Genomic DNA, 51353 nt, shown 5'->3' with positions numbered 1-51353 from the left:
CGCCGAGGTCGAGCGACTGGAGGCGGACCGCGACGCGTTCCGTGACCAGCGCAACGGCGTCTTCGCGACGACCGAGCAGTTGCACGCCAGGGTCGACGAGAAGGATCAGGCGCGGCTCCAGGCGGAGAACGAGACGCGGACGTTGACGCGAGAGGCGGAGCGGTTGAAGGCCCGGATCGCCGAGTTGGAGACGCCGGCTCCCGCCGTCGAGATCCCTGTCTGGCTCGGCACCCCGGTCGTCCGCCCGCACTGCACCTGCGAGCAGACCCACTGCAACACGTGCCACTTCGACATGTACGACCCGCCCCTGCCGGAGGTCACCCCGTGACCGTCCGCCACCGATCCCGCGACCAACGACAGGAGCCCTGATGTCCGACACCAGTGAGAGCCCCGAGAGCCGGAAGGCCGAGCGTCTCCAGCAGCGGGCCGACCGACTGACAGAGACCGCCGATCAGGCCAGTGAGCGGGCGTCCGCCATGTACGGGCGGTTCGCCGGCGGGCAGCCGCTCCTCCGAGGCCACCACTCCTACCGGTCCGCGCGCCGGGACAAGAACCGCGCCGACGCCGCCTCCGACCGGGCCATCGACGCCTACAAGGCCGCCGAGCAGGCACAGGACAAAGCCAAGTGGGCGAAGGCGCACGCCGCCGCCAAGGCCGAGATTGCTGCGGTCACCAGCACCCGCGAACGCCCGTGGGGGCAGAGCGATTTCCAGGTCGGCGACATCGTCGCCGTGCGGGTCTTCGAGACCGGAACCAGCACCTACAGGGTCAAGCGCGTCAACAAGAAGACGCTCACCCTTGATGGTGGTGGAGGCGGCTGGGACGACCCCAAGCGTGAGTACAGCCGCGTCTTGTCCCGCACCCGTAGCGGCGTCACCATCACCAATCCGGCCGACGGAGACACCACATGATCTGCGAAGACCGTTTCCTCATCTCCCGCAAGCCCTACGCGGTCGCCCTCCACAGCTTTCGCACGGACGACTGCTGGTCGTACATCGACGCGGTGTGGTTCCGCAGGACCAAGACGACGCCCGTCGCCTGTATCGGAGAACTGCGCACGATCCAACGCCCCGTACCGGCCAACGCGGAGGGTTTCCTCCAGCGCTACTCCGACGGCCGGTACGGCGGCGACTGCCGTGGTCGATGGGACGGCACCTCGTACTGGGGGAACGTCCCGCTCGAACAGCAGGAACGTCACCTGGGGATCCTGCGGCCGATGCTCGCCAACTATCCGGCGATCCCGCCTGGGTACGACGGTTGGTGGACTTTTCAGGTGGGCCCTCGATGACCGTCCTCCGCCGGTCCCTGCCGTCGCCGTTCGGCTGCCGCTGGTGCGGCATCGCCCGCAGAAGCCACGGCCGCCAGTGGATCGCGTCCCAAGGCTGGCACGCCTGGGAGCAGCCCACGAACGCGCAGATCCTCGCCCGCATGCGAGCACGACGAGCCGCCCCGAAGGAGTCCTGACCCATGGGTATCAAGACTTGGAAGCCGATCACCGAGCCGGACGCGTTCGAGGACCCCCGAGTCCGATGGAACAGGGCCCACACCGTCAACGTGCCCGAGGATCTCTTCGCGCCCGCTGTGCCCGACGAGACACTCGCCGACGTGCTCGCCGTCATCGCGTTCACCCCGCACCACACGTACCGAATCCCCACTCAACACCCCGACCGGCAGCAACTCCTCACGAACCCCGAGTTCGGCGCTGTGGTCCAGACCCGCATGTCCGCGATGGACGCCTACACCGCACTGGCATACGCCGGACGATTCACCTGGCCCCTGCGCAACGTACAACCCGCCCACCAACTGGCCCCGCTCGCCCCACCGCCGCTTCCTGCCTGGGAGGAGACTCCCGACGAGGTGGCCCAGGCCGACAACCGGTACTGGGACGACCGCGACCACGAGACCGAGGAGTAGACCATGGAGCCGTACCGAGACCCCGACTGCACCTGCGGCTGGAGCCCCGCCCAAGGCCGTATCTGGTGCACGAACTGCCGCATCAGCGGACCGCTGCCCGGCAGCCTGGCCGACCCCGACGGCGAGACGCGCCGGCACGACCCGGCCGTCCTGCGGGAAGCCGCCGCCCAGCTCGCCGCGCGCGTCCCGCCCGCCACTGCGGGCCCCTACACGAAGCACGACCGTCAGCGCCTCATCCAGGCCGACAATCTCCGAGGGCTGGCCGAACGGCTTGAGCACGACAACGACATCGAGGAGTAGACCATGGCCGCCCGAGACGACCTGATCCGCTACGCCGCATCCACCCGCACCGTGACCGCCGATGGACTCGCCCCGTACATCGCCCGTGTCGAGCTGCAGGCTGCCGCGCATTCGCGGGCCGAAGCCGCTGACCGCGCTACCGAGAACCGAGAGCTGCGCCTCAACGCGATGCGCGCCGTCGACCTCATCGCCGCAGGGCAGACGGCGCAGGCAGTGTCCCTGCTGCGGTCCATCGCCCGATCCGTTACCACCTGACCCTGGCCGCCGTGTGCACGGTACGGCGGCCCACCAACCCGAGAGAAGGAATTGCCATGCGCGAGATTCGCCGCTACGACGTCGACTGGACCGACGAGAACAACCGCGACCGCGACTACCAGATCACGGCCATCACCCCCGGCCGAATCCAAGTCACCACCGAGGGTGTCCCTTACGGACTCATCCCCGACGCCGCCGCCCGCGTCGGCATCAGCCACGCCAACGAGAACTGAGGACACCATGACAGCACCCCGCTACCCCCTTCTCGTAACCCTCCCCGGAGGGCGGGTACAGCACGCCGCGAAATGGCACCCCGACGGACGCCACGTCCAGACCCTGTGCCGGAAACGAGGCATCCCGAGCAGCGACGGAGACGGCCTCCCGTACTGCCGGGCATGCGCCGCCAAGCCCAACCCCATCAGCAGCCAGCAGTCCCGGTGACCAGCAAGCCCATCTCAGCGCGCCACGCCCGCGCCATCATCGAAGCCGCCGAGCTGGTCAAGGCCCCCGACTGGCCGGACACCCGCCGCTGGCACGTCGTCTCCGGCGGTGACGTACTCGTCGTCATCGAACCCTCCTACCGGGGCGCCTCGCGGTCTGGACGCAACGGATGGACCTGGTGGATCGCCAGCCACGCCCGCACTCACAACCGCCCCGAACCCACCCGCGAAAAAGCCGCCGTTGCCGGGCTCGGCGCATGGCAGCGATCGGTCACCCGCAAGGAGCAACCATGACTGTCAAGCCGTACTGCACCGGCGACCGGTGCGCCGACTGCGAACCGCCCGGCCCGAACGAAGTCCACGGCGAAGACGACTGCTGCGAGGCCACCTGCGGCTGCTGCCCCCGCGTCAACGCGCACGGGCACTGCTTCCTCTACCCCGGCTCCGAGGAGAACTCCCAGTACTGCGACCAGCACGGCGAAGGCTCGCTCAACCCTCGCAGCCCCGAAGTCGAACGCAAGTACCAGATCCTCCGGGAGCCTAACGAAAGTCCTGCGTCACATCCGCCCGCTTGTACCCCATAACTAAGGAGAGGGAGGCCCGCAAAGGGCCCAACCACCCTCGTCTCGCCTGTGTAGCGACACCAGCCCCCGACCGGCATGGTCGGGGGCTTCGACGTGCATCAGGAGACCAAATGATCGCCACGCTCGTAGCCGCATCACCCACCATCCTCGCCCTCCTCGCCGGGACGGCCGGACTACTCATCACCTGCACAACCATTGCCGTCATCGTCATCACCCGAACTGCTCTCCAGACAGCCGACACCAGCGACGTACCAGCCGTTGTCCGAACCATCTGCCGCGCTATCGAAGCCCTGCGCCGCGGGCGACGAGACTGAACAACCGGGGCACCGCCGTGGCCCTGCCCGCATCGACCGGGGCAGGGCCACACGCATGCCCCCTGCGCCGTCCGCCGCCGTTGTCAACCCCCGTGATGCACCATTGGCTCAGTAGTGCCCCCGTTTCTCGTACCACCGCCGAGGAGCCGCACCATGCACGAGCCTGCCACGGACGCCGACGGCTACATCTGGCCGACCTGCGTCGCCTGCCCACGCCAACTTTGGACCGCAGAAGTCGGACGGCAAGCCTGCCGGCCGTGCGAGGAGAAGACCGCGGCGCGCATAGTCGAACTCCCCGCCCTGTTCCGCCAGCTCGACACGACCGCAGTGTTGATGCGTGGGGCGCGCCGTCCGGGTGCCGGTTCGTCGGGGTCGAAGACGCCGCCGATCCCGCCGCGCCTTGAAGTTCTGGCGCTCGTCGGGCCGGGCGGGATGGCGGCCAGGCTGTCGGCGATCGAGGATGCGTGGCGGCAGGAGCTGGGCTGGACCGTCGCCCCGTGGCGCGGCAGTCCCCGTCAGGCCGTGCCGCAGCATGTCGAGTTCCTCGGCAACAACCTCCTGTGGGCGTGCTCCAGTTACGAGTCGGTGGCCGACGACATTGAGGAGATTCGTCGGCTGCACGGCGAGTGCGCGGCGATCGTCCGCCAAGAGCGGCGCCCCGGCCGCGTCAAGATCGGCCACTGCCCGGAGCGCGTTGGCGACGAATGGTGCTGGACGCCACTCACCGCCACCGCCGCCAGCCACCGCGTCCGTTGCGGAGGCTGCGGCAGCCGGTGGGAGACTCTGGGGGAGTGGAGGGAACTCAGGGCCGCACAGGAACGCGTGGCCGATGAGCAGCAGAGGCAGAAATGGCTGGCGGCGTGAGTCGAATTGAACTCAGAGCGGAACAGTTCACGAGCATGCGCCGTGCTCTCGCCCAGCGGGAGCACGAGATCATCGAGCAGGTGCTTCAGCAACCCGACTATCCGCCACTCCCGCCCTGTCCGAGGTGTCGCGCGCCCGTTGAGGCGATGGATTCGATGATGGAGCCGCCGCAGTTCGCGGTGATCGAGCAGGCGTTCCTGATCAACCTGAAGCCGTGCGGCCACAAGTTCCGGGCCGCAGTCGACCTTGACGAGCTGATGTGAGCGCGTTCCTGACCCAAGATTGCTACTTCGGCAACAGGGCTTGCCATCTGCTCAGCCCCGAGCGTATGGTGTGCTCAACTTGATCTAGCTGTGTTTGAGGGCCGCCACCGTGCGGCCCTCCCGCATATCCAGGGGTGAACGAATGCCCCCGCAACTCGTCCCCGAAGACCTCGCCGTCTACTGGACCGGCCGCCCCGCCACCACCATCCGGCGGTGGGCCACCGAAGGCCGGCTCACCCGGCACCACAACCCGCAACGGCGCAACGGCGTCCTCTACGACCTCGCCGAACTCCCCGAAGCGGAACGCGACAAGGACACCCGCGAACTCCTCGCCCCCGCCCCCACGCCGCCAGTCATCGAGACCACCCCCTTACTGGCTGCCTGATCTCCTGCGCGCGGTGGTCGAGCGCAGGCCGGCCCTTGTAGCGCCCCCAGCGCTCGGGCCACATGTCCGCCCGGCCCAAGTGGGGGGCCGGGCGGACACAAACACTCGGGGCCAACCCGACTCCGACATTCCTGAAGGGGGCCCGCGCCATGCCCGACGAACTCCTCGTCATCATCCCGACCCGCGGCCGACCCCAAGCCGTGCCCGCGATCATCGAAGCCTGGGATGCGACCGACGCCACCGCGGACGTGCTGTTCGCCGTCGACACCGACGACCCGGAGCTGGCCGCGTACAAGCAGCATGCTGCAACGTACAAGGCGGACAGCCGGGTGCGGTTCACGTTCGGCAAGCGGCGCCGCCTCGTCGGCACCCTGAATGCGCAGGCCGTCAAGGCGGCCAAGAGCTACCGGTTCCTGGCGTTCATGGGCGACGATCACCGTCCGCGTCCGGCCGGGATGCCGTGGGATGCCCGCATCCGCGAGTGCCTATCCGGCGGGCCTGGCATCGTCTACGGCAACGACCTGCTGCAGGGCGAGAAGATGGCGACCGCCGTGGCGATGACCTCGGACATCGTCACCATGCTCGGGGTCATGGTCCCCGACTGCCTCGTGCACCTGTGCGCTGACCTGGTCTGGGTCGACTGGGGTCGCGGCATGGGCCGGATCACCTACCTCGACGACATGGTCATCGAGCACCTCCACCCTGCGGCGGGCAAGGCGGAGCTTGACCAGGGCTACGAGGAGGCCAACAGTTCGGAGCAGGTCAGCAGTGACTCGGCCGCCTACTACGACTACCGCGACAACGGAGCCCTCGAAGCCGACCTGGCCAAGCTGCGGAAGCTCGTCGAAGAGGCAGGTGGCTGATGCGCGTCCTCCTCACCGGCCACCGGGGCTTCGTCGGCCGCCACCTTCATGCTGCGCTGGAAGCCCGCGGTGACTACGTCGTCTGCGTCGACCTTGTCACCGAGCACGACGCACTCGACTACTTCCGGACCGCAGACGCTCGCTACGATCTCGCCATCCACTGCGCGGCCATCGTCGGCGGCCGGGCCAGCATCGACGGCAGCCCCCTCGGTGTTGCCACCAACCTCGCGCTGGACGCTTGGTACATGCGATGGCTGGTCCGCACCGGCACCCCGCGCGCCGTGTACTTCTCCAGCAGCGCCGCTTATCCGGTTGCCTTCCAAGGGGCCGGCGACGTGCGACGCCTGTACGAAGAGGACATTGACCTTGACCAGCCCGGCGAACCCGACGCCACCTACGGCCTCGCCAAGTTGACCGGCGAGAAGCTGGTTCGGTACGCCGAAGCTGAGGGCTGCCGCCTCCTCGTGCCCAGACCCTTCAGCGGCTATGGCGAGGACCAGGACGACTGCTACCCGTTCCCCGCGTTCATTCAGCGGGCCAAGCGCCGGGATGACCCGTTCGAGATCTGGGGGTCCGGCGACTCCACCCGCGACTGGATCCATGTGGATGACCTGGTCGGAGCCACTCTGGCGCTGCTGGACGCCGACGTGACCGGCCCGGTGAACCTCGGATGGGGCAGGGCCACCAGCTTCGACGATCTCGCCGGGATCGTCACGGCGGCAGCCGGCTACCGGCCGCAGCTCAAGCACCTGCCGACTGCGCCACAAGGCGTGCACCACCGGGTGTGTGATCCGGCCCGGATGTTCCACCACTACGTGCCCACTGTGTCCCTCGAAGAGGGCGTGCGGCGGGCGATCAACGCCTGAACCCACTGAAGGCCCGCGCCCATGGCTGTCCCTGACCTGCCCCTGTGGGGCTGGAACCTGATCATTGCGATGCAGCGGCACGAGGAACTGCACGGCAAGGGCGACACCTGCCTCGACGGCGTCCTCGACGCCGTGCCGGCCGAAGTGCGGCGGCAAGCGGTGGCGATCAGCACCTACGTGCAGCTCGCCTCCGGACAACAGCTCGCAGACCACATCAGCCGGACCATCGGTGACCTCGCCGACGGGCTCACCGGGAAAGTCCGGAACGAGGAGGTGCCGCAGTAAAGGGCGCCGGCATCGAGACCATCGGCAAGGGGGCCGGGGGCGGATTCCTCGTGCCGAGTGCAGTCCGCATCAACGGCGTCGAAGTCGCCATCCCCGCCGATGCGACCATCCACATGGGCGAGATCAGCGATGGCGAGTTCGTCACCGTCACCCTCACCGTCTTCGCCCGGCGGGTCACCATCCCCGCCGAGGACGACCTTTAACCCACAGGAGCCCGCGCCATGGCCAAGTCGTCCGATCCCACCATCACCGATCTTCGGCGTGAGTTGGAGAAGGCCCGCGCCGCCCTGATCGACGCCCAGAGCCACCTCTCCGCCCACGCCCAGATGAACGCGGCCCTCCACTGCGCTACCGAGGTCTTCCACTCGCCGCTCCACGCGAAGGTCACCGCCGCTATCGCCGGGATCGAACACGCCCTCGCCCGCACCAACAAGCTGCCGACCCTCGACAGCCAGAGCCCGGACGGCGTGTGGTCGGCCCTCGTTGCCGACCTCGACCGTTGCCAGCACGGCCGCCACCAAGGGGATGCGTGCGGCCCTGCCGACGCGTGTACGGGCACGTCTGCAGGAAATCCCCACCTGCGCCCCGGCACGGTCATCGGCTACGGCCTGCGCGGCGACCACATCGTCATGCCGGACCGCAAGCGCAAGCACGACCCGACCGCATGGCGGCACAGCGACGAGGCGGCGACCGGCTGATGGCCCGCCTGCAGATCCTCGAACTCCCCGAAGGCGAAGGGGACCGGCGCCCGCCGTTCCTACTCGTCATCGATCAGGTCGACGACGAACTCGCCGAAGACATTGCGCACTGGCCAGGCGACATCGCCAAAAGGGGCGGTGCCCAACACGTCCTCTGCTTCCCCGGCACCATCGACATCCCCGCCAACGAGATCACCCTCAGCGACGCCACCGACGGCAACGTCGTCCGACTCCGCGTCGAACCCCGCCTCGAAGGCTTCCGCGAGAAGGTCGAAGAAGAAGTCCTCTACGCCCAAGGCAAGGTCACGCGCGCCGCCGACGGACTCCGACTCGCCCACGAGCGAACCGACATCGCCCGAGACATGGGCCGGCTCGCTAACCACAAGGCCGCCATCACCGACGCACTCGGCATGGACCGGCTCCGCGACTGGGGCGACATCCGCAACGCCGCCGCCGGACTGCGCAAGCAGTGCGACGCGCGAGGCGACGCCATCGAGCGCGTCCGCGACCTGCATCGGCCCGTCGAACACCGAGGGCAGACCATCTGCTGGGAATGCTCCGGCTACGACTTCCCCGGCCAGACCACCGACAGGGCGCCCGTCGCCTACGACCAGTGCGGCACGCTCCAGGCGCTCAACGGAGACCAGGGGCAGACGTGAGCGGCGGCTCGTACAACTACCTCGCCGAACACGAACCCGGCGACCTCGAAGCCCGACGCGGCAGCATCGAAGCCATGCGCGACCGCCTCGCCGGACTCGAAGCCGACAGCATGCCCGGCGCCGCACGAGCAGCCCGTCTCACCGTGAACGGTCCCCGCTACCACATCACGCTGCTACCCCCGCAGCATCCCGGCCGCACCAAAGGGTTCAAATACGGGGTCGTCATCCCGTACCGCAGACACGCCGACAGCAGTGATGAGCGCGAATCATGGTGGTGCGACACTCTCGCAGAAGCATTCGAGATCGTCGGCGAAGAGATCGCAGGGAAGTGGTCATGAGCGGCGGCTGGGCCGGCTCGAACCGGCGACAGCGCCTCCCGTCCGGCTGGGCGAAGATCCGATCCCGCATCCTCGAACGCGACCCGATCTGCAAACTCTGCAACGTGCGGCCATCCGTGTTCTGCGACCACATCATCGCCAAAGCAGACGACCACAGCGACGCCGGACTCCAAGGCGTCTGCGGCCCCTGCCATGACCAGAAGAGCGCACGGGAGGGCGCAGCCGCCGCCAAAGCCAAGGGGCGCCCCAGCCGCACCAGGCCGCCGGAACAACACCCCGGACTCCTCTGAAAGGCCCGCGCCATGAATGCCGCCACGCGCCTCTGCTACCAGCGCATCCCCAGCTTCAAGCGCGAGTTCGGCGGCCTCTACCGCCTGTACGCCGAGATCTACTCGCGTGCCTATGCCGCATGTATGCGGCACCTGCACCGGCACGGACGACACGCCGCAGAGCCCGGCATCAGCAACCGCTGTTCCTGGTGCGGCGCCACCCCGGCGAGCTGACCGTGCCCGCCTACCTGATCGTCCACGCTGAACGACGCGGCGACGACACCCTCATCGAAGACCCCAAGCTCACCGTCGAGTTCACCGACGGCTGGGCCCTCTTCAGAGACCGCGACCCCATCCAACCCGACCGCGTCGTACTCGCCATCCCCGCCGCGCAGATACAGCGCATCGAACGGGTAGACCAAGGCCAGGCCCCGGCAGGCCAGAAGCCCGCGCCGCAGAAGGAGTGATCACCTGTGGCCAGCCGTGCAAAGTCCAACCGTCGCCTCGTCCGTGAAGGGCGCAGGTACTGGAGCGATCGCCCTACGTCGCGCGGCAAAGCGGCGGGCATCGGTTACGGGATGCGCAACGGATCGTTCACGCGCTGCGTAGGGCGCGTACAGCGCTTCATGGGCGCACGGGCGCGTGGTTACTGTGCCCTCAGGTTCCACGAGGCGACGGGTCGGTGGCCTGGCTCGAAGGCCAATCGAGGCTCGAAGGGGCGTCGCAAGTAACGCCAACAAAGCCGAACTAAACGGCAGTTGCCCTGCGATAATGGGATGAAGAAACCCCGGCGAACGTTGGAGCGTTCCCGGGGCAATGGCCGACCTGATGCGACAGGACCGACATGACCAAAGCTACACGCCCCAGCTCTATCACCTGCGCGCGCTGCGGAGACAGTAAGGCCGTTGAGCGAAGCGGCCCGCTGCCCACCTATTGTTCCGCCGCATGCCGCGCATCGGTGAAGTACGAGAAGTCTCGACGCGACGGTCGCTACGCGGAGACGCTGGCGAAGGCGCGACAGAAAACCCGGGAGGGGCAAGAGGCTGAGGCGAGGCCGTGCCCTTACTGTGCCGCCCCAATGACGGACCGCCAGCGCGTTCAGTGCGGCGTTCCGGAATGCCGACGGCGGCATGCTGCCGACTGGATGGCCGAGTGGCAGCGCCGCTATAAGGAAGAGGCTGGCCACTGGTACCACCGCAAGTATGCAGACCAGCAGCGCGAGTACGACAGGATGCGGCGTGCGACCGGCATACACTGGCGCACCCGGTACCCCGAGGCTGCTGCCTCCTCTGACGCTCGCCGTCGATCCCTTGTGCGGCAGGCTCGCACCGAGGAGGTCTTCAACCCTCTTGAGGTCCACATGAGAGACGCGTGGACCTGTCGACTCTGCTGGCAACCCATCGACGAGGCCGCGGCATGGCCCGACTCCTTGAGCCCCAGCATCGACCACGTGATCCCACTGTCACGAGGAGGAGCCCACTCCATGGCCAACGTGCAGAGTGCTCACCTCGGATGCAACAGCAGCAAAGGCGACGGGCTGATGGACGACATGGTCATCGCCGCTGCCAGGCAGGCGCTGCTCAGCTAGGTGCAGTACCGGCCCGCCGCCCGGAGGTGGCGGGCCGACGGGCACCACCTGGTCTGGCACGGCAGGCATGCACCGACGGTCAGGCAGCGCGTGATCAGGCATCTGTCGACGCAGCAGCAGCAGCGAAGCGAGATCAGCAATGCAGGACCGACGAAGCGCTGAAGATCGAGAGTGAAGCGTCGAGCCAGGACCGTGGCGGAACGGAAGCTGCGTGATCCATCTCGCATCTTCTTGATCACCTAGGACCATGATCACCCGGGGGGAGATCCCCTCCCCAAGATCCTTTCGGATCGGGGCCGTCTAGCCCCTCACTTTGAGCGTGCGGCTGGCCTGTATTTTTTCGACCCCTGGTGGGTCTTTCCGAGACCCCTGGAGGGTCGTCATGTCCAAGATCGAACCCCCTGAGGGTCTCGGCGCCAAGGCCCTGGTGGTCTGGTCGGAGATCGCGGGGAACTATGAGCTTCGTATCGACGAGCTGCGTGTCCTGGAGGACGCCTGCCGCGAGATCGATCTGATCGAGCGGCTGGAAGCCGAACTGGTTCACGCCGAGCTGATGGTCACCGGCAGCATGGGGCAGCCCGTCGCCTCGCCTCTTGTGCAGGAACTGCGTCAGCACCGCGGCGTGTTGGCTCGGCTGCTCGGCTGGTTGAAGCTTCCGGATGAGGAGGCGCCGGCTAAGGGGAATGCCTCGGCGTCGGCTCGCACTGCTGCTATGGCGCGTTGGGGCCGTGGCGCGTAGGCGGTCGGTCGAGCGCCAGGACGACGGGCACAACGAGGTCATCACTTGGTATGTCGAGCGCCTCGCGGAGATCGCACCGCGGCCGGAGCTGGAGTGGGAGCCGAAGCTGATCGGCCAGACCTGGCAGCGGAACCCGGACGGCACGTGGCTGCTTCCCGAGGCCACGCTCGGCTGGGAGTTCCTCGGCTGGTGCGGTGTCTGGCTGCAGCACTCGCGCGGCGTCCCATGGCGCTTCACCGACGAGCAAGCCCGCTTCATCCTGTGGTGGTTCGCCCTCGACGAGTCGGGCACGTTTGCCTACCGGGATGGGGTCCTTCAGCGGTTGAAGGGTTGGGGGAAGGATCCGGTCGGCGCCTGCCTGTGTGCGGGCGAGGCGCTCGGCCCGTCTCGCTTCGCGGGTTGGGCTTCGGATGGCACGCCGATCGCGACGGACAGCCCTGAGGCCTGGGTTCAGACTGCGGCAGTCAGCCTTGAGCAAACGAAAAACACGATGCGGCTCTTCCCGTCGCTCTTCACGGCAGAGGCGAAAGAGCACTACCGCATCCAGGTCGGCAAGGAGACCGTCAACGCCCTGGGGGACTCGCGGCTGATCCAGGCAGTCACGTCGTCGCCGTCAACGCTTGAGGGCGCACGGGCAACGTTCGTCCTTCTCAACGAGACGCACCACTGGGACTCTTCGAACTCGGGCCACGATATGGCGGACGTGATCGAGCGCAACGCCACCAAGTCGGCGGACGGTGCGGCCCGGACGCTGCGCATCACGAACGCTTACGAGCCCGGCCAGGACTCGGTTGCCGAGCGGGACCGGGAAGCGTGGGAGGCGGTGGATGCCGGCCGGGTGATGGACTCGGGTCTGTTGTACGACTCGATCGAAGCGCCGCCGAAGGCCCCGCTGACGGTCGAGGACGCGCCGGCTGTCATCCGTGCGATCCGCGGCGATGCGACGTGGTTGAACGTGGATCGAATCGTCAAGTCGATCGCCGACGTCCGCAACCCTCCGAGTCGGTCGCGCCGTTTCTGGTACAACATGATCGTTGCGGCTGAGGATGCCTGGATGGCGCCCTATGAATGGGACGCCTGCAAGGCGGAGGCCCTCGAAGTTCTGGACGGCGAAGAGATCGTCATGTTCTTCGACGGATCCAAGTCAGACGACGCGACGGCGCTGGCTGGCTGCCGCATGTCGGACGGCCACATCTTCACCTTGGGCGTGTGGCAGCGGCCGGCGAACTGGAACCTCGACGTTCCATGGTCGGTGCCGCGGGACGAGGTAGACGGCGTCGTCGAGCGGGCGTTCAACGAGTACAAGGTGCTGGCGTTCTTCTGCGACCCCGGATCGGGACAGGACGAGGACGGCGAGCGCTACTGGTACTCCTACCTCGACAAGTGGGGCCAGGAGCATGGCTCGAAGCTGATCCTGCATGCCGTCTCAGCTGGTCCGAAGCAGCACGCCGTGCGCTGGGACATGGGCGCCCCGCGCCATCAGGAGGAATTCACGGACGCTGTAAAGAGGACGGGGGAGGACGTTCTTGAGCGGCGCCTCACGCATGACGGCCACAAGGTGATGCGCACGCACGTAGCGAACGCCCGCCGACGAACGAACGCGTGGGGGATCACGATTGGCAAGGAGCACCGCGAGAGCGCCCGGAAGATCGACCTTGCGGTGTGCATGGTCGGCGCCCGGATGCTTCGCAGGAAGCTCCTCAACAGCAAGCAGTACGGGAAGCGGCCGAAGTCGCGCGGTAAGGGACGGGTGGTGGTGCTGCGGTGACCCTGTCGATCCCTGAACTCCCGCTCGTGTACCTCTCAGATGAAGAGCTCGCGCTGATCAACCTGTTGCGTGCGGACATGCTGCGCGACCGGTGGGCGCTGCTGCTGCGGGACGCCTACTTCAACGGCGAGCAGCTGGTCCGCGATCTGGGCATCAGTATTCCGCCGCAGCTCAAGGGCCTGCATACGGTGATCGGCTGGCCTCGGGTGGGCGTCGAGTCACTGGAGGAGCGTCTCGATCTGGAGGCGTTCCGGTGGGCGGACGGCTCGGATTCCCGCGAGTTGGATGAGATCGCCGAGGCGAACGATCTGCTCGACGAGTCGAGCCTGGCGCATCTGGATTCGCTGGTGTACGGCCGCGAGTATCTGGCGGTCGGCTCCGGGGACTGCGGCACGGACGACTGCCCGCCGCTCATTTCGGTGGAGTCGCCGCTGGATATGACGCTGATGTGGGACGCCCGTCTGCGGATGGGTACGGCGGCGCTCCGGGAGTGCGCCGCGGACTCCTACATCGAGTCGGGCCCCGAGGAACGGATGATCGTCCTCTACCTCCCGGACCAGACGGTGACAGCTTTGCCGTCTCCGTCGGGCGGCTGGGAGGTCGTCGACCGGGACATCCACAACCTGGGTGTCGTGCCGGTCGTCAGGATGGCGAACCGACAGCGGACCGCAGACAGGGTCGGCCGGTCGGAGATCACGCCCGAGGTCATGTCCATCACGGATGCCGCATGCCGGCGGCTGATGGGTATGGAGGTCGCGGCCGAGTTCTTCGGCGCTCCACAGCGCTACATCTTGGGCGCCTCCGAGTCCGCCTTCCAGGACGCTGAGGGCAACGCCAAGAGCGCCTGGGAGACGTACATCGGCCGCGTGCTCGCCTTGGAGCGGGACGAGGACGGCCAGGTGCCGACGGTCGGCCAGTTTGCTGCGCATGATCCGACGGCGATGACGCGGATCATCGACCTGTATGCGCGGATCATGTCGTCGCAGTTCGGGCTCCCGCCGCACATGCTCGGCTATACGACCGACAACCCGGCTTCTGCGGATGCGATCCGGTCCACTGAGGCGAAGCTGGTGAAGCGGTCCGAGCGGCGCATCCGCCGGTATGGGGCGGCCTGGCAGCAGGCCATGCGGCTCGCCCTGTGGGTGCGCGACGGGGAGCCGCCGGAAAAGACTCGCCGCATCGAGACGGTGTGGCGGAACCCTGCGACGCCGACGGTTGCCGCGCAGGCGGACGCCACAGTGAAGCTCGTCCAGGCGGGCATTCTGCCCGCCGACTCTGACGTCACGTTGGAGATGGCCGGCCTGACTGAGGGGCAGCGGCAGCGAGTGAGGGCGGATCGGCGACGGTCGGGCGCGGCGGCGACTGGCGGTGGCCTCATGGCTCGACTTGCCGCGCTGAACGACCAGCAGCCGTCGCAGTTGCCGACGGTCGCGGAGGTGTCCGGTGGCAACGGCGGTCTCTGACGGGGGTGGCGAACCGGATCGCTACCGTGCCGCTCAATTGGGCTTGTCGCGCATGCTGGTGCGGGATGTCCGCCGACTCCGCAGGTTGATCATTCCGTCGCGGTTGCGGTCATCGATGCCGGACTGGTTCTCTGCGGTGCAGGCCGTCGTCGACCAGTACGCGCAGACGTCGGCCGCTCTGGGCGCCGAGTTCTACGACGCTCAGCGGGACGCGGCTGGGGTGACGGGTTTGTTTACGGTGCCGGTTGCCGATCCGCCGCCTGAGGAGCGCACCGAGTCGAGTCTGCGGTGGGCGACGAAGGATGTGTGGGAGCGGGAGTCGGACGTCGCGACGCCAGCACAGCTTGAGCCTCTCGATGTCCGCTTGGAGCAGGCAGAGAAGAAGGCCGAACTGGTTGTGCAGAAGCTTGTGGCCGATACGGGCCGTGGCACGGTGCTTGAGGCGGTCCGTCAGGATCGGCGGGCGACCGCGTGGGCTCGATCGGCTGCTCTCGGAGCATGCGCCTTCTGTCGCATGCTCTCGATACGCGGGGCTGTCTATAAGGGCGACACGGTCGACTTCCGTGCCCACGATGGCTGTCACTGCATGACCATTCCGGTGTTCGCCGGGCAGCGCTTCGAACTGTCCGACAATGCGAAGGAGTGGGAGCGGCTGTACCGGGAGTACGCCGCGCCTTACTCGGGCGATCAGCTTCGCCGGTTCCGGAGAGCCGTAGCCGAGCACGGCTGACGGTCGCCACTCATAGTTCACCCCGGTCGCCCTGGTGGCGGCCTTTCTCATTTTCACAGCCCCTGGAGGGCCGATTCGTCATGACCGAAGAGACCGAGAAGACCAGCGAGCAGCAGGACACCGGCACTGAGGAGACCGTCGAGGAGACGGCGACCGAGGAGAGTGGCACCGACACCACGGACGACGCCCAGGAGGCGGACGCTGGCGGAAAGCAGGAGGAGCCGTTCGACCGGAAGCAGGCTGAAGCCAAGATTCGCAAGGGGAATTCGGAGGCCCAGAACCTCCGCAAGCGCCTGAAGGAGCTGGAGCCGAAGGCTGCCGAGCTGCAGCGCATCAAGGACTCCGAGAAGTCGGAGTCCGAGCGCCTCAACGACCAGCTCACCCGGGCGAACGAACAGATCGCCGCGACCCGCAAGAGCCTCGTCGAGGCCCGCGTGCAGGCCCTGGCCGGCGCGCAGGTGGGGGAGCGCGCCGCGTTCACCGACCCGGAGGACGCGGTCAGCCAGCTGGATCTCGCCTCATACATCGACGAGTCGGGCTCGATCGACGAGGCCGCCATCGAGGCGGATCTCCAGGCGCTGTTGGAGCGCAAGCCGCACTGGGCAAAGGCCCAGCCCCAGGAGGGCCTGCGGCGCCCCGCACCGGACCGCACACAGGCGTCCGGCGCCAACCACAAGCAGGCCCCCCTGAACCCGGCTGACGAACTCGCCGGGTTCATCCATTCGCGGCTCAACGGCCGCTAGAAAGTAGGACGTCATGGCGGTTACCGCCCCCCTCAAGCTGTCCGATGTCAGCGATTCCCTGCTCCCGCGGACACTCACCGGGCCGATCTTCGAGAAGTCGGTCGAGCAGTCGGCGGTGATGGCGCTCGCGCAGCGCGCCCCGCTGGCGATCGACGCGACGACGAGCATCCCGATTCCGATGGATGTGCCGACGGCTGACTGGGTCGGGCAGGCGCAGGCCAAGCCGCTGTCGTCCGGCGGTGTCGCCGTGAAGAGCATGCAGGCCCGCAAGATTGCGGTACTGATCCCGGTGGCCGAGGAGGTCGTGAAGACCAACGCGGGCGGGCTGTGGACTCAGCTTCAGCGGGATCTGCCCACCGCGTTCGCGAGGGCCTTCGACCACGCGGCGATCCACGGCAAGACGATGCGCGGCGCGGCCGGCCCGTTCTCCGACTACCTGACGATGACCAGCAACGCGGTCGCGCTCGGGACCAACCCGCGCAACGAGGGTGGGGTGTGGTCGGACTTCGTCGACGGCATGAGCCTGGTCATGGACGACGAGTGGGACTACACCGGGACCGTCGCCGACCACCGTCTGAAGCCCACCCTGCTGCGCGCGACCGATGCCAACGGGCAGCCGATCCTCGTCGACACGCTGACTCCGGGCACGAACATGGCGGCGGCGGGCACGCTGATCGGCGAGCCGCTCGCGTACTCGCGCAGCGTGTCGGGTAAGCAGCGCCGCCAGTCCGCGTCGACGGACACGGGCCTGCGGGCGATCGGCGGTGACTGGTCGCAGGCGGCCTACGGCGTCGGCATGGACATCACTGTGCGGATCAGCTCCGAGGCCACCTACGTGGACGAGGACGGCGGTGTCCACTCCGCGTTCCAGGAGAACCTGGTGCTGCTCCTGGCGGAGGCGTTCTACGGCTACGTGCAGGGCGACGCGGACGCGTTCGTCAAGTACACCGGCACGCCGAGCGGCTCGTGAGCAGGGCGGTCCCGGTCTCCGCGCCGGGCGGGACCGCTAAGCCTCTTCGTATCGTGGCCCGCGTGCACGCGATGCCCCCGGAGCACAATGCGGGTGCCGAGCACATGCTGGTGTCGATGCTGCGCCCGCTGGTGGAGCGTGGGCATGACGTGCAGGTGTGGCTGTCCCGGTACGGGAAGGCCCATCAGGAGTACGAGTATCGGGGCATCAAGGTGATCCCGCTGGAGTCGCGGCTGGACTTTCCTTCGGCGGTCCGGCGGGCGGATGTGCTGCTGGCGCATCTGGAGACGGTGCCGTCGACGGCGTCCCTTGCCCGCGGGTACGGGAAGCCGCTGGTGGTGGTGTGCCACAACACGCACCGTCCGAGCTTCCGGGATGCTGCGGCAGGTGGCACGGCGCTGGCGGTCTACAACAGCCAGTGGATGGAGCGGGAGGCGGAGCTGTTCCTCGCCGAGTATCCGAAGTCGGTCCGCCCCGAACGGTCGCTGGTCGTGCGTCCGCCGGTGTTCGCCGAGGAGTATGCGACGAAGCCCGGCAAGGCCATCACGCTGATCAACTGCAATGAGGCCAAGGGCGGCAAGGTGCTCGAAGCCTTGGCGAAGCGCATGCCGGATCAGCAGTTCCTCGCGGTGCGCGGCGCATACGGCGAGCAGGTCCTCCCGGACCTGCCGAACGTTGAGATCGTCGAGCACGTGCGCGGGGAGGACATGCGGGAGCAGGTCTATGCCCGCACCAAGGTGCTGCTGATGCCCAGCTCCTACGAGTCGTGGGGCCGGGCCGGCTGCGAGGCGCTCGCGAGCGGCATTCCGGTCCTGGCCCACCCGACGCCCGGCCTGTGCGAATCGCTGGGCGAGGCGGGGCTGTTCGTCGACCGGAACGACCTAGACGGCTACGAGGCGGTCCTCCGTAAACTACTGACTCCGGCCGAGTACCGACTGGCGTCGAAGCGCGCGAAGGCCCGCAGCGCAGAGCTCGACCCTGCGGCCGAACTGGCCGCCTGGTGCAGTGCGATCGAGGGCCTCAAGAGCTAGGAGGAGCCGTGGCATTCGTTCCTCCTACCGCCGAGCAACTCGGCCTGTATCTGGGGCTCGATGAGATCCAGGGCGACCGGGCGGACCTGCTGATCGAGAGCGCGGTGTCGCTGTGCGAGACGGTGGTCAAACCGCTCCCTGACGGTGCTAGGGCTGTCGTGCTGTCCGTGGCTGGTCGGGCCTATGTCAATCCTCAGCAGGTCAGCTACGAGACGATCGGCCCGATGTCGGTACAGCGGCCGTCCGGCTCGGGCGGCCTGTATCTCACGAAGGCGGACAAGTCTGCGCTGAAGTCGCTGGCCGGTCGCGGGGGCGCCTTCACGGTGGACCCGACTCCGGACACGGCGGACCCGTCGCCGACCTGGCCGATCGATGTCGACTACGGCATCTTCGAGGACTATGGGACGGGCTGGGGGTATCCCTGATGCCCGCGCCGTACCCGTATGGGGAGACGGTGCGAATCGTCCGCATCGGAGAGTCATCGGGCCGTGACCCGCGCGGCCAGCCGCTGCCCGGCCTGGATGAGTCGTTCGATGTCCATGGCTGTGTGGTGACGCCGCGGGCTGAGACGCCTCAGGTGGGCGGGCCGGAGCAACAGGGCCGTGACACGGTCATCGTCGGCTACACCGTGTACGCGCCTCCGAGAACCGGGGTGCGCACCACGGACCGGGTTCGTATCCGCGGCGAGGTCTGCGAGATCACCGGGCAGCCTGGTGATTGGGGCCGTAGCCCGTTCACCGGAACGCGCGGCGTTGTCCAATTCGCCGCCGACAGGGTGACGGGTTAGCCGCGGGCTTGCTCGACTGCGGCGACGAGCTTCTCGGCGAGGTCGTTGGACTTGCGGGGGATGGACAGGCTGTGCGGGTCCTCGTAGGGCGGCCGGCCTGAGTGGAGGATGCCGCCTTTCTCTGCGGCGGCTTCGGCGCCGGGCAGCAGGAACTGCACGTATCCGTGCATGAGCCGGGTGGCGGGCTTGAAACGTGTGCCGGTGACGTCGGCGGCCCGGATTCGTACCGGTGCCGGTTTGAGACCGACGGGCGTCTTCGTGATGGTGATCCATTCCCCGTCGTAGCTGATCGTGCCGAGCACGCCCTTCACGTCCATGTCCGCCCCCTACGAGTTGCTGGAGGGGCTATGGCAGCACGGTTCAAGATGTCCCGTAAAGGCGTTGGTCAGCTTCTGCGGTCGCCGATGATCCGGGCGGAGATGCTCCGCCGCGCCGAGGTGATCAAAAGCGTCGCCGTGGCGATTTCGCCGGTGGATGTGGGCGGTCCGCACCCGGGTCACTACAAGGACTCGTGGACCACGGACAGCACAGCGCGGGGCGGTCGCCGCCGGGATCGCGCGGTCGGATACGTTCGCAACACGGCCCACTATGCGCGCTGGGTGGAGTACGGGACGGAGCGCGTCCATGCCCATCACGTCCTGCTGCGGGCGGCGCAGTTGGGCGGGCGGAACCAGTGACCGCCCTCTTCGACATCGAGCTGGAACTTATCACCCTCGGCACGGCCCGCTTCCCGGGTGCGGTGGTGCGGGACGAGTTGGACAACAACCTCCTTGCCGAGTTGCCGACGATCCGCGTGCAGCAGGTTCCAGGCGGCGGGGATGACGGACTGAAACTGGCCCGGTTCCTCGTCGACATCGACGTGTTCGCGGCAACCCGGGGTGACGCCATCACGTTGGCCCGCCAGGTCCACGACTGGGTGACTAGTGAGCTGCGAGGCAGCACGTCCAGCGCCGCGGTTATCGGGCGCGTCGCCGCTCTGTCCCTGCCTGCCTCGCGTCCTTACGAGAACGTCACCCTGCGCCGAGTTGGGGCGACTTACGAGATCTTCTGCCATCCGGTTTCCTGACCGGTTTTGGGCCCGCGCCGGACCCCTGTCAGTACCCGCCCGTGCGCGGGCTTTCGCATGTCTGGAGACATCATGGTCAACATCACCCGCGCTGCGGATCTCGCCCTGGTGGGGGCGAACGGCGGCGGCTTCGTGGCGCCGGTGGGGACGCCTGCGCTGGCGTCGCCGCTGGATCAGCCGACGTCCCCGTGGGAGCCCCTCGGTGCGATCTCCGACGACGGCCTCACCTACGGGTTCGACGAGGACAGCCAGGAGTTCACGCCGTGGGGGCTCACGTCGCCGTTCCGCACGCAGATCACCAAGAGCGTGCGGACGTTCGGGCTGACGGTGTGGGAGACGAGCCGGGTGGCCGTACAGAGCCTCCAGTACAGGCTTGATGCCGCGGCGCTGGAGCCCGACGGCGACGGCCTCACCAAGTACGCCGAGACCGCGTCCCCGGTTCCGGACCGGCGCGCGTTCTGGTTCCTGGTAATCGACGGCAACGCGTTCAAGGGCTTCTACGTCCCCCAGGGGGAAATCAACGACCGCTCCGACGTGTCCTTCAAGCAGGACGAGATGTCCGGCTACGAGTGGACGATCACCACCTACCCCGACGAGGCAGGCAACACGGTCTACCACGTCGACAAGCTGCCGGTCACGCCCGAGTACTCGGGCTCCTGAGCCGGGTGGGTGGGCCGCACGTTGGCGCGGGCCGGCCCACCCACCCTTCACCCCATCTCTGCCCGCGCCCGATCGAGGAGGCCCGCGCCCATGGCAGCGAACAGCCGCACGTCAACCCGCAAGACCACCACGCCCCGCCCCGCCCGAGCCCCCCGCGACCTCGCGCCCGAGCCGGCCGACGACTTCAACGACGAGGCCGACGCCGCAACAGCTCAGGAGATTGAGGCGGAAGGGCACTACGTCACAGCCGAACTCGCCGACGAGGAGATCCGCATCGTTCCGCCGGGCGCGTGGCGGCAGTCGTGGCAGACCGCCCTGTCGAACGCGAACTTCACCTTCTTCGCGGAGCAGGTCGTCCATCCTGACGATCTCGATCTGTACTTCGAGATCGACCCGACGAACGACGAGTTCGAGGAGTTCGTCGCGGAGGCCGCCCGGCGCGGCGGAGAGAGCCTGGGGAAATCGCGTGGACCCGCCGGGTCGTCGAGGCGCACGCGGAGGCGGTAGAGGCTGACCTCGCGCACTGGTATCCGCGGGACGCCGACCAGATCGACGCCTACTGGCGGGGCGAGATGACGGCGAGACGGTTGAGAGTACTGGTTCAGCATCTGCCGCCGGAGTCGGCGACGACGACCGCCCTGCGGAACGCTATGACGCCGGAGGAGTACGAGGCCCAGGCTGAGAAGGGCGAGCCGGAGAAGGGCCGCTGGTCACAGACGGAGCAACTCCTCGCCGGGATCACGGACTCGCTGCGGACCCTGGAGTACATCCTGATCCGCGTCAACTCGGACGGCAAGGGCCGGAAGCCGAAGCGCCCTGAGCCGATACGCCGACCGGGCGCCACGTCGAAACCCGCACGCGAGCCGATGTCTGAGGCGGCCAGCCAGAGACTCTTCGAGATCATCAACGGTGGCAGCGCGGCCTGACGCGCACGGGAGGAGGCTCCCGTGGCGATCTCCGTGGGCTCCGTCGAAGTCGACATCATCCCCAGTACGCGGGGCATCTACCAGCAACTCCAGCGTGCGCTCGTCCCTGCGGCGACCCGAGTGGGCGAGGAAGCTGGCAGTGCAGCCGGCCGGAGCTTCGGGCCAGCCATGCAGGCCCAGGTTGGCGACATCGGGCTGCGGATTGGCCAGCAGATCGGCCAGCAGATCGCCGCCCGGATCACCGCTGAGATCCGTGGCTCTCTCCGTGACGGCGTCACTCAGGGCGGCGCGGCGGCCCGCGCGTCCGCTGTCCGTCAGGGAGACCAGACCGGCGGGGCATTCTCCCGGGCGCTGAAGACTCGGCTGGAAGCAGCGTTCCGCGCCCTCCCAAAGATCGATATCGACGCAAACACCTCCGACGCCGACGCCGACCTCCAGGCCCTCCGTGTCCGTATGGAAACGCTCGCGAACAAGCGCATCGGCATCGACATTGATGCTGCCGCGGCCAAGACGGAGATCAAACTGATCGAGGCCGAGCTCACACGGCTCGGCGCCAGTCACCCCAACGTTCAGGTGCGGGCCGACACAGCGACGGCGCTTGGGGAACTCGCCGCAGTACGAGCGGCGATCAGCGCTGTGGACGGGAAGAGGGCCCGCGTTGACGTCAACACCTCGGGCGCCTTGTCCGCGGTCCTGCAACTCACCGCTGCAGTCGGCGGCTTGGCAGTCATCCCCGCGATCCCAGTTCTCGCTGCTGGTATCGGCGCCATCGGATCCGCAGCCGTGGCCGCCTCGGTGGGCGTCGGTGCGCTCGCCGCAGTGGCAGCCCCTGCCGTTATCGACATTGCCGGGGCTCTCCAGGCGCAGAAGGCAGCACAGGACGCTGCGACGAACGCCACCTACAAGGGCGGCCAGGCCGCGGGCCAGGGCGCCGCGAAGGCTTCCCAGATGGCGGGCGCGCAACAGTCCCTTGCGGCGGCGCACCGAAACGCGGCGCGGTCGATCTCGCAGGCGGAGCAGGCTGTCGGGGACGCGGTCCGGTCGTCCGCTGAGGCGAGTCGGAATGCGGCGCAGCAGGTTCGACAGGCCCGGCAGTCCCTGGCTGATGCGGTGCAGCAGGCCGCGGACCGACAGCAGTCCGCCGCCGAGCGTGTCGCGCAGGCCGAGGAGTCTCTGGCCGATGCACAGCGGACAGCCCGGCAGGCACAGCAGGACCTCACCCAGGCCCGCAAGGATGCGACCCAGCAGCTGGCCGAGCTGTCGACCCGGCTGGCTGATGCGCAGCTCAGCGAGCGGGATGCGGCTCTGTCCGTGCAGGAGGCTCAGCAGCGCCTGCGCGCGGTGCAGGCCAAGGGCACGAAGGCCACGGTGCTGGAGCAGCAGCGCGCCCAGCTCGCCTACGACCAGGCCGTGCAGCGACTGAAGACCCAGCAAGCTGCCACGAAGGAACTGACGTCGGAGAAGAAGACCGCCGACAAGGCCGGCGTTGAGGGCTCCGACCTCGTGAAGAAGGCGCAGGAGCGGATCGCCGCAGCGGACAAGGCGGTGGTGACGCAGCAGAAGGGGCTGGCGAAGGCGCGTTCGCAGGCGGCCCGTCAGCAGGTGGAGTCCCAGCGGGCTATTGCCGACGCGCAAGCGAAGGTCGCGGAGGCGTCCCGGAATGTGTCGAAGACACAGGAGGACGGTGCCCGGTCGGTGGCGCGCGCCCAGGAGTCTCTGGTGGCGGCTCAGCAGTCCGCGGCGGACTCGATTGCTTCTGCTCAGCGTCAGGTTGCCTCCGCGTCGCGGTCTGCGGCCGGGGGTGTGGATCAGGCTGCCGTGGCGCAGGCGAAGTATCAGGCGGCGCTTGCGGGGATGACTCCGGCCGCGCGTGGCACGTTCGATGCGTTCGTCTCGTTGCGGAAGGCTTTCAAGGGCTGGTCGGAGTCGCTTCAGCCTGCGGTGATGCCGCTGTTCACGCGGGCCCTCGAAGGAATCAAGAACTCGCTGCCGGGTCTCACGCCGTTCGTGATGGGCGCGGTGCGGGCTATCGAGGTCCTTCAGGACCGGGTGTCGCGCGGGTTCAAGAGCCCGTGGTGGCAGTCTTTCCGATATGATCTCGCCGGGTCGGTGACTCCTGCGGTCGTGGGACTTGGCGCTGCCTTCGGCAATGTGTTCAAGACGCTCGGCGGAATCGTGGACGCGTTCCTGCCTCATATGGATTCCATCAGCCGGCGCATGCAGGAGATCACCGGGCGATGGGCTTCCTGGGCGACCGGCCTGAAGGGAAGCCCGGAGTTCGAGCGGTTCTTGAGCTATTCGGCGAACATGAGCCCCCTGCTGGCGAAGTCGATCCGTGATATTTCCAGCGCCTTCTATCAGCTGTCGAAGTCTCTGTCGCCTCTGTCTGGACCAGTGCTTCAAATCCTTGGAGCACTCGGACGCGGTTTGGCAAGCATCGCGGAGACTCTGCCGTGGCTGATCCAGGGTATGTACTTGGCTTTCATTGCGACTCGCGCATGGACGCTGGCTCTGATCGCCTTCAATCTGGTGGTGAGCGCCAACCCGATCACGCTGATTATTGTCGGGATCGTCGCTCTCGTTGCTGCGGTCGTTTACGCCTACAAGCAGTTTGGCTGGTTCCGGAACCTGGTACAGGCGGCCTGGTCCGGTATTCAGATGGCTGCCCTGTGGGCTTGGAACAACGCCCTGAAGCCTGTACTCAACGCCATTTGGTCTGGCCTTCAGCGGGCCGGTCGGTGGGCAATGTGGCTGTGGCGGAACGCGCTTGGACCGGCGTTCGGATTCATTGCCACCGCAGCGAAAGTCCTGCTGACCGCTGTGGTCGTTGCTGTCCTGCTACCAATCATCGCGGCTATCAAGGCGCTTGGGGCGATCGGGGCATGGTTGTGGGCGAAGGCCATCGGTCCGGCTTTCCGTGCTATTGCGGCCGGAGCCCAGTGGCTGTGGTCGAAGGTTCTCGGCCCGGTCTTCAACTACATCGGCGGTAAGGCGAAGTGGCTGTGGAGTGCGGCTATCAAGCCGCAGTTCGATGCGCTGATGAAGGGCATGCGGCTTGTCGGTGATGTTGCTGGGTGGCTGTGGCGCAAGGCGGTAGTCCCTGCCTTCAACGGCATGAAGACCATCGTGGCGACGGTATGGAACTCCGGAGTCAAGCCTGTATTCGGCGCCCTGAAGTCTGCCATCGGTCAGGTCGCCAAGGCATTTGACTCAGCTCGCGCCGCCATCAAAGTCGCCTGGGACAAGGTCAAGGGAATCGCTAAAGCGCCTGTCAAGTTCATCGTCGACACCGTCTACAACAAGGGCATTGTCGGGGTCTGGAACAAGGTCGCAAGTGCCTTCGGGGCGCCGACGCTCAAGCCGTACTCCTTTGCCTCCGGCGGCGTGATGCCCGGCTACACGCCCGGCCGCGACGTCCATAAGTTCGTGTCCCCGACCGGTGGCGGTCTCGAACTGTCCGGCGGCGAGGCCATCATGCGGCCCGAGTTCACCCGCGCTGTCGGCTCCGGTTTCGTGTCCACCATGAACCGGATCGCGTCGTCCCGTGGCACGACCGGCGTCAAGGCCGCTCTGGCACCCGCGCTCGGCGGCAACCCCGACACGCCGACCCAGCAGTTCGCCGACGGCGGCATCTTCAACTGGATCGGGAAGACGACCGCGGGCCTCGGGTCGAAAGCCTGGGACGCCGTGAAGAAGGGCACGTCGTGGCTGAAGGACGGCCTGGAGTCCTCAGCGCGAGCCGGCGTGAAGCACGTCATCGACCCGCTGCTGAAGAAGTTCCCAGGGGCGTCGACCGACTTCCGGAAGATGATCAGGCGTATCCCGACCAGGATCCTTGACGCGATCTTCGGCTACGGGAAGGAAGCCGACAAGAAAGGGGCGGGAGGTATCGGCGGGCCCCGCATGCAGGCCGGCCTGAAGTGGGCGCGCACGCAGCACGGGCTGCCCTACCAGTGGGGCGGCAACGGGAATCCGTCGTGGGACTGTTCCGGTTTCGTCAGCGCCATCGAGTCCGTCGTCCGAGGTCAGAAGCCTCACCGTCGCTGGGCGACGATGGCGTTCTCGGGGAAGGCGGCGCCGCCTGGATGGGTCCTCAACGGGAAGAGCCCGTACCGCATCGGCATCACCAATGCGGGCGTGGGCCACACGGCCGGCACCATCAACGGCGTCAACGTTGAGAGCCGAGGCGGCGACGGTGTCGTCGTCGGGAGCCGGGCACGGGGCTGGAACGACAAGCTGTTCACGTCGCACTACGGCTTCCAGCCCGGCAAGTACGACTCCGGCGGCTACCTGCCCGAGGGCCTGTCCCTCACCTACAACGGCACCGGCCGGCCCGAGCCTGTTTTCACTGCAGGGCAGGCCAACGCTCTCACGTCCCTTGCGGCACGCGGCGGCGGAGGATTCGACGGGCCGACGGAGATGACAGGCACCCTCGTCCTTGACTCCGGCGAACTCATGGGCACCTTCAAGGGCGTTGTCCGGCAGGAGAACGCTCAAGTCCTCACCGCCCTCAGGGCCCGACCAATCTAAGGGGGCGGCATGGCGATCCCAGGGAACTTCCTGTCGCTGACCACCGAGACCATCGACCCGAACATCTCCGGGTGGGCGGCGAAGCTGAACTGCACGATCGGCCTCGGCGGTGGCGGGCGGAACGGCGACGGAGTCCTCGTCGTCAAGTCGGTGGCGGCCGGGGAGATGCAGGCCCGGACCTACTCCTCCTACGCGGTCGTCGTCGGAACCACCTACGCGGCATTCGCCGATGCCTCCGGGACGACGGTCCCGGAGCGCATCGGCATCCGCTGGCTCAACGCCTCCGGCGGCGAGGTCAGCATCACGTGGGGGCTCACTACCGCTACGGCGTCATCGTCGTGGCATCGCATCAGCGTCGGCGGGATCGCCCCGGCCGGCGCCGCGCGGGCACAGGTCGTCGTGTCCTCCAGCCCCGCGGGCGCCGGCGTGATCAGCTACTTCGAGAACGTGTACTTCGGCTGGCCGCTGCGGCACGCAGGAAACCTCCTCAGCTTCAACGCCGAGCAGTACGAGATCGACACGTCCGGCTGGGCCGTCGAATCGAACGGCACCCTGTCTCGCACAGCCCCCATGATTTCCTGGCCTGCTACCTGGTACTACTCCGGCGGAGAAATGATCACCCTCACGGTGACCGCGGCCGGAAACGGGTCCGCCCTGTGTACGGAGCGGGCGCCCGTCACGCCCGGCATGGAGTACCTGGGATTCGGCTACCTGTCACCGCCCACGGCAGCTGCATCAGTGTGGGTGGAGATCCGCTTCTACGATGCGGGCGGCACCCAACTGACGGCCACCCGCTCGGCCCTCGCCGCGCCCGCTACCGGCGCGTACCGGCAGATCGCCTCCGCGTTCGCCCCGGCAACAGCGGCGACCGCGAGCCTTGCTTTCGGGATCACCTCCGCGACCGCCGGGCAGGTGGTTCGTGCGGATGGCATGGTCCTCAAAGTCCGCACCGCCACGGCCACCGGCACCGCACCAAACGACAATCAGGTCAACTTCACCGACTCCAACTTCGAACAAGGCATCGGGCAGTGGACCGTCGCATCCGGCGCCGCCTCGATCGCCCGCTCCACTCCCTGGGGCGGGCAGGCGATCAGCAACGCCTACAGCCTCACCGTCACCTCCACGACCGCCACGGCAAGCACCATCCGCTCCGGAAAGTACCCGATCACAGAGCTACTCAACTGGAAAGCGAGCGCCGCGCTCAAACGCGTAGCGGGCGGCTGGACAGCAAACATCGCCATGCGGTACTTCGACGCCACCGACACGCTCATCACCACCATCAGCAGCGTCGCCGGGGCCCTCCCCGGCGACGGGCTTTGGTACCGGTTCGACGCCGATATGACCCCTCCGGCCGGAGCCGTGACAGGGCAAATGGACCTGCTCCTCACCCCGACCAGCACCTCATCGACGGTCCAGGTCGACGACGTGCGGCTCCAGCAGGTGCTGCCGTCCGCGCAGGTAACTGGCAGCGACGCGACAGCCAGCATCCTGCTGGTACTGCGCGGCCTGAGTGCGAGCAACCTGCTGACCGTCTACCGGGTCCTGGGCGACGGATCGAAATCCCTGGTGCGCGGCAGGGGCGGACTCATCTCCATGACGCCGATCACCGATGACGTGTTCAGCGTCGAGGACTACGAGGCGCCCCTCGGCGTGCCCGTTACCTACCGGATCGAGTACACCAGCGCCACGACGGGACTCCTCACCGGCTGGAGGGTCACCAGCACGGTGATCCTCGACCCCGTGGACCGGAACTACTGCTGGCTCAAGGACCCGGCCCGTCCGCAGCTCAACCTGCGAGCCCTGGTCAAAGAGGCTCCCGAATGGCAGCAGCCGATCGAGCAGAACGTCATGAGGGTCCGCGGGCGGCAGAACGCCATCATCCTGTCCGGGGATCGCGGTGGCCGTGAGGGCTCGCTGGTGCTGTGGACGCAGGCTGACAGCGAGCGGGATGCGCTGCGGCTGCTGCTGTCGTCCGGGTCCGTGCTGCTGTGGCAGGCGGCCCCGGGCATGGGCGAGACGGACGTGTACGTCGCCGTCGGCGGCAGCGCGTTTCCTCGCGTCAGCCCGTATGCGCCGGATCCGTGGCGCGAGTGGACGCTCCCGCTCACTGAGCAGGACCGGCCGACCGTAGGCGTCTCCGGATCCGCAACCTGGACAGTGCAGGACGTCCTCGTGGAGAACGCGACCGTCCTCGACCTGCTGTCCCGCTATGCGACAGTCCTGGACCTGGCCCTCAACCAGCGCACCACATGAGGAGGGCCTGATGTATAACCCTCCCTCGTCGCGGTTCCTGCCGGCCCTTTCGCAGTCGCACGTGCCATACACGGAGGTGCAGTTGATTCGAGCGGACGGAGTCGTGCAGCCCCTGATCCACATCGGGGGCAGCGTCACCGTCAACCGCGGTTCTGCGGTCCGCCGCACCTGCACCGTTACCGTGCCCGACACCTCCCTCATCCCGGTCCGCCCCGTCGACCAGCTCGCCATCTATGGGGCGCGACTCCGGATCCTGCGCGGCATCCGCTTCCCCGACACCACCGTCGAATCGGTGCCACTTGGCGAGTTCCGTATCGACTCTGTCGACGGCGACCCCGACCTCGGCCCCGTCACCATCAACGGCAGCGGCCTCGAATCGATCGTCGCCGACGACCGGTTCATCACCCCTTACAGCACCCGCGGCGGCACAGCAGCCGTCACCGCAATCACCGGACTCATTCAGGCCACCCTGCCAGCCGCGGTCATAGTCAACCGAGCGTCGGATGCGACGCTCGGCACCACCACCTGGGATACACAGGGCGACCGGTGGGCGGCCGTCCAGGCGTGCGCCACCGCGATCGGCGCCGAGGTGTATGCCGATGCCGACGGACAGTTCATCATCGCCGAACTCCCCGACATCGCCACTGCCCCGATTGCATGGAATGTCGACGCAGGCGAGGGCGGAGTGCTGATCTCCGCGAACCGCGCGTACAACCGGGACGGCATCTACAACGTCGTCGTCGCCAGCGGGGAGAACACCGAGGACAACGTGGCCGCCGTCAGCGCAACCGCCCAGGACGACGACCCGACCAGCCCCACCTACTGGGCCGGACCGTTCGGCCGGGTGCCCCGCTTCTACTCCTCGTCGTTGCTCGTCTCCAACGGGCAGTGCGCGGGCGCTGCGGCGAAGCTCCTGCGGGACGCAGTGAAGCCGTCGGCAACCGTATCGATCGAGGCCGCGCCGAACCCGTGCCTCGAACCGGGCGACGTCATCCGCGTCACCTACGGCAACGGCGAACGCGAACTTCATCAGATCCAGTCGTTCTCCCTCGACCTCGGACTCAACTCGACCACGCTGGAGACCATCGGCGGGAAGGAAGACGCCTAATGCCCGCCGAAGTCACTGGCGCCGACCTCGCCGCCGAACTCATCCAAGCCTCACGGACCGCCGGAGCCGCCGACCCGCAGGTGCGCGGCGCGGACTGGCGGACTGGCACGGTCACCTCCGTCAACGTCGATGGCACAGTCACCATCGGCGCCATACGTGCACGACGCATTCCCGACGCGTACCCCTCACCGGTCGTCGGCGACTGGATCGTCATCAGCCAGAGCGGCACCGGCAACTGGATCGCCCACGGCCGGCTTGCCTCGGCCACTGCCTCCAACGGCGCGTGGGCCGGGCTCGGGTTCGGCACCGGGTACAGTGCCGCCTCCGGCTATCAGGCCCCCCAATACCGCGTCATCGGGGACACCGTCCACCTGCGCGGGAGCTTCACCAAGTCCAGCACGCTCGGCTACGGCGACGTGCTTACCACTCTGCCCGTCGGCGCCCGCCCCAACTCGGACACAGACATCGTGCTCATTTGCTCACAGGGCACCAACGGCGCAACTTACGGGGCTTGCCGCGGCATCCTCCGAGCCTCCACCGGCGCCATCGAATACCGGGGCCCCGCGAGCGGAACTCTCGTCGCCCTACCGCCTACGCCGCTCTGGCTGAACTGACCTGGAGGACCGATGCCGATCACTGACGCCTTCGGGCAGGGCTTCACAAGCCTCGACTACGGCGAAACCCCCGACCTGAAAATCATGGGCGAGGGCCTGCTGAAGATCACGGGCCAGACCGTCATGCGGTTCGCCTCCGCCTCCGCCCGCAATGCCGCACTGACCCCGCCAGCCGCTGGCATGGCCGCGTTTCTCGCCGACTCCCGCCTCCTGACCGTGTACGACGGCACAGCCTGGGTGGTGGTCGCTGCTGGTACGCAGTCCTGGACGACACCCACCCTGCGCAGCGGCTACACCGCGAACGGCAATTCGAACGGCACCCCGCAGTACCGGGTCGTCAACTTGTTCGGCGAGCAGGTCGTCATGTGGAAGGGCGGCCTCAACGTCACCTACAGCGGCGGCGCCCCGGTCGGCTCCGGGAACTTCCTCAACGCCGTGCTGCCCGTCGCCGCCCGGCCCGCATCCCGCCGCACCGTCACTGCTGCCTGCTCGGCGGTCGCCTCTGACTCCCTCTCCGTGAAGATCGACTTCAACACGGATGGCACCGTCGCCATCGTCACCCAGACCGGCGTACAGCCGCCCTGGGTATCCCTCAACAACATCACCTACAGCCTCTGACCTGCCACACCCCGAGCCCCGCGCCACCCCGGCCGGGGCCATCGGCATGCCCTGAGGAGGGCTCATGGCTCAACCCCTGTCCGCTGCGGCGGCCCTCACCGCTCTCCGAGCCGAGGGGGTCCGCATCGTAGAGGTCGACAACTGGCGCACCCACAATCGCAACCAGAAGGGCGCGTGGGGGCCCGTCAACGGCAGTGTCGTCCACCACACCGTGACGAAGGGAACCGCCTCGTCGGTCGCCATCGTCCGCGACGGCTACAGCTCCCTGCCCGGCCCTCTCTGCCACGGCATGATCGCCAAAGACGGGACGGTGCACCTCGTCGGCTGGGGCCGCACCAACCACGCCGGAGGCGGCGACCCCGCCGTCCTCGCCCATGTCATCGCCGAGGACTACGGCGACCGGCCACCTAAGCCGACCAAGGGCAACGCCAACGGCGTCGACGGCAACGCCCGGTTCTACGGCTGGGAATGCGAGAACCTCGGCGACGGCAAGGACCCCTGGCCCGCCGCCCAGTACGACGCCATCGTCCGCACCCAGGCCGCCCTGTGCCGCGCGCACGGCTGGACCGCGAAGAGCGTCATCGGTCACCTGGAATGGTCCAGCGACAAGGTCGACCCCCTCGGGGTCTCCATGACCGCGCTCCGGGCCGACGTCGCGGAACGACTGAAGCACCCCACGTCCTGGAACCCCGGCAGCAGCACGCCCGCACCCAAGCCGCCCACCACCCCGCCGAAGGAAACCCCCGTGGCTACCACCGACGACCGCGTCCGCTCCCTCCACGCGAACCTCTTGACGATCGGCAGCCTGACCGAGGTCGACAGCAAGGGCGCCCGCGTGAACCATGGCGCCGGCTACTACCTCGCCCATGTGGAGAAGGACACCACCGACCTCCAGGTCAAGGTGGACCGGCTGGAAAAGAAGCTCGACCAGATTCTCGCCCTGCTCACCACGCCCTGACACTGACAGCCGTAATGGCTGCCCGTCCCCCTGAACTGCCCCAATGAAGGGAACCGTCATGTCTCAGCTCCACATCCCCGGTGCGGACACCGTCATCAAGACGACCGCCACCTACGCCCGCGACTTGGCCGAACGGACCCTCGCCACGTTCGTCGTCTCCGCCGGCGGCGTCGCCGTGGCGGCCGGACCGGCCGACATGTTCCATGCCTCGTTCTGGCAGACCATGGCCGCCGCCGGACTCGCCGCAGCCGGATCCCTCCTCAAGGGCATGGCGGCCCGCGCGTTCGGGACAAAGAACAGCGCCAGCGCGGCACCGGGCGTGTAAGTGCGCTGCCTGCTCATGCGGCGGGCCTGCAAACACCTCGGACGCCGCGGCCGATTCCTCCTCATCATCGGCATAGGGGAGTGCGCCTGGGGCGCGGGCATGATCTACGACCCGCCCACCACGGTCGGCCTGAGCATCCTCACCGATCACTGCAGACTCTCCACCTGGGCCTGGCTTTGGATCGGGGCCGGACTCATCGCCGCCGGCAGTGCCTTCCTTCAAATCGGCCGAGACTGGGCCGGATTCGCCGCAGCATTCGCACCCCCCAGCGTGTGGGCCCTCGCCTACGCGGCAGCGGCTGCCACCGGCATCTACTCCCGCGGCGGCTTCGTCGCGGTCTGGTACCTGACGATCGTCGGGATCATCATGTGGGCCGCGACGGTGCCCGAATACTCGGTCCCCCCAGCTCCGCGCCCCAGGAAAGGCAAGGCGCCGTGAACGTGGGCGAGTGGGCGGGGCTGATAGGCGCGGCCGGGAGCGTACTCGGCGGCGGCGGATTCTTCGTCGCCCGTGCCACCGTGCGCGCCGCACAGGCAACCGCCGCGGCGAACCGGGCCGCCGCCGAAGCACAGGCCGCGCCAGCCCAACGGTCTGAAGACCTCAAGGTGCTTCAGGCGACGGTGGCGCGGGTCGACGAGGAGAACGGGCAGCTCCGTGGTCGGCAGGCCCGCTTCGAGTCCCTGCTGCGGGCGTTCTCGTGGACGGTAGACCGGTGGGCTGGCCAGATGCACCGGGCTGGAATCGAGCCCGAGCCCGTCCATCCTCTGGTGGACGAATACAACCGAACTGGAGTGTGAGTATGCCCTTCGAGCCCGTCACCCCGCAGGTAGACGACACCGCGGCCGACACCGGATCCCTCGTCGACATGGGCTGGGTGGAAGAGCCGCCCGTCCCGACAACCGGCCCACAGCCAGCCGTCGACACCGAGAGCAGTGCGAGCCCGGAGTCCCCGGAGAACAGCCAGGATCCGCCGAGCCTCTGAGCTCGTACAGACGGGACCGCTGGAACGACAACACCCCCGCCGCCCATCTCGGGCGGCGGGGGTGTTGCGTGTTCCTGCGCGCGGTCAGAACTCCAACTGCTTCTTCACCTCAGCGACCTGCGGGCCACTGTCCCCGGAGGGGATCTTCCAGCGGTACGCCGTACCCTCGCTGTCGACGTACACCAAGGTGCCGCCCTTTGCCTGCGCGGCCGTGAGATCGAAGACCGCCGCGTCCCACACGAAGGAGCCCGGCTGCACTGGGCCCGCCGCGCTGAAGTCGTCCATCACCACGTTGAACGACTGGCCGTTGCCCTCGTCGACCGACTGTCCATCAGGGGCGATCCACGACCAGCCGCCGCTACTCATCGGCGGCACCTCGCCGGCAGGAGCCGCGGTTGTCGGCCGCTGCTTCACCGTGATGACGGCGAAGAGGTCCTTGTCGGGTTCGTTTCCTGTGCCGACCTTCGAGTAGACGACCGTCGTCGGGGTCATCTCCAGCACGCCAGTGCCCTCGTCGCCAACCGTCGGAGACGGCTTCCCGAGCGCCAGATCGACGGGGGCCGCCATCGCACCGTTCGGTCCTTGCGCGTCGGAGCAGTACTCCACCCAGTCCGCTTCGGACAGGTCCCTGTCGGAGCAATCGACTTGTACAGCGTGCTCACTCGCCGTCGCCGCAGTCTTCGGCTTCGCGTTACTGCTGTCGGAGCCTCCGCCGCACGCGGTCAACGCGAGGGCCAGCAGGACGACAGAGGGGAGCGCTCTCCGGGCGGTCACGGGCAGCTCTCCTCGTACTTGACCGCGGTCAGCTCAACCGGCTGCCCGTTGAGGGCCTTACCGGGTGCCGGGTCCTGCGTGCACACCTGCCAGTTGCTCTCCAGCAGCACCATCCGGTCGCCGCTCGCATCCGTCACCGTGATCGAGGTGCTCGGGTCGAGGGCCGCGCGTGCCGCCTTCACCGACTCGCCGCCCAGATCAGGCATCTTCCCGCCCGCCGCCTCGGGCTCCTTCTCGTCGGCCGCCGGGCATTCTTCCTCCAGTTTGACCGTTCCGAAGTCGAGCGCCGTGTCGACGGGCACGGTCGTGCCGGCCTTCACGTTCTGGCTGCACACCTTCCAGTTCCGGTCGAGCGCCTGGAGGCGTGCCCGCCCGGTGCTGTCGTGAGACTTCAGACTGTAGAAGCCCTTGGCCTGCGCGGTGTCCTGCGCGGACTGGAGTCCCATGCCGACAAAGTCGGGCAGGGGGACGGGCTTTGCTTCCTTGCTCTCCACAGGGCTGGGAGTAGCGCTGGTCGGTTCTGCGGCTGGCGCCTCGGCGGCGGGGCTGCGGCTATCGGCGGATTCTGGATTGCAGCCGGCAAGCGTGAGGGCCGCCGCGCATGCAAGCGCGGCGACGCCGATACGGGTCTTCATGGTCCCCCCTGGGTGGTACGTGAGCGATGACCGTAACGGGCGATGTAGGGGGAGCGTTGCTGGTGTGCGCAGGTGGTAACCGAGTTGTGACCGAAGGGTGGAGGTGGTCGTTCGGTGGCGCAGGTAAACGCACGAGTCCTTCTCTGGCCGTGGATGCAGCCAGCTTCTTGGGCCCCGGCGCCGGCCCGCTCTCCTGCGTAGAGGGGCGGGGCGGCGCCGCGTTGGGTCCTGTCACCGTAGAGCTAGCGCATAACGTTCCCTTATGCGCTAGAATTTGAGGATGATTCAGGGCCACGAGCAGACGCAGATCCACGCCGACACTGAGACCGTGTGGGCCGTCCAGGTTGGCCGCGAAGGCCGCTGGCACATTGCCACGGGGGAGTACACGGACCGCAGTGAAGCAGTGGAGCGCTTGACATGGCTTCGCTCTCTCGCCAGTCGATCCGTTGAGTACCGACTCGTCAGCAAGACCACGACCGTCACGCTCTCGATCGAGGCCGCGTAGTGAGCGGCCTCCCCGCCCGGACTGCGGCACAGCCTCTCACCCTGCCCGGCTCGGACCTGTTCGAGGAAGTCCGCCGCAAGCTCATCGACGACCTTGGCCAAGTCCAAGTCGACCGACGCGGACAGGAGCGCATCTACCGGCCCCGCGCCGAACTCCTCGCCGAAGCCGTCGACCCGCAGACCTTCGTCATGGTCATGGACTGGCTGTCCTCCACCCGACGCGGCAGCCTCCAGACCAAGCGCAACTACGTGGACGACATCCGCCGCGTCTGGGGCGCCTACGCCCAAGAACTCGGCCACGAACGATTCGCCCTCGGCTGCTTCACCCCCGACCACATCCGGGCCTGGCGGCTGCGCATGGAAGGCCGCGACGCGCCGCCCACCACGATCAGCCGCTATCTCAACGCGCTGTCCTCGCTCCACACCTACGCCGCCGAGAAGATCGACCTCCCCAGGAACCCCGTCACCCAAGACGACCGCCCCAAGGTCGACAAGGGCAACACCTCCCGCAGCACGCCGGTTCTCGAAGTCGACGAGGTCCAGGCAGTCGTGCGGGCAGCAGAGAACGAGTTCGACGCGCTCATCGTCCTGCTCCTCTACACCCTCGCCGGACGCGTCTCCGAAATGTGCGCCGCCGACGTCGACAAGCGCATCGAGCGTGGACGGCGCTCCTACCTCGACGTCACCCGTAAGGAGCACAAGGAGCGCATCCTCCCGCTGCCTGTCACCGTCGCCGAACTCCTCGACGCCCACACTGCCGGCCGAAGCGCGGGGCCACTCCTTCTTGACGCCGACGGCCGCCGGCTCGACCGGCACGACGTCGCCCGGCTCCTCACCCGCCTCGGGCGCAAGGCGCGCGCCCTCACCTGCCCGGCCGTCGATCGGCCCGGTCACGCCTTCGCGCGCTGCAAGGTCTGCCGGAAGCTCACCCCGCACGTCCTGCGCGCGTCCCGCATCACGCACATGCTCGACGACCACGTCGACCTCGCCGAAGTCCAGGCATTCGCCGATCACGACAACCCGGCCACCACCGTCGGCTACTGGAAGCGCCGCAACACCGGACAGCGCAACGCCACCCACGTCGACGCAGCCGAAGCGCTCTTCGGCGACATCACCGATCGGTTCCGGCCCGCACCCAAGGAGGCGCCGTGACTTACGAGTTTCCTGGCCAGATTCGCTCCAGCCCGTACACGCCTCCTCCGCTGTGCGGGCGCCCCACCAGGCGCGGAACGCCGTGTCGTCAGAGCCCGCTCGCGTACTGGCGCCTGCCCGAGCGATCCGACCGGCCGCACTCCTGTCTGCACCACCTCACGCCGGACGAGCGCGCCGAGTATGCCCGAGCGGTGGCGGTCGCGGAAGCCGAAGAGCGGGAGGCGCACCAGAGGAACGACGCAATGGCTCCAGCTTGCTGGGGCTGGGAGTCCTCGGCTGATCCCGTCCCCCGGGACCGTGACCCGGACGTCTCTGGCCTCGCGGCGATCGAAGCGTGGCAGGCCGGAAGGTGTGGAATCTGCTGCGCGCAGACCTCCCTCATCGTGGACCACGACCACACGACAGGGCTTGTTCGGGGGCTGCTCTGTCGGCGATGCAACACCTCAGAGGCCTTCCGATCGGCAGGGCCATACCGCAGGTACCGGGAGCGCCCGCCCGCCGCAATCCTCGGAGCGAGGGCACGCTACTGGGACCCGCTCGCCAAGGACTACGCTCACCCGGCCACCATTCGCGAGGCCGACAAGTGGACCGACGCAGCATCGGAGGACATCGGACTGTGAGCTCCATCCACTACGCCGTGGGCGACGCGACGACTCCGCCGGGCACGGGTCCACGGATCGTCGCCCACGTCTGCAACGACATTGGCGCCTGGGGCCGCGGCTTCGTGATGGCACTGTCTCGGCGCGGCCCGGAGCCGGAGGCCGCCTACCGGGCCTGGTATCGCGACCGCGAGCAGAACGACTTCGCCTTGGGTGCCATGCAACTGGTGCCGGTGCACGAGAACCTGTGGGTTGCCAACATGATCGGCCAGCACGGCATTCGCCGGGCCGGCGGGCATCCGCCTGTCCGGTACGAGGCGATCAATGCGGCGCTCAACGGGCTTGGCGAGCATGCAGCGCGGCTCAACGCGTCGGTGCACATGCCGCGGATCGGCTGCGGGCTGGCGGGAGGGGGCTGGGCCCGCATCGAGCCGCTGCTGGAGAAACAGCTCACGACCCGGGGCGTCGATGTGATCGTGTACGACCTGCCCACGTAGTCGCCCCCACCTCGTGCCAGACTGGCTACGGCTCCGCCTCGCATCCCCCGTCGAGGCGGAGCCGCTGTCTGCCGGTATGACGATTTCGCTCTCCCGAGTGACATGCCCGCAGACCAGCCCCGTGCCGATCATGGGGCCGATATCACCGGATCATGACCATGTTCACGCGCGGCCTCGCCGCCGCTGCTCTCCTCGCCCTGCACCTTGCGACCGCCGCCCCGACTGCCGTCGCTGACGACCTGCCCGCCGGACCTGCGCCGATGGCCCTGCCCGTCGGGATCGCTGCCCTCACCGTCGCCGAGGAGTCCCGGGACGGCTACAAGCGCACCTCCTTCAAGCACTGGGTGGACGCCGACCGGGACGGCTGCAACACCCGCCAGGAGGTACTGAAAGCTGAGTCGCGGATCGCCCCGACCGTGGGCGCCGGCTGCAAGGTGACCGCCGGCCAGTGGTACTCGTACTACGACGGCGTCACCGTGACGGATCCGACCGGGCTGGACATCGACCACATGGTGCCGCTGGCCGAAGCATGGGATTCCGGGGCGTCGGCCTGGACGGCTGAGCGGCGCGAGCAGTACGCCAACGACCTCACCGCCGAACGCAGCCTCGTCGCCGTGACCGCCCGCACCAACCGCGGCAAGGCCGACAAGGACCCGCAGGACTGGCTGCCGCCGCTCGCCGACGCCCGCTGCACCTACATCTCGGACTGGGTCAGTACGAAACTCCGCTGGAGCCTCTCCGTCGACCGGGCCGAGCAGGCCGCGCTCACCCGCATCGCCGAGGGCTGCGGGCAGGAGGCCGTGGAGTACGAGCCGGCCCCGTAGCTGCGTCCGCTGCTGCGCCCGCCCTGCTTGCTGGCAGGGCGGACGGTCTGCTGTGCACAATCTCGACGTGCGCCGCCCGGCCTCTGGCGCGAGGATCGGATGACGGGCGGCGGCTGCCCCCGTTCTCCCTACGGTCAGGCCGCCGTCCGGCCACGGAGGTGTCTCATGCCCAGCTCCATCTGGCGTGGCGCGATCTCATTCGGCCTGGTCACGATCCCTATCCGCGTCGTTACCGCCACTCAGAGCCACGCCATCGCCTTCCGGCAGGTTCATCTCGCAGACATGGGCCGCATTCGGTACCGGAAGGTCTGCGAGCTGGACGGCCAGGAACTCCAGGACGAGGAGATCGGCAAGGGCTACGAGGTGTCCAAGGGCCACCTGGTCGAGGTCACGGACGACGAGCTGGCCGACATGCCGCTCCCCACGGCGAAGGCCGTCGACATCGTGGCGTTCGTCGACGCCGACGAGATCGACCCGATCCGCCTCGGTGACTCGTACTACCTCGCTGCGGACGGGGCGGTCGCGGGGAAGCCGTACACCCTGCTGCGCGAGGCGCTGAAGCGCAGCTCGAAGGTGGCGGTCGCCAAGTTCGCCCTCCGCGGCCGGGAGCGGCTCGGACTGCTCAGCATCCGCGACGACGCACTGGTGCTGCACTCCATGCACTGGCCGGACGAGATCCGCGACCCCGCCGAGCTCGCCCCGAGCGCCGTCGACTTGGACGACGACGAGATCGAGCGGGCCATGCAGCTCATGGACTCCATGGCCGCAGACGACGCTTCCGGCTTCCGCGACGACTACCGGGACGCCCTCGAAGAAGTCATCACCGCGAAGGCTGAGGGTCACGAGCCGGCGCCCGCCGCGAGCCCGGACCCCAAGGAGGGCAGGGTCGTCGACCTGATGGCCGCGCTGGAGCAGTCGGTCAGCAAGGTCCGCGAGTCCCGCAGCAAGGACGCCACCGTGCACGACATGCCGAAGCGACCCGCAAAGAAGACGACGGCCAAGAAGGCGCCCGCGAAGAAGACCTCACGGAAGCCGCGCTCGGCCTAGAGGCCGAGGGCGGTGTCGGGGCGGCAGAACTGGCACGGCTCCACTCCGCCGGCGATGAGCCGGACGGCTTCGTCCTTGGCGATGGGATCGGTGTTGCCTGGCATGTAGCAGTCGCCGACGTGCACGGTGAGGGGTTGCCGGGTACCGCGGATCCATTCGACGGTCCAGTCGGCGGGTGGGGGTTTCACTCGGTCGCGAACCTGCGCGGCTTGCTGGCGCTCGGCTTTGCGCTGGTCGGTCGCGTTTCGTTCGGCTGTGGTGATGGCGTCGCGGATCCGCTGGAGCTGCACTTGGTGCCAGGTCTCCAGGATGCGGAGCCGGGGCAGATCGGGCGGAAGATCGGACACGAGTTCGATTCTAAGGTGCGTCCGGCAAGCCTGCGGAATCGGCTCCCGTGATCCGTCGGCGGAGGGCCGCGGCGTTGTCGTAGCCCGCTCGTAGACTGGTGCCATCAACCCCGACTACAAGCCGGGGATTGCTTCCCGCCCCCGTACCGGAGTGATGCCCGGACGGGGGCGGAGCTGCGTCAACCCGAGTCGGCTTCGCGCGCATCCCGCGCGAGCCGCTTCGTCACCATCTCCAGTTCGTACCGGCTCACCCCAGCATCCGCCGCATGCTCAGTGACGGCCCGCTGCGACTTGCCTGCCGCGTCCAGCCACGGCCGCCACTCCTCTAACGCGTGCATCCGACCTGGACAGCCGTAACGGCTGTCCAGCCCTCATTGCACCACCGACCTGCACGTTTCCGGGCGGGACAGGACATCTCGCGCCGCCCCCGAGACCTCGCCGTGCACGGCCGCGGCCCACTCCACCAGCAGCCGCTGATACCGATCCGCCTCGGCCGGCGACAGCACCCCGCCCGACCGCGCCCACAGAGCACGAATCTCCGCATTCACCGCAGAGGAAGGGCGCGCGACACCGCGGCGAGAAGTGGAGGGCATGTGCCCAGGATAGGCCGCAGCACTGACAAACGGTCAGGCCGGCGGCTGGGCGATCACGAACGTGCCCTTGTTCGGCAGGGTCTGCACCAGCCCGCGGTCACGCAGCTCCTGAACCGCCCGACGGACCGTCCCCGGCGCCACCCCATACTGCGCACCCATGTCCCGCTCGTTCGGCAGACGAGCCCCATACGACAGCCGGCCAGTCCGGATCTCTTCCGCGACCTCGTCGGCGACCCGCATGTACACGTACCCGAACGGCTGCTCGCTCATGAACCGGAACGTATGGCGGCCCCCTGCGGTACGCACCTGCAGGGGGCCGTATGGGGCAACATGGGGCGGCCTATAGCGGTACCGTCTGAACAGCACAAACCCCCGCGGTCGTGTCACCGGCCCGGGGAGTGGACGACACCCTGGGAGCACCGCCATGGACCACGCTACCGACCACAGTCTCCACGCCGACAGACAGCCACCGGCCACCCGCTTATGCGCCTGGTGCGGCCAGAGGACCAAGACCGCCGCACTGATCCGCATCGAACCCCGCACGACACAGCGGCCGGCCCGTCGGCTCTACGCCTGCGAGAACTGCTGCCGCATCCATGGCCTCACCCCGATGGCGCGCGCGTCGTGACCGGCGCTCCTGGCAAGTCGCACGAGTGCCAGGCTGGCGAGCATGCTCTCTGCTTCGGGAATGAGGACGTACTCGCGGGCGGGGTGATCGTTCTCCGGCTGCGCTGCGGCTGTACGTGCCACAAACAGACCGCACCCCGGTAGCGGCCGGCGCCGAGCCTAAGTCCCGACCGCTGGAACCTCCGGTATCGACCAGGGCTCTACCCATGGCTTCTACGCGCGGTCACAAATTCACACGTGCGCGCACCGTGCGCACAAATCGATGCTGGGGACACTCTTTTACTTGCACCGCAGATCGTGTTGACTCATCTTCAAAGTACGGACCAACCCCCACAGGTCAGAGACCCACAGTCCATCTGTCCGCAGGGAGCACCAAATCCGCTACCTCCGCTACCGCCCCAGACGCATCCAGCCGCGAACGCTCCACCAGCAGCGCCGCCGTACCCGACTGAAACCCCAGAACTGCAGCCTCGTCGGCAGTCATTCCGTGCGCGCGCACCGAGACCCGCACCGACACGTGCGAGCGAGCCCGGCCTCGACGCCACGTCGTCGCCAGCATCGCCGGCCGCCCGTCCGGATCCAGAAGCTCCACACGCTCCCGCCGGACCGCTGTACCCGGCTGCACGCCGAGCCGCACCGCCAGATCCTCCGACGCCCGAACGGTGGACCGCTCCACGTCGCCGCGGGCATAAGGCCAGTCGGCATCCGGATCCGCGAGGGTGCGCACCCCCACAGCATGCGCGACCGTCAGACGTCGACGTGGCCGGCCTTCGAGGAGTCTTTCTGCGCGAAGGGCCTTCACCGCAGGGTAGACCGTGCCGACGCCCACCCCATGCTCGGCCGCCAGGGCGCGCACGGAGGGGAAAGTACTCCCGGGGGGATAGGTGCCGTCGAGGATGCGCTGCCGCAGTGCGGCGGCGAGCCGGCGGTGCGGCGCATCCATGGCGAACCCCTGGTGACGATCTTGGGAGCGTCACCGTATGGGGGATGGCTGAATCTGTTAGCTAACAGATAGCCTCAAAGATCCAAGACCCTCCCGGGTGCCCGCGTGCGGCGGGCCCGGTCCACCCCAGAGCGCGCCGGGTCGCCGGATTGAGCCCCCCTCGCTGGTGGCTCGGCGCAACGAGCCGCCCCTCCCCCAGTTGAGGGAGGGGCGGTTTCGCATCTTCGGCCTGACCTGCAAGAACCACGTGATTTTTTAGGGGGGATTTAGGAGATGCAGCGCTGTACTCTCGACGTATCGCGAACGTATTCGCAAGGTAGTTCCGGATGGGTGTGCGTGAGTGAATGGCACGTATTAGCAGTTCAGGCGGTCCGTTGCCCCATTCGAAAGCTGGTCAGGGTGTGGACGGATGAAGCCCCCCAATGCAAGCTGCTGCTCTTACAAAGCAGATGTCGGCGGTTCGAAACCGTCCGCGCCCACCAGCCAGAACGCCCCCGCAGCGGGCCGCTGCGGGGGCGTTGACGGTGGCACTTGACGGCAGTCCCTCACTCCGGTCGGCGCCGCCGCAGCAGCCGGTCCATGTGACCCATCGCCTCCCGCCGGTTGTCGTCGGATACATGGGTGTAGATGTTCATCGTGACGGCGATCTGCGAGTGACCCAGGATCTCCATCACGACGCGCGCCGGCACACCGGCGGCGAACAGAAGCGTGGCGCATCCGTGTCGAGCGTCGTGCAGACGAATGCGGCGCAGTCCCGCGTCCTCCGTGATCCGCTCGAACGACCGACTGAGGTTCCTCGGCTCGATCGTTCGCCCGGTCCTGGTCGTGAACACGTAGTCGCTGTCATTCCAGGCTTGCCCTGCGGTGAGGCGCTGCTCGCCCTGACGGAGACGTTGCCAGCGCAGCGGTGCCACGCACATGAGCGGTACGGGAATGGCGCGCGTGCGACGGTTCTTCGTGGAGTCCGCGTACAGCTCCTTTTGTACCCGCTGGATCTGATTCCGAACGGTGAGCGTGCGGCGCTCCAGGTCGATGTCCGACCAGCGGAGTCCAAGGACCTCTCCTCGCCGCAGCCCCAAAGCCACGGCGAGCACGAACGCCGCGTACAGCGGATCTTTCCTCGCAGCCTCCAGGAAGGTCGTCGTCTCCTCCAGGTCCCACGGCTTCAACTCCCGCGACTGAACACGGGGGGCCGGAACGAGCTTGACCACGTTCCTGCTGATCAGCTCCTCCCGGCATGCAGCCGTAAGAGCGCTGCGGAGAACGCGGTGAGACTCCTTGGCTGTCGCAGCCGATGCCTGCGTCGTCACGGCTGCGAGCATGCGGCGCACGTCGGCGGCGCCAAGGGTTTCCAGGCGTTTAGAGCCGATTTGTGGGATCAGGTAGCGGCGTACGTGGGTCTCGTATTTGGCGTACGTCGTCTTCTTGCGGTCGTTCCTGACGAACTCCTCCAGCCAGTAGGGCAGCCATTCGGAGAGCTTGGCGGAACGAGCGGGCGTCGGGACGCCTTGCCGGTCACGTAGGACCAGCTCCTGCCGCTTGACGTCGCACTCATCCCAGGTGGCGCCGTAGACGGTCTTGCGCCTGCGTGTGCCGTCCGGCTGGGGAACGTAGACGCGCGCTTCGTAACGGCCGTCTTTACGCTGCCAGATGCTGCCGGCGCCGTTTGGATTCCTCTTGCGTGCCATCAGGCAGCCTCTTCCAACTGGTGGTCGATGAAGGTGCGGAGAGCGTCGGCGGGCACCCTGCGGCATCGGCCGATCTTGATGCTCTTGAGTTCGCGCGAGCGGATGAGGTCGTAGACCTTGAACCGGCTGAGACGCAGTGCGTGCATGACTTCAGGGACTGTCAGGGTCTCGGGGAGCGTGGACAGGGGAGCGCTCACGGGTCACTGCCTCCTGGGCAGAGCGAAAGAGGGGCCGGGGCCCCTTCCTGTCAGGTCCGCTACTTCCGCTACCTCCGCTACCGCCCTGGTCAGGGGCATGATCGAGGTAGCGGACAGGGGTAGCGGTAGCGGATGGAATCCGCTACCGCCCCGGCCCGGTGGGCGTGGGGCCGGTAGCGGGTAGCGCTCAGGTAGCGGACGGGAAGAGCGTTGCCGCTACCTTCTCCGGACTGCTGACCTGCGAGTTAGCGGAGGTAGCGGAGGTAGCGGCTCCTGAGGGGGGTGGGGGGCAGTACCGTTCCCACGCGTCGTGGAGATCGAGCGCGTAGTAGCCCTTGAGTACGCTCCCGGCGGTCTTGATGTTGCGGGAGGTGACCGGCTCGTTGTCGGCGGTCATGTACTCGGTGAGCATCTTGGACAGGCGCCGGTTGTCGAGCGGCTTGCCGTGCAGATCGGCCCACGGCGCGTCATCGAGGGCGTTGAGCCGGTCGAGGATGGCGACGGTCGGAAGGCGGTCGATGCCGACCATGACGTGATCGCGGAGATCGGTCAGCAGTCGGATACCCAGACTGCCTTTGTCGTTGGCCCGGGACGCGGTCACCAGGTTCACGCACGCGGCGCGGGCCCGCTCGGGCCAGTCACCGCCGGCCACGTCGGCGATGGCGAGCAGGGATTCCCACACGTCGGCCGGGCGGTCGGTGACGCCGTCGGGCATGTCCGGCCACGCGCCCATGATGAACCCCCGGGCCTGTTCGGCCCACTGGGCAAGCCGGTCACGGAGCTTGTGCCCCTCCGCTTCGTGGATGCGGGCGCGGAACGCTTCGACGCGTTCGTTGCGGGCCCGGCGGCGCATGCGGATGACGATGGAGCGGGTCATGATCGTGTCCGGCAGGTTGCCGAGTCCGGCGACCGCGACCCCGCAGTACGACGGGAACGCCTGAACGGTCTGGTTGCCGCCGTCACCGATGCACCGGTAGGTGACCCCGGTCCGGCGATGCCCCGCGTTGAGGAACCCGCGTAGCTCCTCGTTGTCCCCCGCTTTGGGGCCGAAGACCGTGTCGATTTCATCGAACAGGATCGTGGGCCGCCCCTCGGGGTTGGACACGGAGCGGAACAGCGCTGCGGCCGACGCGTTGACGGCCGTCATCGGCTGCGGCACGAGGGTTTCCACAACTTCCAGGGCCCGGGACTTCCCCGACCCGGGTTCGGGGGACAGGAACGCGAGGCGCGGGGTGGAGTCGAAGCAGTCCAGGAGGTGTGCGTGTGCGTCCCACAGGGCGACCGCGACGTAGGCCGCTTCGGCCGGGAAGATGTTGAAGCGGCGGTGGAAGGCTTCCACCTCGTTGAGCAGGGCCGCGCCGTCAATGGTGGTGCCGGTCATGCGGCGTTCCTCTCTTCCTGGGAGCTCCGGAGCGGGCAGGCGTCGCGGTGGGCGGTGTGGTCGGGGATCAGGGCGAGTACCTGGCGGTGGCCGGCGGCGAAGAGGTCGCGTCCGCAGCGGCACCACGATCCGGCGGTCGGGGCGGCGCCCTTGGGCGCGGTGATGCGGAGCCAGGCGACCGGGTACCGTCCGCCGCCGGTCTGCGGGCCAGGGCGAACAGCAGAAAGGACGCCTTCGGCGACGACTTTCGGCGCGCTACTGCCGGAGGGGGCCGGGGTCGGTTCGGCGGGGCTGGGCTGGTCAGTGGGGTGGGAGAACTGCCTCTTAATGGGGGGATTGGGGGGCGCGCTCATGACGCCGTGCCGCTGGGATTGTGGGCAATCGACCAGTTCAGGGCGCTGGTGATGACCGGCGTGCACTCGCTTTCCCGCAGGCCGGCCGCCAATCCCGCTTGCTTAAGAGGCTCTTCAACCTCGCTGCGGGTGAGGGCGCCGGACGCGACGAACCGTCCCAGGGCGCGCGCGGCCCTGGTCAGCGTCCAGTTCCGTACGCCTTCACCGGCCCCCGCGACGTTCGCCAGTTCGGCCCTGAGGGCCGCCGTGGCGTAGCGAGAGGTCCCGGACGGCGGTGCGACGACTGTTACCTGAATTGCCTGGCGATCCGTCAGGCGGACGTACAGCCACTCAGGGAGCGGGGCGGGCGGGGTGGGGTCGATGACCGCGTAGCGACCGGCAGGGGTGGTACTCCCGGCGGCGACGACGTATCCGCCCGACGCGCGGGTGTCGATCAGCTTGCCGAGACGGCCCGCGCTGTTGCCGAGACGGATGCCGGGCGGTGCGGTGAAGTAGAGGTGCTGTCCGCCGCTTGCTGTCCGGGTGCGGTAGGTGGTGGGGACGGTGTTGCCGGTGCGCTCGCAGAGCGCCTTGAAGGTCGTCACGCCGGAAGGCGTGTCCGCACTGCTGTTGGTCCTGGCCTTGTTCTTGGTTTTGGGCATGTCCAGGTCGATGACGACCAGGCCGGCGGGGCCGGTCGCGATGCCGATGTTGAACGGGATGTCGGCCCAGGCCCGGCGGATGCGGTCCGGATCGGTGGTCGCCCGGTCTTCCCACTTGCGGTGGCCGGCCGCGCAGTCCCCGGTGCCGGGGCAGGCGGTCTCGCCGTGGAGGGCGGGGCGCTTGTCGCCGGGGCGGAGCGGGAAGACGGGCCAGCCGCGTTCGGCGGCGTCCAGCGCTGCCCACAGCAGCGCGGACAGGGGTTCAGATGTCATGCTGGAGACCTCCAAGGGTCTGTAGGGACTGGAGACCGGGGCGGCCGTGACTTTGGCGAGAGACGGCCGCCCCAGCCATGTCTAGATGTGGTGTCTCAGGACGTTGGTGTCGCTGCGCGGCGCTCGCGGTAGGCCCGCTGGCGGCAGGCGTGGGAGCAGTAGCGGGCGGGGCGTCCGGTTGCGGGCGTGGCGACCAGCCGCCTGCATGAGCGGGCAGAGCAGTGGCGCCGCGCTGGTCGGGTTTTGTCACGGGTTTCGTCACGCAGGGGCGGCAGGGGCGGGGCGTCCTTGGCGGTGATTTCCCACAGTGTGCGGGCCACTTGCTCGGTCCCGAGCGTGCGTCGGGGGCGACGGGGGGCGTCCCAGCCAGCTCGTGCGGGCCGGTCAGCTGTGCGACGCCATCCGACCGCCCGCAGACTCGCGCCGCTCTCGCCCTCTTGGGTGTAGGTGATGGCCCGCCTGTGCCCACTGGCTTTGGCGGTGCGCCAGGCGGCGCCGTAGAGCGCAGAGCAGGCGTTCGGGCTGCCATCGGTGGCCAGCCGGATGACCTCGACGGTGAGCCCATCGTCGTAGGCCCGGGCTACGGGACGGCCGACGATGGCGACGCCGACAAGCCTCCCGTCCTCAGTCATGGCTCCGAGAGAGAACTTGTGCCCCTGCGGTGCAGCGTGATGGCGGTGAACGCGATCGACGTACGCGCACGCGTCCCGGAAGGCCATCGGTACGACGGTGATGGTCATCTGAGTGGCACCAATCTCCTGAGATGGCACAACTAGAAGGGCGGTTCGTCGCTGTAGCCGCCGGTCCTCCACGAGTCGCGCTCCGCCGTGCGGCGGCGGGGCAGACGCGGGAGGGGAAGCAGAGTCCAGCGGCGGTTCTCGTTCCAGCAGGGGCAGGGATACGAGTTGGTGCCGGCGTAGTCGCCTTCCTCGTCTACGTAGTGCTGATCGATCCCGCCGTACCCCTCGCAGTCGGGGCAGTTGGGGCGGGGGGTGTCGGTGAGGACGAGGGTCCGGCGGGGCCAGGTGTGGACGCGGATGCGCAGTCGGTGCAAGGGGGTTCTCCTGTGTGGGTTACTTCTTGGGGCGGGCGAGTTTGAGGGTGAGTCCGCCGATGCCGATGGGGCCTGCGGTGGTGGCGATGAGGGCGGCGGTGCGGGCGGCGAAGTCGATGAGGGCGATGATCGCGGCGACGGTGCCGAGGATGCCGATGGCGCCGGTGGTGACGACGACGATGGGGAACAGGTAGGCGCGGGCCGGGCGTCCGGTCGGGGCGGTGGTGTGGATGACGACGATCGGCTGGCCGGTGGCCCGGGCGCGGTCGTAGACGTCGGCGGGTATGTGCGGGGTGGTCGGCCCGTGGGTGTTCCCGGGCGGTTCGCGGTGGTGCATGGGTGTGCTCCTTCCGGTCGTTCCGGGACGCGAGGACCCCCGCCCGGAGCGTGCCGGGCGGGGGTCTGGTGGTGACGGTGTGTGGTTGTAGTGGGGTGTGGCTACTGGTTAGTGGCTACTGCCCAGTGCCTACTGGCTACCGGCAAAGAGCCTGTTGGAGGCCCCTGGTGGCCAGTAGGTGGGCGTTCTACTGGCTAGTGGCAACTTGCCGCTAACCAGTAGTCAGTAGCTGTGTGTGGCCGTTCAGGCGTGGTCGGGGTGGACGTAGACGGAGTGCGGTCCGTTGTCCCGGTAGACGAGTTGCCCACGCTCTGCGGCGGCTTTGAGCGCGTCCCGTACGGCCTGGCGACTGCGGCCCACGAGGTCCGCGATGGCGGAGGGCTTCATGCCCGTGGCGCCGGCCGACTCGATCGCGTCGACCGCGTCCGCCAGCCACGCCGGTCCCGCCTCCACGCCGCGCTCCGGATCCTGGGGCCCGGTCTCGCCGGTGTCGTCGTTGTCGTGGAGTGCGGAGAGGTTCAGCCCCGTCCCTCGCTGCGTCGGGGGCTTGTGCTGCGGATCGTTCGGGGTGCCCGGATCGGCCGTGGGCGGTTCGGGGGTGGTGCCGAACTGGGCGTCGATCTCGTCCATGAATGCCCGTACGGCTGCGTCCTCGTCGCCGGTGCCGGTGGGTGTTCCGGTGCGGAGGGAGGAGAGGTTCAGCCCGGCGCCCGCGTTCCCGCTCCGGCCGGTGGTGCGGGGCGGTTCGCTGCCGGTCTCGGTGGTGGTGGTGTGGGCGCGCATCCATGCGGTGCGGGCGGTGTCCCAGCGGTTCGCGTAGGCGTTTCCGGCGGCGCGTGCGGAGATGTCGTCCAGCGTGGGGTGCCGGTCGGAGGTGGCGATGACGATGTCACGGATCTGGTTCGGGAGGATGCCCCAGGTCTTGAACAGTGCGACGGGGGATTCGGGGGTGGCCATGAACCCCGATCCCTTGTAGGGGGCCTGGTCGACGCGCAGTCCACGGCTGCCGGGGAACTGCTTCGACAGGTCCATTCCCTCGGTCTCGCCGCCGGTGAGCGCGACGCGGATTTTCGCTTCCCGGCGGATCATGAGGTTGCCGAGCACGGTGCCGGTGGCACCGAGCGCGGTCAGCACGGTCCGTACGCCCATGGCGCGGGCGATGCGGATCACTTCGATGAGCTTTGCGGCGAGCTTGCGCATCGGCTTGTCGGTGCTGGCCAGGATCTCCGCGCCCTCGTCGACGACCAGCATGATCTGGGGAATCGCCGGGCTGACGGGCAGGAGGTCGGTGTTGGCCTGGGACATGAGGTCCTGGTAGGCCCGTTTGCGTTCCTTCGCGATCCGCTCGGCCGCCTCCAGCATGAGCGCGGCCTCTTCGACGGTGGAGGCGAGCCAGTCCACCCCGGGCCGTAGCCCGTCTTCCATCTGGCCGGTGGGGGTGAGGGCGGGGCGGGCCCAGGGGAGTCCGGCCGATCCGGCGTTGAGGTCGATCACCCAGGTGAGCACGTCGACCGCGCGGGCCAGCCCGGCGAGGATGACGTGGACCATGTTCGTCTTCCCGGATCCGGTCGGACCGACCACCAGCGCGCACTGTTCCCGGAGGTAGGCGCAGATCTTCTCGGCGTTGGTGCGGTAGCCCCAGGGGAGTCCGGTGTGGATGGAAAGGGGCCCGTACTCGTCGGGGTAGGTGCGGTTCTCGGCCAGGACGTTGGCGGTGGCGACGTCGATCAGGACGCGGCCCTGGTTGATGCCGGGCCCGGCGGTGGCGGTGCAGCCGTGCGGCAGACCGGCATCCGCCGACAGGCTGGCGGACTCCTTGGTGATCCGGTCGTAGGTCGCGCCGCCGGCGGGGAGTTCCGCGTCGATGGTGAACCCGGTGCCGGTGGGCCACATCTCCACCGCCAGGACGCGGATGGTGATCCCGCATACCCGCTGGATCCGGTCGACCCACTCGGCGGCGATCCCGCGCCGTTCCGCGCTGAGTTCGGCGGCCACCTGGCGTTCGGCGGCGGCGAGCGCTTCGTCCTCCCGGGCTTCCTCGTAGAGGCTCGCCGCGTGGGCGGCGGCGCCCATGCCCACCCCGAGCGTGGCCAGCGAGCCCAGCGCCGTCCAGGTCAGCGGGCCGGTGGTCATGGCCCACGTGGTCCAGCCCGCACCGACCAGCCAGGACGCGGCGCGGGTGGCGATGGTGCGGCCGGCGTTCTTCCACCGGAGTCCGGCGGCGGTGTGGCCGATGGCCCCGGCGGCGCCGACCGTCAGGGCCCAGCCGGGCGGCATGCCCGTGGCGGCCCCCGTGGTGGCCAGCGCGAAAGCGCCGGTGGTGGCGGACAGGGCGCCGGTCACGGGTCCGTGACCGGCCGCCCAGTCCAGCACCGGGCCACCGGCGTCCTGCTTCTGCTTCTTCGTGGTCGCGGTACTGGCAGTCATGTCAGACGTTCCAGCCCTTCTCAGCCTCGGCCCCGTTGCGCGGGTCCTCATGACGGGCGATGTCCTGTTCGTGCGCGTAGCGGAACAGCGGCCCCAGCTCCTCGGACGCGGACACCGCCTGCAAGAGGGCGACGTGGATTCCCTCGAACCCGACCGCCACCGTCTTCTCCAGCGGGAACTCGCTGTCGGAGCGCTCCGCGAGGATCCGGAAGGTGTTCGCGACCGAGGCCAGAGCCTGGGGAAGGTTCTCGACCATGGCCAGGATCTCCATGCATCCGTCCGGCTCGTAGGAGCCGGCGGCATTCTCCATCTCGGTGGCAGCCTCTTCGAACTGGAAACCGGACACGTGTGTGACCTCCCCGAACGGCGTGCGTGACGTGCTGGGCACGAGACCGGCCGGACGCTCCACCCGGTCCTCGATCTCTGCGTCGGCCACCGTGTCGGCGGCGGCCTCTTCCTCGTCGAGCCGCGCCCGGATCTCCCGGTCACGGTCCGATTTATCCTGCTTCGCCTGGCCCACAAGGCGGCGGTACAGGCGGCGCCCGGGGTGCTGGAGCCAGTACCACCCGAGCTTGCGCCCGAGCGGGGTGGTGAGCACGCCGAGCACGCCCAGCGGCGCCGACAGCGCGGCGGCCAGCAGCCGGCGCGCGTGCAGCCGCGCCGCCGAACGCCACAACGCGGCCCGCGCCCGGCGCCGCGAGGGCGCCTTGCGCAGCATCGACCGCTTCTGATCGACCTGGTCACGAGTGCGCTCGTCACGCGCGGTCCGCGCCCGGTCGACAGCCGCGCGCCGCATACGGCCCCCGGCAGCCACACCCCGGGCCACCGACCGGCCCAACCCGCCCTTGCCCTGCGCGCGTCCGGTACGGGTGTCGGCGCGCGCCGCCCGCCGCGAATCGGCAACCGCCCGCCGGTCCTGCGCCGAGCGCGTACGAGCCGCCCCGCGCGTCGGAGACTGCCCGGCCCGCTCCTTGCGCAACGCCCGGACCTGCCCGATCCGGCCGGACGACGCGGCGCGGGAGCCGAGCGGGGAACGCCCGCCCGGCCCGCCACCGGCACGGCCGGCGGACCCGGCGGACCCGGTGGACCCGTTGGAGCTCATGGCGGCGCGGTGCTTGCCCGCGCCGGATCCGTTCCTCGTACCGGCCGGGCCGGGGCGCGCACCCGCTCCGGCCGACTTCGACAAGCCCGCACTCCGGCCGGCGCCTACCCCGGCGGACCTGCCGCCGGAGGTACGGGCCGGGGCAGGGATACGGCCGGGCGCGGCCCCACCACGTGCCCCTCGGGCCGACGACATGGCGGCG

Annotated in this window: 69 protein-coding genes (1 of these 69 running past the window's edge); 54 read left to right on the top strand and 15 right to left on the bottom strand. The window is 68.4% G+C overall.

The window, feature by feature from the left end; translation table 11 throughout:
* The 33 genes from ACIQ7D_RS17755 to ACIQ7D_RS17595 form a co-directional block, all read left to right on the top strand.
* A protein-coding gene (locus tag ACIQ7D_RS17755; protein WP_403938475.1) for a hypothetical protein crosses the window boundary here: on the top strand, window positions 1-328 show its 3' portion. 137 nt of this gene lie to the left of the window's left edge; the window shows 328 of its 465 coding nt (coding positions 138-465); its start codon lies beyond the left edge, outside the window; its stop codon occupies window positions 326-328.
* Window positions 329-368: 40 nt separating this feature from the next.
* Window positions 369-911 carry a DUF3560 domain-containing protein gene (locus ACIQ7D_RS17750; protein ID WP_403938473.1) on the top strand — a complete coding sequence of 181 codons (543 nt, stop codon included), beginning with the start codon at window positions 369-371 and terminating at the stop codon, window positions 909-911.
* Window positions 908-1288: a hypothetical protein gene (locus ACIQ7D_RS17745; protein ID WP_403938472.1), complete on the top strand. Its 381-nt coding sequence runs from the start codon at window positions 908-910 to the stop codon at window positions 1286-1288. Before ACIQ7D_RS17750 ends, ACIQ7D_RS17745 begins: the two co-directional genes overlap by 4 nt.
* Complete coding sequence (locus tag ACIQ7D_RS17740) at window positions 1285-1464, top strand: hypothetical protein (RefSeq protein WP_403938470.1); 180 nt, start codon at window positions 1285-1287, stop codon at window positions 1462-1464. The genes ACIQ7D_RS17745 and ACIQ7D_RS17740 overlap by 4 nt, the downstream gene beginning before the upstream one ends.
* A 3-nt stretch (window positions 1465-1467) precedes the next feature.
* Window positions 1468-1914, top strand: a complete 447-nt coding sequence (locus tag ACIQ7D_RS17735) for a DUF5131 family protein (RefSeq protein WP_403938468.1) — start codon at window positions 1468-1470, stop codon at window positions 1912-1914.
* 3 nt (window positions 1915-1917) lie between these two features.
* Window positions 1918-2214, top strand: a complete 297-nt coding sequence (locus tag ACIQ7D_RS17730) for a hypothetical protein (RefSeq protein WP_403938466.1) — start codon at window positions 1918-1920, stop codon at window positions 2212-2214.
* 3 nt (window positions 2215-2217) lie between these two features.
* The gene (locus tag ACIQ7D_RS17725; RefSeq protein ID WP_403938464.1) at window positions 2218-2469 is read left to right on the top strand and encodes a hypothetical protein; all 252 of its coding nucleotides are present in this window, start codon (window positions 2218-2220) and stop codon (window positions 2467-2469) included.
* Window positions 2470-2525: 56 nt separating this feature from the next.
* Window positions 2526-2702 (top strand): hypothetical protein, encoded by a 177-nt coding sequence (locus ACIQ7D_RS17720; protein ID WP_403938463.1) that lies wholly within the window; start codon window positions 2526-2528, stop codon window positions 2700-2702.
* 204 nt (window positions 2703-2906) lie between these two features.
* The gene (locus ACIQ7D_RS17715) at window positions 2907-3203 is read left to right on the top strand and encodes a hypothetical protein (RefSeq protein WP_403938461.1); all 297 of its coding nucleotides are present in this window, start codon (window positions 2907-2909) and stop codon (window positions 3201-3203) included.
* Window positions 3204-3603: 400 nt separating this feature from the next.
* Entirely contained in the window at window positions 3604-3807 is a 204-nt protein-coding gene (locus ACIQ7D_RS17710; RefSeq protein ID WP_403938459.1) for a hypothetical protein, read from the top strand.
* 153 nt (window positions 3808-3960) lie between these two features.
* On the top strand, window positions 3961-4671 hold the full coding sequence (locus ACIQ7D_RS17705; RefSeq protein WP_403938457.1) for a hypothetical protein: 711 nt from the start codon (window positions 3961-3963) through the stop codon (window positions 4669-4671).
* Between the two features lie 35 nt (window positions 4672-4706).
* The gene (locus tag ACIQ7D_RS17700) at window positions 4707-4934 is read left to right on the top strand and encodes a hypothetical protein (protein ID WP_403938455.1); all 228 of its coding nucleotides are present in this window, start codon (window positions 4707-4709) and stop codon (window positions 4932-4934) included.
* A gap of 142 nt (window positions 4935-5076) precedes the next feature.
* Entirely contained in the window at window positions 5077-5319 is a 243-nt protein-coding gene (locus ACIQ7D_RS17695; RefSeq protein ID WP_403938453.1) for a DNA-binding protein, read from the top strand.
* 149 nt (window positions 5320-5468) lie between these two features.
* Window positions 5469-6182: a hypothetical protein gene (locus ACIQ7D_RS17690; RefSeq protein WP_403938451.1), complete on the top strand. Its 714-nt coding sequence runs from the start codon at window positions 5469-5471 to the stop codon at window positions 6180-6182.
* Entirely contained in the window at window positions 6182-7048 is an 867-nt protein-coding gene (locus tag ACIQ7D_RS17685) for an NAD-dependent epimerase/dehydratase family protein (protein ID WP_403938449.1), read from the top strand. The genes ACIQ7D_RS17690 and ACIQ7D_RS17685 overlap by 1 nt, the downstream gene beginning before the upstream one ends.
* 21 nt (window positions 7049-7069) lie before the next feature.
* Window positions 7070-7333: a hypothetical protein gene (locus ACIQ7D_RS17680; protein WP_403938447.1), complete on the top strand. Its 264-nt coding sequence runs from the start codon at window positions 7070-7072 to the stop codon at window positions 7331-7333.
* Between the two features lie 50 nt (window positions 7334-7383).
* Entirely contained in the window at window positions 7384-7536 is a 153-nt protein-coding gene (locus ACIQ7D_RS17675; protein ID WP_403938445.1) for a hypothetical protein, read from the top strand.
* A gap of 18 nt (window positions 7537-7554) precedes the next feature.
* Window positions 7555-8031: a hypothetical protein gene (locus ACIQ7D_RS17670; RefSeq protein ID WP_403938443.1), complete on the top strand. Its 477-nt coding sequence runs from the start codon at window positions 7555-7557 to the stop codon at window positions 8029-8031.
* Complete coding sequence (locus tag ACIQ7D_RS17665) at window positions 8031-8690, top strand: hypothetical protein (protein ID WP_403938442.1); 660 nt, start codon at window positions 8031-8033, stop codon at window positions 8688-8690. Before ACIQ7D_RS17670 ends, ACIQ7D_RS17665 begins: the two co-directional genes overlap by 1 nt.
* Window positions 8687-9028 (top strand): hypothetical protein, encoded by a 342-nt coding sequence (locus ACIQ7D_RS17660; protein WP_403938440.1) that lies wholly within the window; start codon window positions 8687-8689, stop codon window positions 9026-9028. The genes ACIQ7D_RS17665 and ACIQ7D_RS17660 overlap by 4 nt, the downstream gene beginning before the upstream one ends.
* Window positions 9025-9318 carry an HNH endonuclease signature motif containing protein gene (locus tag ACIQ7D_RS17655; protein ID WP_403938438.1) on the top strand — a complete coding sequence of 98 codons (294 nt, stop codon included), beginning with the start codon at window positions 9025-9027 and terminating at the stop codon, window positions 9316-9318. The genes ACIQ7D_RS17660 and ACIQ7D_RS17655 overlap by 4 nt, the downstream gene beginning before the upstream one ends.
* A 12-nt stretch (window positions 9319-9330) precedes the next feature.
* Window positions 9331-9531 (top strand): hypothetical protein, encoded by a 201-nt coding sequence (locus ACIQ7D_RS17650; RefSeq protein WP_403938436.1) that lies wholly within the window; start codon window positions 9331-9333, stop codon window positions 9529-9531.
* The gene (locus ACIQ7D_RS17645) at window positions 9507-9764 is read left to right on the top strand and encodes a hypothetical protein (RefSeq protein WP_403938434.1); all 258 of its coding nucleotides are present in this window, start codon (window positions 9507-9509) and stop codon (window positions 9762-9764) included. Before ACIQ7D_RS17650 ends, ACIQ7D_RS17645 begins: the two co-directional genes overlap by 25 nt.
* 377 nt (window positions 9765-10141) lie before the next feature.
* On the top strand, window positions 10142-10885 hold the full coding sequence (locus ACIQ7D_RS17640; RefSeq protein WP_403938432.1) for an HNH endonuclease: 744 nt from the start codon (window positions 10142-10144) through the stop codon (window positions 10883-10885).
* Between the two features lie 382 nt (window positions 10886-11267).
* Window positions 11268-11624 carry a hypothetical protein gene (locus ACIQ7D_RS17635; protein ID WP_403938430.1) on the top strand — a complete coding sequence of 119 codons (357 nt, stop codon included), beginning with the start codon at window positions 11268-11270 and terminating at the stop codon, window positions 11622-11624.
* Window positions 11614-13392, top strand: a complete 1779-nt coding sequence (locus ACIQ7D_RS17630) for a terminase (RefSeq protein WP_403938428.1) — start codon at window positions 11614-11616, stop codon at window positions 13390-13392. The genes ACIQ7D_RS17635 and ACIQ7D_RS17630 overlap by 11 nt, the downstream gene beginning before the upstream one ends.
* Window positions 13389-14855, top strand: coding sequence for a phage portal protein (locus tag ACIQ7D_RS17625; RefSeq protein ID WP_403938426.1), 1467 nt, complete (start codon window positions 13389-13391; stop codon window positions 14853-14855). Before ACIQ7D_RS17630 ends, ACIQ7D_RS17625 begins: the two co-directional genes overlap by 4 nt.
* Window positions 14836-15585 (top strand): hypothetical protein, encoded by a 750-nt coding sequence (locus ACIQ7D_RS17620; RefSeq protein ID WP_403938424.1) that lies wholly within the window; start codon window positions 14836-14838, stop codon window positions 15583-15585. The genes ACIQ7D_RS17625 and ACIQ7D_RS17620 overlap by 20 nt, the downstream gene beginning before the upstream one ends.
* An 80-nt stretch (window positions 15586-15665) precedes the next feature.
* On the top strand, window positions 15666-16328 hold the full coding sequence (locus ACIQ7D_RS17615) for a hypothetical protein (RefSeq protein WP_403938422.1): 663 nt from the start codon (window positions 15666-15668) through the stop codon (window positions 16326-16328).
* A 13-nt stretch (window positions 16329-16341) separates the two neighbouring features.
* Complete coding sequence (locus ACIQ7D_RS17610) at window positions 16342-17298, top strand: phage major capsid protein (RefSeq protein WP_403938420.1); 957 nt, start codon at window positions 16342-16344, stop codon at window positions 17296-17298.
* Between the two features lie 71 nt (window positions 17299-17369).
* A complete protein-coding gene (locus ACIQ7D_RS17605; protein ID WP_403938850.1) occupies window positions 17370-18329 on the top strand; it encodes a glycosyltransferase family 4 protein in 960 nt (319 codons plus the stop codon).
* A gap of 8 nt (window positions 18330-18337) precedes the next feature.
* Window positions 18338-18754, top strand: coding sequence for a hypothetical protein (locus ACIQ7D_RS17600; protein ID WP_403938418.1), 417 nt, complete (start codon window positions 18338-18340; stop codon window positions 18752-18754).
* Window positions 18754-19116 carry a hypothetical protein gene (locus ACIQ7D_RS17595; RefSeq protein WP_403938416.1) on the top strand — a complete coding sequence of 121 codons (363 nt, stop codon included), beginning with the start codon at window positions 18754-18756 and terminating at the stop codon, window positions 19114-19116. Before ACIQ7D_RS17600 ends, ACIQ7D_RS17595 begins: the two co-directional genes overlap by 1 nt.
* Here ACIQ7D_RS17595 and ACIQ7D_RS17590 read toward each other — a convergent pair.
* Complete coding sequence (locus tag ACIQ7D_RS17590; RefSeq protein WP_403938415.1) at window positions 19113-19433, bottom strand: DUF4429 domain-containing protein; 321 nt, start codon at window positions 19431-19433, stop codon at window positions 19113-19115. The two genes, ACIQ7D_RS17595 and ACIQ7D_RS17590, sit on opposite strands and share 4 nt — an antisense overlap.
* Before the next feature lie 30 nt (window positions 19434-19463).
* Here ACIQ7D_RS17590 and ACIQ7D_RS17585 point away from each other — a divergent pair, with 30 nt between their 5' ends.
* The 15 genes from ACIQ7D_RS17585 to ACIQ7D_RS17515 all read left to right on the top strand — a co-directional run bounded on the left by ACIQ7D_RS17585 (window position 19464) and on the right by ACIQ7D_RS17515 (window position 33156).
* Window positions 19464-19793, top strand: a complete 330-nt coding sequence (locus ACIQ7D_RS17585; RefSeq protein ID WP_403938413.1) for an HK97 gp10 family phage protein — start codon at window positions 19464-19466, stop codon at window positions 19791-19793.
* Window positions 19790-20182, top strand: coding sequence for a hypothetical protein (locus ACIQ7D_RS17580; protein ID WP_403938411.1), 393 nt, complete (start codon window positions 19790-19792; stop codon window positions 20180-20182). Before ACIQ7D_RS17585 ends, ACIQ7D_RS17580 begins: the two co-directional genes overlap by 4 nt.
* A gap of 72 nt (window positions 20183-20254) precedes the next feature.
* Window positions 20255-20842, top strand: a complete 588-nt coding sequence (locus ACIQ7D_RS17575; RefSeq protein ID WP_403938409.1) for a phage tail protein — start codon at window positions 20255-20257, stop codon at window positions 20840-20842.
* Window positions 20843-20932: 90 nt separating this feature from the next.
* The gene (locus tag ACIQ7D_RS17570) at window positions 20933-21349 is read left to right on the top strand and encodes a hypothetical protein (protein WP_403938407.1); all 417 of its coding nucleotides are present in this window, start codon (window positions 20933-20935) and stop codon (window positions 21347-21349) included.
* Between the two features lie 80 nt (window positions 21350-21429).
* Window positions 21430-21768 carry a hypothetical protein gene (locus tag ACIQ7D_RS17565; RefSeq protein WP_403938405.1) on the top strand — a complete coding sequence of 113 codons (339 nt, stop codon included), beginning with the start codon at window positions 21430-21432 and terminating at the stop codon, window positions 21766-21768.
* A gap of 21 nt (window positions 21769-21789) precedes the next feature.
* Window positions 21790-26298 (top strand): hypothetical protein, encoded by a 4509-nt coding sequence (locus ACIQ7D_RS17560; protein ID WP_403938404.1) that lies wholly within the window; start codon window positions 21790-21792, stop codon window positions 26296-26298.
* Between the two features lie 9 nt (window positions 26299-26307).
* Window positions 26308-28551, top strand: a complete 2244-nt coding sequence (locus tag ACIQ7D_RS17555) for a hypothetical protein (RefSeq protein WP_403938402.1) — start codon at window positions 26308-26310, stop codon at window positions 28549-28551.
* The gene (locus tag ACIQ7D_RS17550; protein ID WP_403938400.1) at window positions 28508-29659 is read left to right on the top strand and encodes a DUF5047 domain-containing protein; all 1152 of its coding nucleotides are present in this window, start codon (window positions 28508-28510) and stop codon (window positions 29657-29659) included. The genes ACIQ7D_RS17555 and ACIQ7D_RS17550 overlap by 44 nt, the downstream gene beginning before the upstream one ends.
* Complete coding sequence (locus ACIQ7D_RS17545; protein WP_403938398.1) at window positions 29659-30273, top strand: hypothetical protein; 615 nt, start codon at window positions 29659-29661, stop codon at window positions 30271-30273. Before ACIQ7D_RS17550 ends, ACIQ7D_RS17545 begins: the two co-directional genes overlap by 1 nt.
* A gap of 12 nt (window positions 30274-30285) precedes the next feature.
* On the top strand, window positions 30286-30891 hold the full coding sequence (locus ACIQ7D_RS17540) for a hypothetical protein (protein WP_403938396.1): 606 nt from the start codon (window positions 30286-30288) through the stop codon (window positions 30889-30891).
* 64 nt (window positions 30892-30955) lie between these two features.
* Window positions 30956-31849: an N-acetylmuramoyl-L-alanine amidase gene (locus ACIQ7D_RS17535; protein WP_403938395.1), complete on the top strand. Its 894-nt coding sequence runs from the start codon at window positions 30956-30958 to the stop codon at window positions 31847-31849.
* A gap of 58 nt (window positions 31850-31907) precedes the next feature.
* Window positions 31908-32174 carry a hypothetical protein gene (locus tag ACIQ7D_RS17530; RefSeq protein ID WP_403938393.1) on the top strand — a complete coding sequence of 89 codons (267 nt, stop codon included), beginning with the start codon at window positions 31908-31910 and terminating at the stop codon, window positions 32172-32174.
* A 99-nt stretch (window positions 32175-32273) separates the two neighbouring features.
* The gene (locus ACIQ7D_RS17525) at window positions 32274-32612 is read left to right on the top strand and encodes a hypothetical protein (RefSeq protein WP_403938391.1); all 339 of its coding nucleotides are present in this window, start codon (window positions 32274-32276) and stop codon (window positions 32610-32612) included.
* A complete protein-coding gene (locus ACIQ7D_RS17520) occupies window positions 32609-32971 on the top strand; it encodes a hypothetical protein (protein ID WP_403938389.1) in 363 nt (120 codons plus the stop codon). The genes ACIQ7D_RS17525 and ACIQ7D_RS17520 overlap by 4 nt, the downstream gene beginning before the upstream one ends.
* Window positions 32972-32973: 2 nt before the next feature.
* A complete protein-coding gene (locus ACIQ7D_RS17515; RefSeq protein ID WP_403938387.1) occupies window positions 32974-33156 on the top strand; it encodes a hypothetical protein in 183 nt (60 codons plus the stop codon).
* Between the two features lie 84 nt (window positions 33157-33240).
* Here the strand turns inward: ACIQ7D_RS17515 and ACIQ7D_RS17510 are convergent, their stop codons facing one another.
* Window positions 33241-33723, bottom strand: coding sequence for a hypothetical protein (locus ACIQ7D_RS17510; protein ID WP_403938385.1), 483 nt, complete (start codon window positions 33721-33723; stop codon window positions 33241-33243).
* 203 nt (window positions 33724-33926) lie between these two features.
* Window positions 33927-34565, bottom strand: a complete 639-nt coding sequence (locus ACIQ7D_RS17505) for a PASTA domain-containing protein (protein WP_403938384.1) — start codon at window positions 34563-34565, stop codon at window positions 33927-33929.
* A gap of 280 nt (window positions 34566-34845) precedes the next feature.
* Between ACIQ7D_RS17505 and ACIQ7D_RS17500 the strand changes: the two genes are divergently transcribed.
* The 6 genes from ACIQ7D_RS17500 to ACIQ7D_RS17475 all read left to right on the top strand — a co-directional run bounded on the left by ACIQ7D_RS17500 (window position 34846) and on the right by ACIQ7D_RS17475 (window position 39188).
* On the top strand, window positions 34846-35070 hold the full coding sequence (locus tag ACIQ7D_RS17500) for a hypothetical protein (RefSeq protein ID WP_403938382.1): 225 nt from the start codon (window positions 34846-34848) through the stop codon (window positions 35068-35070).
* Window positions 35070-36221: a tyrosine-type recombinase/integrase gene (locus tag ACIQ7D_RS17495; RefSeq protein ID WP_403938380.1), complete on the top strand. Its 1152-nt coding sequence runs from the start codon at window positions 35070-35072 to the stop codon at window positions 36219-36221. Before ACIQ7D_RS17500 ends, ACIQ7D_RS17495 begins: the two co-directional genes overlap by 1 nt.
* 242 nt (window positions 36222-36463) lie before the next feature.
* Window positions 36464-36841: an endonuclease domain-containing protein gene (locus ACIQ7D_RS17490; protein ID WP_403938848.1), complete on the top strand. Its 378-nt coding sequence runs from the start codon at window positions 36464-36466 to the stop codon at window positions 36839-36841.
* Complete coding sequence (locus ACIQ7D_RS17485) at window positions 36838-37317, top strand: Appr-1-p processing protein (RefSeq protein ID WP_403938378.1); 480 nt, start codon at window positions 36838-36840, stop codon at window positions 37315-37317. Before ACIQ7D_RS17490 ends, ACIQ7D_RS17485 begins: the two co-directional genes overlap by 4 nt.
* 149 nt (window positions 37318-37466) lie before the next feature.
* Window positions 37467-38141, top strand: a complete 675-nt coding sequence (locus ACIQ7D_RS17480) for an HNH endonuclease family protein (protein WP_403938846.1) — start codon at window positions 37467-37469, stop codon at window positions 38139-38141.
* A 165-nt stretch (window positions 38142-38306) separates the two neighbouring features.
* Entirely contained in the window at window positions 38307-39188 is an 882-nt protein-coding gene (locus tag ACIQ7D_RS17475; RefSeq protein ID WP_403938376.1) for a Ku protein, read from the top strand.
* Here the strand turns inward: ACIQ7D_RS17475 and ACIQ7D_RS17470 are convergent.
* The 12 genes from ACIQ7D_RS17470 to ACIQ7D_RS17415 all read right to left on the bottom strand — a co-directional run bounded on the left by ACIQ7D_RS17470 (window position 39185) and on the right by ACIQ7D_RS17415 (window position 51151).
* A complete protein-coding gene (locus ACIQ7D_RS17470) occupies window positions 39185-39535 on the bottom strand; it encodes a DUF6233 domain-containing protein (RefSeq protein WP_403938374.1) in 351 nt (116 codons plus the stop codon). The genes ACIQ7D_RS17475 and ACIQ7D_RS17470 overlap by 4 nt on opposite strands.
* Window positions 39536-40161: 626 nt before the next feature.
* Window positions 40162-40398, bottom strand: coding sequence for a GntR family transcriptional regulator (locus ACIQ7D_RS17465; RefSeq protein ID WP_403938372.1), 237 nt, complete (start codon window positions 40396-40398; stop codon window positions 40162-40164).
* Window positions 40399-41092: 694 nt separating this feature from the next.
* A complete protein-coding gene (locus ACIQ7D_RS17460) occupies window positions 41093-41698 on the bottom strand; it encodes a GntR family transcriptional regulator (protein ID WP_403938370.1) in 606 nt (201 codons plus the stop codon).
* A gap of 545 nt (window positions 41699-42243) precedes the next feature.
* A complete protein-coding gene (locus ACIQ7D_RS17455; protein ID WP_403938369.1) occupies window positions 42244-43386 on the bottom strand; it encodes a tyrosine-type recombinase/integrase in 1143 nt (380 codons plus the stop codon).
* Complete coding sequence (locus ACIQ7D_RS17450) at window positions 43386-43583, bottom strand: helix-turn-helix domain-containing protein (RefSeq protein ID WP_403938367.1); 198 nt, start codon at window positions 43581-43583, stop codon at window positions 43386-43388. Before ACIQ7D_RS17450 ends, ACIQ7D_RS17455 begins: the two co-directional genes overlap by 1 nt.
* A gap of 187 nt (window positions 43584-43770) precedes the next feature.
* Window positions 43771-44964 (bottom strand): DUF3631 domain-containing protein, encoded by a 1194-nt coding sequence (locus ACIQ7D_RS17445; RefSeq protein ID WP_403938365.1) that lies wholly within the window; start codon window positions 44962-44964, stop codon window positions 43771-43773.
* Window positions 44965-45313: 349 nt separating this feature from the next.
* Entirely contained in the window at window positions 45314-46231 is a 918-nt protein-coding gene (locus ACIQ7D_RS17440; RefSeq protein ID WP_403938363.1) for a bifunctional DNA primase/polymerase, read from the bottom strand.
* 95 nt (window positions 46232-46326) lie between these two features.
* Complete coding sequence (locus ACIQ7D_RS17435) at window positions 46327-46950, bottom strand: XF1762 family protein (RefSeq protein WP_403938845.1); 624 nt, start codon at window positions 46948-46950, stop codon at window positions 46327-46329.
* A gap of 53 nt (window positions 46951-47003) precedes the next feature.
* Window positions 47004-47285 (bottom strand): hypothetical protein, encoded by a 282-nt coding sequence (locus tag ACIQ7D_RS17430; RefSeq protein WP_403938361.1) that lies wholly within the window; start codon window positions 47283-47285, stop codon window positions 47004-47006.
* Between the two features lie 19 nt (window positions 47286-47304).
* Complete coding sequence (locus ACIQ7D_RS17425) at window positions 47305-47622, bottom strand: hypothetical protein (RefSeq protein WP_403938359.1); 318 nt, start codon at window positions 47620-47622, stop codon at window positions 47305-47307.
* 243 nt (window positions 47623-47865) lie between these two features.
* Window positions 47866-50049 (bottom strand): hypothetical protein, encoded by a 2184-nt coding sequence (locus ACIQ7D_RS17420; RefSeq protein WP_403938357.1) that lies wholly within the window; start codon window positions 50047-50049, stop codon window positions 47866-47868.
* Window position 50050: 1 nt separating this feature from the next.
* Window positions 50051-51151: a hypothetical protein gene (locus tag ACIQ7D_RS17415; protein ID WP_403938355.1), complete on the bottom strand. Its 1101-nt coding sequence runs from the start codon at window positions 51149-51151 to the stop codon at window positions 50051-50053.
* Between the last annotated feature and the right edge of the window lie 202 nt (window positions 51152-51353).

The organism is Streptomyces sp. NPDC096310 (genome assembly GCF_044763125.1).
Taxonomy (GTDB): Bacteria; Actinomycetota; Actinomycetes; order Streptomycetales; family Streptomycetaceae; genus Streptomyces.
Note: the sequence above shows the minus strand (reverse complement) of the source record. Positions and strands in the feature narration are given on the sequence as shown.

Bases quoted from the DNA above. Each gene is read 5' to 3' on its own strand.
- ACIQ7D_RS17750 (WP_403938473.1), top strand. From the start codon at position 369: ATGTCCGACACCAGTGAGAGCCCCGAGAGCCGGAAGGCCGAGCGTCTC.
- ACIQ7D_RS17745 (WP_403938472.1), top strand. From the start codon at position 908: ATGATCTGCGAAGACCGTTTCCTCATCTCCCGCAAGCCCTACGCGGTC.
- ACIQ7D_RS17740 (WP_403938470.1), top strand. From the start codon at position 1,285: ATGACCGTCCTCCGCCGGTCCCTGCCGTCGCCGTTCGGCTGCCGCTGG.
- ACIQ7D_RS17735 (WP_403938468.1), top strand. From the start codon at position 1,468: ATGGGTATCAAGACTTGGAAGCCGATCACCGAGCCGGACGCGTTCGAG.
- ACIQ7D_RS17730 (WP_403938466.1), top strand. From the start codon at position 1,918: ATGGAGCCGTACCGAGACCCCGACTGCACCTGCGGCTGGAGCCCCGCC.
- ACIQ7D_RS17725 (WP_403938464.1), top strand. From the start codon at position 2,218: ATGGCCGCCCGAGACGACCTGATCCGCTACGCCGCATCCACCCGCACC.
- ACIQ7D_RS17720 (WP_403938463.1), top strand. From the start codon at position 2,526: ATGCGCGAGATTCGCCGCTACGACGTCGACTGGACCGACGAGAACAAC.
- ACIQ7D_RS17710 (WP_403938459.1), top strand. From the start codon at position 3,604: ATGATCGCCACGCTCGTAGCCGCATCACCCACCATCCTCGCCCTCCTC.
- ACIQ7D_RS17705 (WP_403938457.1), top strand. From the start codon at position 3,961: ATGCACGAGCCTGCCACGGACGCCGACGGCTACATCTGGCCGACCTGC.
- ACIQ7D_RS17700 (WP_403938455.1), top strand. From the start codon at position 4,707: ATGCGCCGTGCTCTCGCCCAGCGGGAGCACGAGATCATCGAGCAGGTG.
- ACIQ7D_RS17695 (WP_403938453.1), top strand. From the start codon at position 5,077: ATGCCCCCGCAACTCGTCCCCGAAGACCTCGCCGTCTACTGGACCGGC.
- ACIQ7D_RS17690 (WP_403938451.1), top strand. From the start codon at position 5,469: ATGCCCGACGAACTCCTCGTCATCATCCCGACCCGCGGCCGACCCCAA.
- ACIQ7D_RS17685 (WP_403938449.1), top strand. From the start codon at position 6,182: ATGCGCGTCCTCCTCACCGGCCACCGGGGCTTCGTCGGCCGCCACCTT.
- ACIQ7D_RS17680 (WP_403938447.1), top strand. From the start codon at position 7,070: ATGGCTGTCCCTGACCTGCCCCTGTGGGGCTGGAACCTGATCATTGCG.
- ACIQ7D_RS17670 (WP_403938443.1), top strand. From the start codon at position 7,555: ATGGCCAAGTCGTCCGATCCCACCATCACCGATCTTCGGCGTGAGTTG.
- ACIQ7D_RS17665 (WP_403938442.1), top strand. From the start codon at position 8,031: ATGGCCCGCCTGCAGATCCTCGAACTCCCCGAAGGCGAAGGGGACCGG.
- ACIQ7D_RS17655 (WP_403938438.1), top strand. From the start codon at position 9,025: ATGAGCGGCGGCTGGGCCGGCTCGAACCGGCGACAGCGCCTCCCGTCC.
- ACIQ7D_RS17650 (WP_403938436.1), top strand. From the start codon at position 9,331: ATGAATGCCGCCACGCGCCTCTGCTACCAGCGCATCCCCAGCTTCAAG.
- ACIQ7D_RS17640 (WP_403938432.1), top strand. From the start codon at position 10,142: ATGACCAAAGCTACACGCCCCAGCTCTATCACCTGCGCGCGCTGCGGA.
- ACIQ7D_RS17635 (WP_403938430.1), top strand. From the start codon at position 11,268: ATGTCCAAGATCGAACCCCCTGAGGGTCTCGGCGCCAAGGCCCTGGTG.
- ACIQ7D_RS17615 (WP_403938422.1), top strand. From the start codon at position 15,666: ATGACCGAAGAGACCGAGAAGACCAGCGAGCAGCAGGACACCGGCACT.
- ACIQ7D_RS17610 (WP_403938420.1), top strand. From the start codon at position 16,342: ATGGCGGTTACCGCCCCCCTCAAGCTGTCCGATGTCAGCGATTCCCTG.
- ACIQ7D_RS17605 (WP_403938850.1), top strand. From the start codon at position 17,370: ATGCCCCCGGAGCACAATGCGGGTGCCGAGCACATGCTGGTGTCGATG.
- ACIQ7D_RS17595 (WP_403938416.1), top strand. From the start codon at position 18,754: ATGCCCGCGCCGTACCCGTATGGGGAGACGGTGCGAATCGTCCGCATC.
- ACIQ7D_RS17590 (WP_403938415.1), bottom strand. From the start codon at position 19,433: ATGGACGTGAAGGGCGTGCTCGGCACGATCAGCTACGACGGGGAATGG.
- ACIQ7D_RS17585 (WP_403938413.1), top strand. From the start codon at position 19,464: ATGGCAGCACGGTTCAAGATGTCCCGTAAAGGCGTTGGTCAGCTTCTG.
- ACIQ7D_RS17575 (WP_403938409.1), top strand. From the start codon at position 20,255: ATGGTCAACATCACCCGCGCTGCGGATCTCGCCCTGGTGGGGGCGAAC.
- ACIQ7D_RS17570 (WP_403938407.1), top strand. From the start codon at position 20,933: ATGGCAGCGAACAGCCGCACGTCAACCCGCAAGACCACCACGCCCCGC.
- ACIQ7D_RS17555 (WP_403938402.1), top strand. From the start codon at position 26,308: ATGGCGATCCCAGGGAACTTCCTGTCGCTGACCACCGAGACCATCGAC.
- ACIQ7D_RS17550 (WP_403938400.1), top strand. From the start codon at position 28,508: ATGCGACAGTCCTGGACCTGGCCCTCAACCAGCGCACCACATGAGGAG.
- ACIQ7D_RS17545 (WP_403938398.1), top strand. From the start codon at position 29,659: ATGCCCGCCGAAGTCACTGGCGCCGACCTCGCCGCCGAACTCATCCAA.
- ACIQ7D_RS17540 (WP_403938396.1), top strand. From the start codon at position 30,286: ATGCCGATCACTGACGCCTTCGGGCAGGGCTTCACAAGCCTCGACTAC.
- ACIQ7D_RS17535 (WP_403938395.1), top strand. From the start codon at position 30,956: ATGGCTCAACCCCTGTCCGCTGCGGCGGCCCTCACCGCTCTCCGAGCC.
- ACIQ7D_RS17530 (WP_403938393.1), top strand. From the start codon at position 31,908: ATGTCTCAGCTCCACATCCCCGGTGCGGACACCGTCATCAAGACGACC.
- ACIQ7D_RS17525 (WP_403938391.1), top strand. From the start codon at position 32,274: ATGATCTACGACCCGCCCACCACGGTCGGCCTGAGCATCCTCACCGAT.
- ACIQ7D_RS17515 (WP_403938387.1), top strand. From the start codon at position 32,974: ATGCCCTTCGAGCCCGTCACCCCGCAGGTAGACGACACCGCGGCCGAC.
- ACIQ7D_RS17510 (WP_403938385.1), bottom strand. From the start codon at position 33,723: ATGGCGGCCCCCGTCGATCTGGCGCTCGGGAAGCCGTCTCCGACGGTT.
- ACIQ7D_RS17505 (WP_403938384.1), bottom strand. From the start codon at position 34,565: ATGAAGACCCGTATCGGCGTCGCCGCGCTTGCATGCGCGGCGGCCCTC.
- ACIQ7D_RS17500 (WP_403938382.1), top strand. From the start codon at position 34,846: ATGATTCAGGGCCACGAGCAGACGCAGATCCACGCCGACACTGAGACC.
- ACIQ7D_RS17490 (WP_403938848.1), top strand. From the start codon at position 36,464: ATGGCTCCAGCTTGCTGGGGCTGGGAGTCCTCGGCTGATCCCGTCCCC.
- ACIQ7D_RS17475 (WP_403938376.1), top strand. From the start codon at position 38,307: ATGCCCAGCTCCATCTGGCGTGGCGCGATCTCATTCGGCCTGGTCACG.
- ACIQ7D_RS17465 (WP_403938372.1), bottom strand. From the start codon at position 40,398: ATGAGCGAGCAGCCGTTCGGGTACGTGTACATGCGGGTCGCCGACGAG.
- ACIQ7D_RS17460 (WP_403938370.1), bottom strand. From the start codon at position 41,698: ATGGATGCGCCGCACCGCCGGCTCGCCGCCGCACTGCGGCAGCGCATC.
- ACIQ7D_RS17455 (WP_403938369.1), bottom strand. From the start codon at position 43,386: ATGGCACGCAAGAGGAATCCAAACGGCGCCGGCAGCATCTGGCAGCGT.
- ACIQ7D_RS17445 (WP_403938365.1), bottom strand. From the start codon at position 44,964: ATGACCGGCACCACCATTGACGGCGCGGCCCTGCTCAACGAGGTGGAA.
- ACIQ7D_RS17440 (WP_403938363.1), bottom strand. From the start codon at position 46,231: ATGACATCTGAACCCCTGTCCGCGCTGCTGTGGGCAGCGCTGGACGCC.
- ACIQ7D_RS17435 (WP_403938845.1), bottom strand. From the start codon at position 46,950: ATGGCCTTCCGGGACGCGTGCGCGTACGTCGATCGCGTTCACCGCCAT.
- ACIQ7D_RS17425 (WP_403938359.1), bottom strand. From the start codon at position 47,622: ATGCACCACCGCGAACCGCCCGGGAACACCCACGGGCCGACCACCCCG.
- ACIQ7D_RS17420 (WP_403938357.1), bottom strand. From the start codon at position 50,049: ATGACTGCCAGTACCGCGACCACGAAGAAGCAGAAGCAGGACGCCGGT.
- ACIQ7D_RS17415 (WP_403938355.1), bottom strand. From the start codon at position 51,151: ATGAGCTCCAACGGGTCCACCGGGTCCGCCGGGTCCGCCGGCCGTGCC.